Genomic DNA, 57671 nt, shown 5'->3' with positions numbered 1-57671 from the left:
CGCCACTGGCCGCAGCGGTCCCCAGAAAACGGCGGCGGTCGAAATTTGATTTAGTCATCTTTTCTCTCCTTGTCAGTTTTTATCTTTTTGTTTTTGTTGGTCCTTGGGTAGATGTCAGGCGTTCTGCGGGTCAAAAAGCAGTCCAGTGCAGGCGGCCTGCTTTAGATCGTCAAGACTATAGCGTTTGAGGTCAAGCGCTTTGAGTAATTCATTTTCCTGCTCGAAATCCCGCCCGTACATGGCCGAGAAAATGCTGATACCTGCCTCGTGCAGGACAGCCCGGTGGCCCGCCAACCGCCCCAGCGCCGCAGTCAGGACCAGCCCGTAGGGCACGTCCTCGGTGACATAGCGACTGTCGCTCGTGGCCGGGCCGGTGCCGCCGTTGCCCTGCTCATGCATTTGCTGGTTCATTTCCGAGATTGACGCAATCGGCACATGAAAGGATAGGTGGAAATGCTCGAAAATCGTTCTGACCTCAAGCCCCAGCGCCTGCGCGATGGCCTGCCGCTCGGCGTCCAGCTCTTCGAGCAGACGGCCCACGGCGGGAGTGACGTTTTGGCCTTGGCTCCAGCTTTCGCCGCGCTCCATCCTTGTGATATTGCCCAGAGCGATACCCATGTGGTTCTGCGGATTCAGGTTCGACAATGAAATTGCCAGTAGTCCGTCGCGCGATTGGAACCGATCACCAAACAGATCGCAACACAGTGCTAGCGCTTCGTCTGTACGATCTTGGGGGACCGTGCACAGATCGACCATGCTGCGGATCGTGTTGACGAGAACTTCAGTTCCCGATTGGCGGCGGCCGGTGCAAATAGTGGTGCCCCATGCAGTAATAGGCACAGTGATGCCGCGTGCGGCTAGCAATTGCGCCAGATAGACGGCACCCAACGAGGCATGCGACGAGATGATGATTTGGTGACGGGATTCAATATGGTTGGCCAGCGCGTCCAGTACGACCTTATGCCCATAGCCGGGCAGGACGATCATCAGGACGTCGTTTTGGCGTGCCAGTTCGGCAGCATCGGCTGCGATGCGTGGCTTGAATGTAGCTTCAAGCGCACCAGTCGCGGTCAGTGCCGCACCCTGCGCCAGTTCGGTTGTGCTCTCACCCGAGGGCGACCACAGCATGGGATCATGTCCCGCATCGTGCAGCAATGCCGCCGTACCAAACGCGACAGAGCCTGCGCCTGCCAATCCGATTTTCTTACGCAAACCTAAATACTCCCGTTGTTTGGTATTGTAATGAGACGACGTTAGGGCCTCATTGTGCATCCGTCAACATAGCGGATAAAAATCCGTTAAATTAGATAAGTCACTCAGACTCTTCGCGGACGGGATCGCCCAAAACATGCATTAGGCGATTTGCCCAGCCAAAAAGCGCAGTCGACAGGACCAAATCCAGGATCTCTGCCTCGTCCAGTCCAGCATCATGTAACGCGCGCATATGGAGAGTGTCGGAGGTCAGCGGACTTTGCGACAGTGCCACGGCAAAATCAAAGATTGCCCGATTGCGCGGCGACAGGTCAGCTTGCGCGCCATCATGAAATAGCCGGTCGGTCACCTCTTTGGATTTCTCCAACTGTGCGTGACGCGCGGCATGTACGGCAGCGCAATAGATGCATTTGTTAACCATCGACGCCGCAAGCGCGCCCAATTCACGCTCGGCGCGGCTCATCCCGCCTTTATCATACATGATCGCGTTGAATAGCGGCGAGCGTACTTTGAGGCTTTCCACGTCATGGGCCAACGTCAGAACATATTCTGAGACTTTTGTGTTGGACGGTGTCACCTGCAATGCAGTGAGCTGCTCCTCAGTCGCCTGTTGTAGGTCGACTGGCACAACGCGAGGCTTCCAGATCGGAACATTGCGCGTAAATTTTGTAATTATATGGCTCATGCTGACACCTCCTGCATAAGACGTAGTCCAGCGATGACGCGGATTTGATACGCAAGAAAGGCGTTCAATTCGCAAAGCCGCACGATGTCAGGGTCGGCAACGCCTGCGGACTTCAGTTCCGTGATATCGGCAGCGGCGACGTTACGCGTGTCCACACTCACCTTGTCCATAAAAGCCAGCACCGCTGCAAGACCCTGCGCCGCGCCATCGCTTTCAACGTCGGCCAAGGTCAGGTAATCGCCCGCATCCGCGACATACTTTGCAGCCAAATCTTCATGGTTGTTCAGATGCGCGATGCGTGCGGCCAATGCAGCGCGCAGCTCATGCGGCCACGCACCCGTATTGACCGGGCGTAGCACAGCGTTCTCGGCGTCCTGGGTCATGCGAAAGATATTGTCGCGGTTCTGGACTGCCTGCGCGGTCGGGCTGTCGACCGTCAAGTTGGCTGCATTAATCGTGGTATTCATTGTCATCAGGTTAACTTACCTTTTCTGTTTTGGTTTGCAGTTCCGACGGTGTCCATTCGCTGCCATCCAATTCCGGCGTGTCATAATCCAGTATGTTTTGCCAATGCGTCGTCACGTCTTCCGAATAAAGCGCCGCTGCCAAGGCGCGGGCCAACCAGTTTGCACCTTCGGAAATACCCGGAATGTCTCCACTGACTTTGCCTAGACTGGCCGACGCTCCGTAATTGAAGCAATAGACGTTGCCCAGCCACGGCGCGGCACCCTCATGTTTCTCGCGGAACGTAAAATCGGTGTTGAGATAAGGAAAGCTGCCCAGATCGCGCGACTGTTCGTCCTCGGGAGGGGTGTAGACATCGCGCCAAAGCAAGATGTCACCAGCAGCGTCGCCGAATTCGGTGCGCGACATGGGATCGATAGTGAAACCGGTCCCCAAGATCATGAAATCGGTGCACCATGTGGTTCCATCGGCAAAGCCGACCTCAATCTGGCCGTCCTTTTCTGTGGTGTTGGCCACGGCCTTGCCAAAATGGAAATAAGCGTTGGGGTGCCGGCTGACCCGGTTGGTCGAGCCATGCGGCGGCGGGGTTTGGGTCTTGAATGAATATTGCATGAACCGCCAGCGCCATGCGTCAGGTAAGCTGGCAAAGCCGGCGGTAAAGCCGAAACTCCCGATACCCATCATCTTGTTGATTCTAGGCATTTCTTTGCGGCGGATCAGATGGCGGACTTCTGCGGCGCCATGCTCTAGCGCCTCGGCAGAGTTGTCCACGGCCGAGGCCCCGACGCCCACAACTGCAATGCGCTTGCCTTTTAGCAAGGCGAAATCGATATCATCGGCGCTATGCGCCCAGTAATGCTGTGGTAGACCCTCGACAAAGCTCGGAATGTTAGGCTGTCCAGTGCCGTCACGCCCAGTGGCAAAAATCAGTTTGCGGGTCAGGATGCTGTCCGTGTCCGACAGGTGCAGGCGCAGCAATTTACCTTCAGGTTCGACACGCTCGACCGAGATGCCATTCTCTGTTGGGATCTGCAGCGTCCGGCGATACCATTTCAAATACTCCATCCACATCGGGCGCGGGATCTTGCCCAACTTGTCCCAAGCTTCTGCTCCGTGCTGAGCACGATACCACGCCTGAAAGGTAAGCGCACCGTGTCCGTATGCCGGACCGATCAACTCCTTCGGCGAGCGCAGCGTCTCCATCCGGGCATAATTCAGCCATGGCCCTTCTAATCCCTCGGGGCTGCGGTCAAGGATGCGCGTATTTTGGATGCCCGCAGTTTTCAGTGCGAGCCACGCAACCATGCCGCACATGCCGCCGCCAATGATGACGACATCACTTACACCGTCAGATTGAGCGACCCAGTTTTTGCCAGGAAAGCACAGAAATTTGAGGTCCTCGTGCACACGCGTCTCGAGTGCAGGCAATCCTTGGGCGTCTATGTTCGAGGTGGCATCATGTGGCATTGCATTATCCTGTCGGTCTGTTCTGTGCGTTAGACTGGGTACGTCTCGCTTAAGGTGAAGTTCGTCGATATGGAAGGCATGGGCGTGCCGATGGCGCGACATATCGTGCGGAAGAGTGCCGTACAAATGTGAATGGTCAAATGTCAGTTCGGGATGTGCGAGCCCCAGCGCGGCGGATTGAAAAATGTGGCGCATATTGCAGATAGTGAGGCCAAAATGCTTCCGCGTGCGGCGGCGCCATTATTCCGCCTAGTGGCTCCGTCGACGCTTCATGGAGCAGCTTGAGGTCTAAAGGAAGCAGCATGTTAAATCCCAGATGAGTTAACTATACTATGACGCAATAAATGGAATAATCCTCACATATATTTGCCATAAAGTTTCTTTTTTTGGGTCATTCGATCTAGATTATCTAATTCTTGACCATTTTAACCGTGAACCCCCGAAAGAGGCTAATGCGTTGGCACGAATCAGCGGATTGGCTGTGGCAAACCTCGGCCATTTACGAACGCATGGGTTTATTACGCCTCAGCAGCGCATACACTTATCTTCGCAAAATCATGGCACAGAGTTAGGCAGGACGTGACTGGACCATAAATGCGTGATCGCTGAATAGCGCCTGATCCCGCTGCGTTAAATCAGTGACCTAAGCTTTCTTCAGCGCCAGTCCAGTACAACCTTGCCCGACTGGCCAGATTTCATCGCGGCAAACCCTTTATCGAAATCATCGACGGAAAAACGGTGGGTGATAACGCGACTTACATCCAGACCGTTTTGCAACATTGCAATCATCTTGTACCATGTCTCGAACATCTCGCGACCATAGACGCCTTTGATCGTGATTGCCTTGAACACGATGCGCGACCAATCCACAGGTGATTTCCCTGGCGGGATACCCAATAGTGCGATCTTGCCGCCCATAACGAGCGCGTCGACCATCTGGTCAAGAGCCTGTTGGTTGCCAGACATTTCCAAGCCTACATCGAACCCTTGTTTCATGCCCAATTCATCAATGACGTCGCGCAGATCCTCGCGACTGACATCGACGGTGCGCAAGTTGCGACAGACTTTTTGCGCAAGCTCCAGCCGCGCCGGGATAACGTCGGTAATAACGACGTGCCGCGCGCCCGCATGACGGGCGACCGCCGCGGCCATGATTCCAATGGGTCCGGCGCCAGTGATCAGAACGTCCTCGCCCAGCAGATCAAAACTCAGTGCAGTGTGCACAGCATTGCCAAGCGGGTCGAGTATGGCGCCAATCTCGTCGGGAATGTCGTCGGGCAAGGGCACTACGTTGAACGCGGGAAGCTGCAAATATTCCGCGAATGCACCCTGCACATTCACCCCGATGCCTCGCGTACCGGGGTCGAGATGGAACCGTCCTGAGCGACTTTGGCGGCTGTCATTACGCACAACATGACCTTCGCCTGAACAGCGTTGTCCGATATTTAACCCGGTAACATTGCGCCCAATCTCGACGATTTCACCGGCGAATTCGTGTCCCGTGATAAGCGGCACCGGCACAGTGCCAGCAGCCCATGCATCCCAGTTCCAGATGTGAATATCTGTACCGCAAATACCGGTCTTGTTGACGCGGATTAGCACATCATCCGGCCCGATTTCAGGCACCGGCGCTTGTACTTTCCACAATCCTTCACGCGGATGCGATTTTTCCAATGCTGCCATAGTGTTAGGCAAAATCATGATATCACTCCCAAATTGCGACCCACGGTGCCGAAGGCATCCAGCGCACGATCGATTTGTGCGCGCGATAGTGCCGCATTCATCTGCGTGCGAATGCGCGCTTGGCCGTGCGGGACGACCGGATAGAAGAACCCCGAGACATAAACGCCCTGCTCAAAAAGGCTCTGAGCCATTTTCTGCGCCAATGGCGCCTCGCCCAGCATCACAGGAACAATAGGATGATCCCCCGGCAACAGATCAAAGCCCAACTCGTCCAATCCCTTGCGCCAATGGGCGGTATTGTCGCGCAAGCGTTGGCGCAGGTCCGCGCACTCTTCGACCAGACGGATCGCCTCGATCCCCGCAGCCACGATGGCAGGCGGCAACGCATTGGAAAACAGATAGGGTCGCGACCGTTGGCGCAGCATATCGATCACGGGCTGAGGTCCAGCAGTATACCCCCCCAGAGCGCCCCCTAAAGCCTTGCCGAGCGTGCCGGTTATAATATCCACATCGACGCCAAAGTGGTCCGGCGTACCAGCTCCGTTTTGCCCCATGAAGCCCGTGGCGTGACAATCGTCAACCATTACTAACGCATCGAACTCACGTGCGAGGCGGGTAATTTCGGGTAGGTTCGCCAGATAACCATCCATTGAAAACACACCATCGGTGGCGATCATTATATGCTGCGCGCCGCCATCGCGGGCCTTTTCCAACTGGGCCCGCAGATCGGTCATGTCGTTGTTTGCGTAACGAAACCGCCGCGCCTTGCACAACCGCACGCCGTCAATGATCGACGCATGATTAAGGCTGTCCGATATGATGGCATCATCGGGTCCCAGCAAAGGCTCGAACAGACCGCCATTGGCATCGAAGCAGGCAGCATACAAAATAGCATCGTCCTTGCCAAGAAACCGGGCGATACGCTTCTCAAGCTCACGGTGCATATCCTGCGTCCCGCAGATGAACCGCACCGATGCCATGCCAAATCCACGGTCATCCATTGCGTTGCGTGCGGCCTTAATCAGATCAGGGTGGTTAGCAAGGCCCAGATAATTATTGGCGCATAGGTTAAGCACCTCGCGCCCATCCACCGAAACAGTGACGCCCTGAGGCGAGGTGATAAGGTGCTCACTCTTAGTCAGGCCGTCGGCCTCAATGCCGGACAGAGCTTCGCGGATATGGGTCAGAAAGGCGGCAGACATAAATATACTCCAACTGCTTTGATGGAATATCTAACATAAAGGACAAAAATCCACAATAACGGAATTACATCCTCTAGGGCGGACCTTTGACCACCAAAAACGCCCGCGTCAGACCCTCGGCGTAGAGAGTATGCGCGACATCAGCCGCATAACGCGCGGTTTCGCCTGTCGCCAACCGCTCCTCAGTCTCGCCGCTAACGACACGTAGTGAGCCTTGGAATACAGTCAAATGTTCCTGTGTGCCGCGGGCATGTGGCTCGCTGTCCAACCGCCCGCCATCGGCAAACCGCAATTCATAAACCTCGTGACGGCCCGCATCTTCGGGCGGCGACAGGATACGGATCGTACAGCCAGAGCCACGGTTCTCAATGGTCGGCACCTCATCGTCGCGCAGAACTTCAATCTGATTTTTCAGTTTGTTCTCAAGTAGGCCGGCGAAATCCACCTGCAAGGCGCGGGTCAAATTCCACAGCGTAGCCACAGTGGGTGAGGATTCCCCGCGCTCGATCTGGCTGACCATACTGCGCGAAACGCCCGACAGCCGTGCCACTGCATCGAGCGACAAGCCTTGGGTCCGCCGCGCCTGTTTCAGGCGGGTAGGCAAGAGCGAAAGAATGGCGTCGGATGTATCCATAGATGTAAGGTTAAACCGCAATTCTAAAAGTAGAAACCTGTATTTGGCATAAATTAAATGCCAATTAGCATTATGATATGTGAAAGTTACGCAGGCGTAAAAATTGCAGTTGCAGGATCACATATGTAATTGGCGGCCTGTTCGGTGGCGCTGTCTGCCAGTTCAAGAACCGATTTCAGAATTGTATTAATCTCTGCATCAGTCGCCAGATAGCTGAAATTAAGACGTACAAATCCGGGCTTTTTGACCTCATGTCCGGCAAGGATCTCGCCGCGTAGTTTTTCTGAGTGGACGTCGTCGATACCCAACACCCTGTGCACATAGGGACCGGCACACGCACAGCCACCACGGGCTTGAACGCCATAGCAATCCGACAGTAGGCGGGTCACAAGTTGCTGATGCACATAACCGTCTTTGCCGTCGCGCAGCCGAAACGAAAAAATCGGCAGCCTGTCGCAGGTGACATTGCCAAGCAATTCGATGTTGGGATGACTGCCCCAAGCCTGCATCGCTCTCTTACAATTCTCAAGGTTACGCTTGGTAATATAGTCCTGCGTGATCGCGGCCTTAACCAGAAAACAAAGTGCGGCCCGCAGATCACCGATAACGTTTGGCGTGCCAGCCTCTTCACGGGCTTCCACATTGCCGGAATAGTCATGGCTGGTTGGCGATACAAAGCGCACAGTACCCCCCCCTGGCAATGTCGGTTTGTCAGACTTCACGACATCACGGCGCACAATCATGACACCCGACGCCTGCGGACCGCCGACGAATTTATGAGGCGATAAAACAATCGCATCAATCAAGGCGTCGGGGGCAGGGCACATATCAACAGAAAGATAGGGTGCCCCGCCCGCACAGTCCCAAACCACGGTTGCACCCGCTTTTTTTAAGACACGGGTCACGGCGAGTAGATCGGTTACGATCCCCGTAACATTGGACGCCGCGGAAAATGCGCCTATGACAGGGCGACCCTCCACGCTAGCCAAAATGGTCGCGAGCGCCGCCATGCAAGGACCGCCATTTGCGGCCTCTGGCACCTCGATCACTTCGGCACCACTTTCGCGCCAAGGAAGGATATTTGAATGGTGCTCGTAAGGGCCGATTAGAACCACCGGCGATTTGCCTTGGGTGACCATCTCAGAGACCCCAAGCAGATGCACAAGGCGATTGATGCCAGAGGTCGCGCCCGATCCGGTAAAGATCACCGCATGATCGTTTGAGGCATGGCATTCGGCGCGGATAATATCGCGAGCCTCGCGGCGTAGGCGGGTCATAAAACCACCGACATATGATGCCTCGGTGTGGCTGTTCGCATAAAAGGGCAGTAGTTCGGTCAGAACAAAATCCTCAATCTGGCGCAGCGCACGGCCAGAGGCCACGTAATCAGCATAAATCAACGGCTTTTTCCCTAACGGCCCGTCAATTAATGCCTGATGTCCGATTAAACCATGCGCCAGATCCCCAACGATGTCTTCGGTCACAAGACTCGCACGAAAGCGGTCAAACGGGGACTGGGAGGGCGTCGAGGTCATTATACTGAATCCTTTTGATGTCACGTAGTTTATACGTCCAATCTAAACAAAAAAGATCTCTTGATTTTGCATTAAAAGGCATAGTATTTGGTCATATGATCGAACTTGATAGCATTGACCGCAAAATCCTTACCGTCCTGCAAAAGAACGGATCACTTTCGCAGCGTGACGTCGCCGAAGACGTTGGACTATCGCAAAATGCGTGTTGGCGACGAATCAAGCGGCTAACTGAACTCGGCGTGATCGAAGGAACGCATGCCCGTCTCAACGCGGCGCTGATCGGCTTGGACTTGACCGTTTTCATGATGATACGTACGCGTCAGCATAGTGAAGGTTGGATGCGAGAGTTCCGCGCGCATGTAGCCACCATCCCCGAGATCGTGGATGTGTACCGGATCGGTGGCGACTGGGACTACCTGATAAAGGTCGTCACAACATCGATGGCGGGCTATGATCAGGTTTACCAAAACCTTATCTCCAAGGTCGATCTAGAAACCGTAACTGGCCTGTTCGCCATGGAAATGATTTTAGAAAATCGCCCGCTCAGTTTACGCTAAACCCGCCACGCCTAGCTCTTGGATTTCTGGAGCATCGCGGTTTTCACGCTGATCACGAATGCGCACTTCAAACGCGCTGCGGCCCCCACATCGCTCAATTCTCAGATAAAGCATAGGAAAAAATGGCGTCGATCAGATTTTGGCCCACTTGCTATATCCCCCCTAGGGGGATACGAATGTTGGATGAGCACACACACCCACCATGCAACCCACCCCGCGATTATCAAGCGACTGAAACGTGCCAACGGGCATCTCCTGAGTGTGATTGCGATGATTGAGGCAGAACGCCCCTGCAACGATATTGCGCAACAACTCCATGCCGTTGAAAAGGCGATCACCCAAGCCAAACGCACGCTTATTCAAGATCATATTGATCATTGTCTTGATGTGGCCACAGCTGGTCTGGGCAATGACGAAATGCGTGCAACGGCAGAATTTAAAGCCATCACCAAGTATCTCTGAGGTTTCACCATGCTATCTATTCTTGCTGACCGCACCTACCGCCACCTCTTTCTGGCCCAGATCACGGCCCTACTGGGAACGGGTCTGGCGACTGTGGCGCTCGGATTGCTTGCCTTTGATTTGGCCGAGGAGCGCGCGGCTCTCGTTTTGGGAACAGTCTTTACGATCAAGATGGTGGCTTACGTCGGCATAGCGCCCATTGCCGGTGCGTTTGCCAACCGCTGGCCGCGTCGCACCATGCTGGTCAGCCTCGATTTAGTGCGCGCCGCTGTGGCCCTCTGTCTGCCGTTTGTCAGCGAGGTGTGGCAAATCTATGTGCTAATCTTCGTACTGCAATCCGCCTCCGCCGCCTTTACCCCGACGTTTCAGGCAACAATACCTGATATTTTGCCCGAGGAAGACCGCTACACCCGCGCCCTTTCCCTGTCGCGGCTGGCCTATGATCTGGAAAACATCATCAGCCCGACACTGGCCGCAATCTTTCTGGCCTTTGTAAGCTATCAAGCTTTGTTCTTCGGAACTGTCATCGGGTTTATCGGGTCAGCCCTGCTGGTGGTTTCCGTGGTACTGCCCAGCCCAAAGGAAACGGTGCGGCGCGGGATTTACGACCGCACAACGCGTGGGCTGCGCATCTACCTCGCCACCCCGCGCCTGCGCGGGCTTTTGTCCCTGAACCTTGCGGCAGCGGCGGCAGGGGCGATGGTGCTGGTCAATACCGTCGTATTGGTGCGCTCTGATCTAGGGTTTGGCGACACACATGTGGCCCTCGCCCTCGCTGCGTTCGGGGGCGGTTCCATGCTTGCGGCCCTCATATTACCACGGCTTCTCGACAGCCGACCGGACCGCCCCGTAATGATCGTCGGCGCTGCCGTGCTGGTCGTCACTCTTCTTGGACTTGCCACGGTAACAGTGAACAATGATCTTGGATGGTATCCCCTTTTGGCAGGATGGCTGGTGATCGGGGTAGGCTATTCGACAGTCCTCACCCCATCAGGACGACTGCTCAAACGCTCGGCACATGCCGAAGACAGGCCCGCCGTTTACGCAGCCCAGTTTGCCCTGTCCCATGCCTGTTGGCTGGTCTCATACCCCTTGGCTGGTTGGCTCATCACTGAATTTGGGGCAACAACGGCGCTGACATCATTAGCGCTGCTGGCAGCTGCTGGGCTTGCAGGAGGCATTATCCTCTGGCCGCGCGGTGGCGCAGAAACTCTCGAACATTCCCACGACGACCTCCCAGCGGACCATCCCCATATTCAAAACGGACACTCGCACAGCCATTCCTTCATCATAGACGATTATCACCCGCACTGGCCGCGTAATGGATCGGTAACCAGCTCTCACTGAGCTACTTTCCAATTGTTGGACAATATCTGGTATAAATTAGATACGCGTTGCACCTGCTGAGGTGCCCCTAGATTTGTAGACGCTTTGCTTGGTAATTTTGGAACCAAGGAGAGACGGATATGACCAAAGGAATACGGTTTACAGACGAGTTCAAACAGGACGCTGTGGCGCAGGTTGTTGAGCGTGGATATGCGGTCAGCGAAGTCGCCGAGCGGCTAGGGATAAGCACCAAGTCTCTGTACACTTGGAAGGCGCAATTTGCGAAGTCGCCACCTGTCAGATCGGAGGTTGCGGAGCAGGCTGCTGAGATCAGACGGTTGAAGCGAGAGCTGGCCCGCGTCACCGAGGAACGCACAATCTTAAAAAAGGGCGCAAATTGTCCGCCATTGGTCCGAGGACAATGCCGCGCGCGTACTTCGCGCGAGAGTCTCAGTGAGGTACGCGTTTATTGAGGCTCATCGTGCGGAGTTTTCGGTGCGGTCGATGTGTCGTGTGCTGGCTGTGCATTTCAGCGGGTTCTATGCATGGCTTAAAGAACCGTTAAGCGTACGCGCGCTTGAAGATGCGCGGCAGACAGAGCTGATCCACCAAGCATGGACAGATAGCGAGAAGGTCTATGGCTATCGGAAGCTGGCCGATGATCTACGTGATGCTGGCGAGACCTGCTCCGAGAACCGTGTGGCACGATTGGCTAGCCTTGCGGGCATCACAGCACAGATCGGATACAAGCGTCGGCCTGGTCGCTATGGCGGCAAACCTGCTGTTGTCGCTGACAACACGCTGGACAGACAGTTTGAGGTTGCGGCACCTGACGCGGCTTGGGTGACCGACATTACCTATATCAGAACCCGTGAAGGCTGGTCATATCTCGCTGTGGTCATCGATCTGTTTTCACGACGTGTCGTTGGTTGGTCGATGCAATCTCGCATGACAACTGACCTGGCCTTGCAAGCCTTGTTGGCTGCTGTTTGGCGGCGCAAACCAAAGCAAAAAGTCATGATCCATTCAGACCAAGGTTCACAGTTCACTGGCAAAGAGTGGCAGTCGTTCCTTAGCAAACACAATCTGGTTGCCAGCATGAGCACACGTGGGAATTGTCATGACAACGCGGTCGCAGAAAGCTTCTTCCAGCTTTTGAAGCGGGAGCGCATTAGGCGGCGAACATACCTCACACGCGACGCCGCAAGGCAGGATGTGTTCGATTACATCGAGATGTTTTACAACCCTACACGCAAGCACACGAACAACGGCATGCTGTCACCGGTTGACTATGAAATGAAACAGCAGAAAATGAACGAGGCAGGCGTCTAGGAAGTTAGGGGCACCTCATGCTGATCGGGTTGGGTTGCTTCATTTCTTTGCCAATAGATCACAGCGGGTGGTTGACCTGCAGCGCTTAATAACCCGCGCCATCTCATCAACAGGGACTTTAGCGTGTCTTTTAAACTCAAGTTAGGTTGCGACATTTCTCTATCCTAATTTTCTGAGTTCTTCGGCGAATGCCCCGGTTGGCGCTTTCCAGCCCAAGCGCTTTCTCGGTGCTCCGCAGAGGTGTTCACAAATCGCTGTCATATCACGATCTGAGAAGGTTGAGATCGGCATGCCTCTCCGAAGATACCGTCTCGCTCGCTTGTATAGGTTTTCAACGGCCCTTTTTCGCGAGGGAGCTTGAGGGGCACAAAACCAAGCTTCGGTCCCGATCCCATATTTTAGCTTTTGCCAGCCAGAGAATTGGATCGTGCGGTCAAAGGTAATCGATTGACGTGCGGTTTGGGGCAGGGGCCCCATGACACTCATCAGCCGGTTTATAAAGTGGTTCGAGTTGCTGTCGTTATTGCGGGACAGCACGGCGTAACGCGTCTTACGCTCGACCAGCGATGCTACATTTGTCTTGCCGTACTCGCGCCGAAAGATCATCAAATCGCCCTCCCAATCGCCAAAGATTGCGCGGTCTTCGATGTGATTGGGGCGGTTGTGAATTGAGTGATCCACTGGGAAAATCATATCGCGCGCTGTCGTCGCGTAGCGCGGTTTTCGCTTCTTGCGGCGGTCTGGAAAATATCGTGCAAGCGCCTGTGACTGGCTATTCGGGCTAAAGACATAAGCATAAATTGTTTCATAACTCACAGTGGTCGTACTACCTTCATGCTTCAGACCGGCCGCAATCTGTTCGGGTACCGCAGGATCAATCCGGTTGTTCGACCGCGCCTGCGTGCTTTGTGCCGGATCGCTGCCGGGCCTTTGGCCAGGAGATCCTTCAGCAGCCTCTGAAATTGTCGTCGGCTCGGTCCCAACACATTGGCCGCGGTCACGGCCGTCAGGGCGCCTCGTGTCACTTGGCTCAGTACTTCAATCCTGCTTTATCAACAGCGAAGTGTGACACTTCTACCTTGCAGATGTGGGATTTGTGAATGTTAAAAAAACGGCGATTTTAGGACGTCTTGATCCAACTTAAATTTAGTTAAGCTCTCCGCCGCAGCAACCAGACGAAGAATACACCGCCGACCAGTCCTGTGACGATACCAATGGGCATATCCTCTGGAGCCATGATGGTTCTTGCAAGGATGTCGCACCATACGAGGAACACTGCACCGAACAAGGCCGAGACCGGGAGCACGCGCGCATAGCTGCCACCGACTGCCATGCGGACAATATGAGGGATCATCAGGCCGACGAATCCAATCACGCCGGAAAATGCGACCATCACTCCGGTGATCAGTGCGCCCGCGATGAAAACCTCCAGACGGAACCGGCCCACCGCAATGCCAAGTGTCGCAGCGGTCTCATCGCCGACGGTCATGGCATCCAGATCGTGGGCGCGAAGGCGAAACCACGCCCCACAGATCACCAGCACTCCGAGCGGGTAAAGTAGGTGGGACCATTGTGCGAGGCCGAGGCCGCCGAGCATCCAAAAAATAACAGTATGGGTTGCGCGCGGATCGCCGAGAAAGATCATAACGTTCGCCGCTGCCATGACGATGAACGACACCGCGACGCCCACGAGGACCAGACGATCCGCCGATGAGGCCCGCGCCACCTGCGCCACGCCCAGGACGAGGGCCATGGCCCCGAGTGCCCCGAGGAATGCGAAGACCGGCACCGTCGCAGCGCCGAGGATCAGCCCCGTATGCAGCAACGCCACGATGGCACCGAACGCCCCGCCGGAAGAGATGCCCAGAAGGTGCGGATCGGCCAAGGGGTTGCGGGTCACGGCCTGTAAGGTCGCACCGACCATCGCAAGGCCTGCGCCGACAATTGCTGCCAAAATCGCACGCGGCAGACGCAGTTCCCAGACGATGGCCTCCTGGCCACTTGACCAGTCAGGGGTGAGCACGCCGGGGAACAGACGGTTTGCGATCACGCTCCAGACTGTGCCTGTCGGAACCGCGACCGCACCCACGCTGATCGCCGCCGACAACGATACGATCAGCACCATCGCCGACAGGGCCATGGCCAATGGAAAAGCGCGCTTGTGCCGCGCTGCCTTGGTCCGGAGTGCAATCGCCGTATCGCTCACTGGTCGTTACCTGCTTTGGCAAAGGCGGCGGCGAGTGTGCGGACGGCTTCAATATTGCGTGGCCCTGGCGTCGCGGCGACATATTCGAGGGTGACAAAATTGTCGTTCTGCACAGCTGACATGTCCGCGAAGGCCGGGTTCGTCATAATGAACTCCCGTTTCTGTTCGGCAGTCACATCGCCGTAGTTGACGATGACGATCAATTGCGGGTCGTGGGCGATGACCTCTTCCCAGCCGACCGTCGCCCAGCTTTTCTCGAATGTGTCCATGATGTTGGTTCCGCCCGCCGCCTCAATCAGTGCGGTAGGCATCGCGTATTTCCCGACGGTGAAGGGCGTATCCTCGCCGCTGTCATAGACGAACACGCGCGGGCTGTAGCCGGGCGTAACGTCCACCGTGATCTCGGCTACTTCAGCGCGCCAGCCATCGACCAGCGCTTGTGCCCGGTCGGACACACCAAAGATCAGCCCGAGATTGAGGATGTCGACATACATATCCTCGAGGCTTGCCGCAGGCTTTTCCATGATGTGGGCACAACTCTCGGTCAGCTCGTAGACCGCGATCCCGAACGGGGCGAGCGTGTCCGGCGTCAGTTCACCCCCCACGCGCATCCCGTAATTCCATCCGGCGAAGTAGAAATCGGCGTCTGCACCGACCAGCACCTCACGGCTTGGGTGTTGTTCGGCAAGTTCGGGCAGCTCGGCAACGCCCGCGCGCATGCCTTCATCGAGCTTGTTCCATCCGCTGATCCCGGTGAACCCGACCATGCGGTCGGTCAGGCCAAGGACAATCATCATCTCGGTCAGGTTGACGTCGTTGGAAACGGCGCGTTCGGGGGCGGCATCGAACGTCACTTCGCGGTCGCAGCTTTGCACGGTGACGGGATAATCCTGCGCCACTGCGTGGGTGGCCAGCAGGGCAATTGGAAACGCAAGAAGGCGGGACATGGATCAGGTCCTTTCGGGGTCAGTGAGATGGAAGGTGAAATGCGGCTTGCCGCTGAGCTGGAGATATTCACGTCGGGCGATGACGGAAAAGGCGTGGGCAACGAGGTCTTCGGTCAGAACGTCACCGGGCGGGCCGAAGGCGAGCGCGCGACCGCCCGATAGTACCAGAACGTCGTCGCACAGGCCGGTGGCGAGGTTCAGGTCGTGTAGACTAGTGACGACAGTGACGCCGAGCCCTCTCACGAGGGCTAGCACTTCGAGCTGGTGGCGGATGTCGAGGTGGTTCGTCGGCTCGTCGAGGATCAGCAAGCCCGGCTCCTGTGCCAGGGCGCGGGCCACCATCACACGTTGTTTCTCTCCTCCCGACAGGGTTCCGAGGGCACGACCGGACATTGCCGACAGGTACAGCCGGTCGAGCGCCCGTGTGACGACATCTTCGTCGTGCGCGCCGTCCCCTGCAAAGCCACGCCTGTGTGGTGTGCGGCCCAGAGCGACGATCTCCCGCACGGTAAGGGCAAAGTCGGTCGGTTGTTCCTGAAGGACGACGGCAATACGGCGCGCGGTATCGCGAGCTGACATCTGCCAGATGTCGGTGCCGTCGAGTGTAACGGTCCCGTTCTGTGGGCGATGGAACCGGTAGAGCATTCGCAACAGCGTGGACTTGCCCGCACCGTTCGCTCCGACGATGCCGAGCATCCGGCCGGGTGCGAGATCGAACCCGATGCCGGTCAGGATCGGCGCACCGCCTGGAGGGGACCAGCCGATATCGCGCGCCGACAGGGCGGCGGCGATCATTGCAGCCGCTCCCAATCCGACCGGATCACCAGCGACGGGACGCCGGCCAATGCCGTCCGGCGCAGCTTCACAGGACGGTCAATTGATTTGAACCAGCCTTCCTCGGGCGCAGCGTATTGCGCCGCAAAGGAGACCAGGTGGTTGATATCTGCGTCCGGATCGACATCGCCGAACAGCCAGGCGGCCTTGGCCGTTGCGCGATACGCTACCGTGCAGGGCTGGTTACAGGCCGCGAGGTACGCAAATTCTTCGACCTCGAATGCGCCAGTCGTCACTTCCACCGCAGTGTTCAGTGCGGCGCGGAGCTTAAGGATCAGGTCATGGCCTAAGTGGCACTCCTGTTCCTGGTGCCTGCACGAGGTGCCGATTGTGATGATGTGTTTATCGGTTCTGTCCATCGATGCCTCCGCGCAGACGCGGGGAGTAAAATCGGGACAGATAGGTCGTTGCGGCATTAGCCAGTCTAGCCATCGTGGCCTCCATTTCCGGACACCCCGCCCGGGTCGAGTTACTTTGATACCCGGGGGCACCAACGGCGTCATGTGACGCCTGCGATGGCAGGTCTCCTGACTTGCGGGTCGTCGCTTTCCCGAACCTTCCCGGACCAGCTGTTAGGTCCAGTGGCATTCTCGGGGTCGCTCGCCGCTCACAGTTGCGGGGGCAGTCACGGATTCAGCGCCGGTTGGCTCATCCTCACCGTATTCCCTTTTCATCCCGGGCCGCTTTTCGCTTTCCGGAAACCATCTATCTGCAAGATGCCGTATCGCTGATTGAGGGTCAATGCATTTCGAGCTTATAAACAAATGCTACAAACCCTCGCTTGTGGAACAGGCTCAAAACTCCCGATTTTCAGCCGCCACAAACCCCATGTGGTTGTTGAAGGCTTTTAGCTCTCCCGTGATAATGGCAATTCATACATTATGTAGCACCCAGCCTTCTGGTCTCATTCGAGCTGTTAGCTGCAAAACTCCCAAGGTTCCGTTTTGGTCAAGCCATATTTTCTACCCATTTCCGTTGATGGCGCAGTAAGGCATTTGCGAGGACAAGCAGTTTACGCATGACTGCTGTAGTGGCGGCTTTCATATCCGCGTTGTGCCGGATCGCGACCAGCACAGGCATGAAGGTAGCGTGTCGTAGATTTCGGTGGCCGCCTTGAATACGTGCCTTTCCCTGCCATTTTCCCGAGCTTTGTGACATAGGTGGAAGGCCAGCAAGGCTTGCGACTTGATTGCCTTCCAGCCCGCCGATCTCTGCATATCCACGAGGATCATGAGTGCCGTCGTCATCCCAATTCTAGGAATGCTGGACAAAAATTCCAGTTGTTCACGCATTTGCCGATCTTGGTGAGCCAGCGCTAACATGTTTGACGTCAGCACCCGTGGGACAGATTTGAGGATTTGAATAGCGGAGGATTTCTGGTTCATCTTATCGATTAGGAGATCGAGATGACGAAGAAGCCACAAACATCGAAAGAGGCCGCCGAGAAGGTGGTCAAGAACATCCGCCGTAGGACGCGGCAAACCTATTCAGCTGAGGAAAAGATCCGCATTGTTTTGGCGGGCCTCCGTGGTGAGGAAAGCATCTCAGTGCTGTGCCGCCGTGAAGAGATCGCTGAAAGTTTGTATTATAGCTGGTCGAAAGAGTTTCTGGAGGCAGGCAAGCGGCGCCTGTCTGGGGACACCGCGCGTCAAGCGACGTCGCCTGAGGTGAAAGATTTGCGTTCTGAGTCATTGGCCCTGAAAGAATGCGTGGCTGACCTGACGCTTGAGAACCGTCTGCTCAAAAAAAGCATGACAGGGACTGGGGTATACGAGGAGTGAGATATCCTGCATCTGAGAAGCTTGAGATCATCCGCACCGTTGAGGGATCGCATTTGGCAGTCAAACAGACTCTCGACATGTTGAGCATTCCACGCAGCATTTTTTTTCGATGGTATGACCTCTATGTCGACGGTGGGTTTGATGCGCTGGCTGACATCTCGCCGCGCCCGAGGTCAGTCTGGAACCGCATCCCAAACGCCAGACGCGATGACCTGATCGAGTTCGCGCTGGAGCACGAGGCGTTGTCCACACGTGAACTGGCCATCAAATACACTGATGAGAAGCGTTGTTCGGGGGAAGCGCCCCACTGGGGCCTTTCCTGATCCCTCCAACTTTATATCTGAATCATCATCTTATCGTATTCTCAAAGCAGCTGACCTGATCACTGCGCCTGATTATGTTGTGATCAAAGCGGCCGACGAGTTCACGGATAAGACCACCGCCATCAACGAGATGTGGCAGACTGACTTCACTTACTTCAAGATCATCGGGTGGGGCTGGTATTATCTCAGCACAATTTTGGATGATTACAGCCGCTACATCATCGCTTGGAAGCTTTGCACCAACATGCGAGCCGAGGACGTAATGGACACGGTCGAATTGGCGTTGACGGCGTCCGGTTGCGACAAGGCGGTCGTCCGCCACAAGCCACGCCTGCTCAGTGACAACGGCTCATGCTACATCTCTGGCGATCAGGCCACGTGGTTAAAGGATCAAGAAACGGGCAATCCAACAACGCCGCTTGCAACATCAAAAACAAGCCGCATAATCAATCACACAGACGAGCCAGAACCTCCAATGCTCAAGCCGCTCTGATGTCCCATTTTATATGACGACGGACATCATTGGATGTGCCCAGCTGACACGCACACACGGCCACAAAATTGATTGGCTGGGCAAAGTGCTACAATAGAACTGCCCTATGCGCGACCTTGTCCGCGTTGGCGGTTTACCGTCTGCATACCCTGCTATCCAAAAGATTAGCTTAGACGGCATGACCATCCTTACAAATATGTGATGATCATGCCGACACGTCCGAGATGCATAATCACCAAATAAACGATGACCTTTCGCCAAATATGACACTCATCCGCAAAGAGTTTTCCACAGCTAAATCGTATAAAGCTGATTAATTTCACGAATCACATTAGGATTTTTCACGAAAATATACTAAGTTCAAAACATCAAGTAAATTTTAGTGAGATAAAACAATGAATAAGAAAATTAAAACGCGCGATATTCAAAAAATGAAGACGCAGTTCGCATCGCTGCCGTATAAAGCGCCTGAGGAAATTTCAGCAAAAGCCGCTGTGGCTGACATGATAAAGGAAATTAATGTCGCGCTTAAAAACGGGCATTCGCTCGCGGATGTATGCGCTATGTTTAATGAGGGTACGGAAACCACTTTAAGTACAGCAACATTTCGCACGTACTTAAAGGCGGCAAGCAACCAAAAACCAAAGCGAAAGACATCGAACAAGACAGCGATCACCACACAATCCACGGTAAGCGTTGAGACTATCGAAACGAAGAATGAAACAAGCGAGCCCACCAACACAGCACAGATGTCAGACGAGACTGTAGTGGCATCCATAACGCCAACGATAATGCGAGACTATGAACCGCGAACTTCAAGCACGCAAAGTACCGTCGCGGAGCCTCCGACAATTTCGACACCTCAAGTACCAACGCCAACCAGACAGGTTGAAGCTACCTCATGTATTACTGATAGCCAACATCGCCAGTTAAACGGCAGTCATGAGAATAAAGAAGACGATGGATATGGGTCTATCGATAGATTGATGAGAGACATCGCCGATGGCACTGTGACGCCAACAGCTATCAATCAGGGTAAATCGGACGAGGCTACATTATGACTGTGCTCCCGACACAAACGTGGCACGTTCATGACGCGGCCATTGACCCGCGCCATGACAGCACGCACCCTGTTATTAAAGCCCAACTGACACAGGAGCCACCCGCGATGGCTTCAAGCGGAAAATCTAAATCAGACAAGCGGCGCATGACGCACACGGTCACGTATCGTTTGGAACCGAACGTCTACGCGCGAACTACCGTTTTGAGTGCCATCGGTTAATCAGACGTCAGTGATATTACTTTGCGCAGGCTGTCAGGAGACCTTGGTAGAATTGGCAATCGCATTGATAAACTGACGCTACATGCTGACAATAAAGATGATCTTATGATCAAGAACGATCTACAGGTAACCCTCAAAGATATCCGCGATGTGATGCGCCAGATCACGACCGCGCTGCCATGATTCCGACAGTCATACATAGACAGCGAGATGCACTCAGAACAAGGCTCGCCGATATAAGCAAACTGGTGGGCTATCTTTGTATCAAAGCTGTGGATGTCGAAACCCGTAATCTTCTCGCGGATTGGCGGGATGCTGACTGGCAGATGTGGGCCACTGCGAATGGTAGCAGGTACTGCACGACGTTGACGCATCATTTTATACTGTCATGGCCTGAGACAGAACACCCGACGCCCGCTCAAGCAATTGTAGCTGCAAAGTGGGCCATTACAGCTTTAGGCGCTGACGATTACCAGGCGGTCATTGCTGTCCATATGGATCGCGCAAATACCCACGTTCATGTCGCACTTAACAAGATACACCCGGTCACCTTCAAAGCTATAAGTGTGTCACATGACTATGCAAAGCTGGAAAGGGCATGCCGCGAGATCGAGTTGAGCCACGGCTGGTCACAGGATCAGGGCAGGTTCGATGCGGTAATGATCGAGACACCTGATGGCCCTAAGATCGAAATGAGACCCAAGCCGCAAGAGCATTGGGACGCCAAGCAGGCCCGTCGCGCAAAGGGGCGTGGCGCCACACAGGGCGATCTCAATCATGAGCGCCAGACGGGGATGATCCCGCTTATCGATGCGCTTTCACAACCGTGGAAAGCGCGGGTGAAATCAGCGATGGATGATGCCGTTAGCTGGCAGACTATGCATATGGCATTGATGGGTCTGGGTCTCGCATATTCTAAAAGTGGATCAGGCGGCCGTTTGGCGATACGCGGGTCTGATCAGTATTTGTCACCCTCCCAACTTGGAAAACGCTATGCATGGAAAGCACTGGATCGCCGTTTTGATAAATGGACAACAGCCGCGCCTGAAGGTGCTGATGCAGCGGCTACAGCCTGGCTGGATCTGCCAAATGAAGTGTCTGGCACAGCAGGACTGAACTTGTCCTCGAGCGCGCGATCCCCGTTGTCTTCCCGGAGGCTCGTGGCAACGACCTATATTGCGATCACCAACGACGAAGATGCCGCACGGGAGATTGAAAAACTTAGTCTGTATCACCCGCAACCAACAATGGTCTTGCGGAGTGGCGATGTGATCAGGGACGATGGTAACAGTATTAAGACGACCGTGTCGAAGAGCTATGCGGCGCAGGTCCGCTTGATAATTGCGATGGCGAAAGGCTGCATCACAGTTGCGGTCAAAGGCACAAGTGATTTTGTCAAGTTTCTCGGTGCTGCCGCATTGCGTGCGGGGCTGACCCTCAAAGGTGAAAAGCGTATCGCTGAGAGTAAAGTATCCGCAGACGAGATCATCGCGCCCGTACTGCGCCCCAAGATTGGCGATCAAGCGGCGCAGGCAGTTGCACAGAGACTGCGCGGCGAGACACTTCGCTTAGGCGGGCAGCTGACAGGTTGGCCCGGTCTGAACAGGCGGCCGGGCAACAGACGCAACGCGACGCATTGCGGGCTCTGATAGGATCGAGCCGTGGGCTGCGCGAACAAGCACTTAGGGCAGGATTAAAGGTGCATCATGCGGACCAGCGCCGTGCGTTGCGGATGCGTCAAAAAGACCGCAAACAGTTCCTCGTGACACGACAAGCAGCGATGACGTCGGCGTTAAAAGCAGATGACTTGGTTCGTCTTGCGCAGCGTATTCTTGGCAATACGGTTCCGGGAAAATCGCCTGTGGGCTGGGCCGCAGATGACGTCGTAACCCATGCAGCAGCTCGACGCTGGTGGGGTGCGATGAAGGCTTTACGTGGCGCCAAGGGTTCAACAAGCCAATCACAGATAAAGGTGGTGGATGTTGAAAACTTGTCCCGTGATTGCCAAATTATGAAGTTTGCTTCGAGTTCGACAATGCTCTTTGCGCATCGAGATGTGGCCAACAATATCGTGGGTTTTGAGCGCATACTTTGTAGTGAGGATGGCATTTTTAAGTGTGAGATCGCCACTGATGGACGAAGTACGGTCTACGTGGTCGATGATCCTGCAGTTACCACACGTGCCATTGTTTTGGCGTGGGGCGCTGATGTGTTGGCGTTAATTTTGACCGAAAACAGATCTGATACACTTTATATCTCAGTCGGTGGCGAGCTTAATCCTGACACCCGTCAGCGACTATTAAAACTATGGTCTTGTCGCGTTTACGTTCCGGTCTCTCAGTTCATTTAGGCAGCCTTTCGTTCGAAGGCCAAGGGGCTTTTACCTCCTAACGACGAGTGCCGGCGTCGTGGATTGTAGAACCCATTGATATACTGAAATATCGCCCCTTCGGCTTGACGTCTGGTTTCCCAACGGTTGCGCCAGATCAGCTCAGCCTTGAGGGATTTGAAGAACGTTTCAACCATGGAATTGTCGTAACAATTGCCTTTTCCGCTCATCGATACTTCGAAGCCACGTTTGTTCAGGCGCTTCTGATAGTCGCCTGAACAATATTGCGACCCGCGATCCGTATGATGAATGCAGCCCTTAGGCGGCTGTCGCAGCGCGACAGCCATATCCAATGCCCGGATTGCCAGGTCCCTCTTCATACGATTGCTGACCGCCCAACCGATGACGCGTCGGGAGTATAGGTCGAGAATGACCGCCAGATACAGCCAGCCTTCACTGGTCCAGATATATGAAATGTCGCCTGCCCATTTCTGGTTTGGGGCATCAGCAGAAAAATCCTGATCCAACAGATTGGGGGCGATGTTAAAGGTGTGATTGCTGTCGGTTGTAGCCTTGAATTTACGAGTTCTGACAATCTTTATGCTGTTGTCTCGCATCAAGCGCCCCACACGCCGGTGGCCTACCGCCAGCCCCAGTTCCTGTAACTCTTCAGTCATCCGGGGGCGGCCGTAGCTTTGCAGGCTGAGACGGTGTTGGGCACGAATATGAGCTAAGATCACCATATCATCACGCTGTCGCTGACACATTGGGCGGACCCGCCACGCACGATACCCACGTGATGTGACCTGCATAACCCAGCACAGAAACTCAACCGGCCATTCTTCTCTCCAGGCGTCAATGAAGGCAAACCTCACCGACTTTGGCCTGCAAAGAAGATCGCCGCTTTTTTTAACACTTCCCTCTCCTCTCGCAGCACGCGGACTTCCTTGCGAAGGCGTTCGTTCTCCCGCTCCACATCTTCATGAGGACCCGACATCAAATCATCATGCTGGTGTTTCTGAACCCATTTGTTCAGGGTCGAAAGCCCAACACCCAAATCAGATGAAACCTGAGGGCGTGTTAAGCCGCTGGTCGTGGCGATGCGTACCGCATCACGTCGAAACTCGTCTGTGTATCTCGTTGCCATTTCTTGTCTCCTTCATAGCAAACATTGCTCGAAAGAGACCGGAACTAAACCGGGACAAGACCAAACCAGCAATGCCCTTCCTCATGTCCGTGACACCACACGCAAGATACACCCGAACGCCAGTCCCTGGGCCGATCATGCCGCTTCTACCGCTCGGACCAGCTGCGTCAGCGCCGCCGCATCCATGCTGCTATCAAAGCGTAGGCTGCGCCCGCCACGTAAACGCACTTCGACAGGCGTGGACTCCGATGGGCTGGACACCAGATCAGAGAGGGTGGGAACGCTGGGTTCAGACAAAACATTCAAAGGGATAAAAAGCGCCCCATTATCCGGGGACCACAGCCCCTTCTTCTTTAGGTCATGGCGCCAAGCATAGACCTGCTGCCGCGTCACATCGTGACGCTGTGCAACCTGTGTAACTGACGCGCCATCAACCCCAACTGACATGACAATCTCGAGCTTGTCGTCATCATGCCAGAAGCGCCGCCGCTCCATCCCAAGAATTTCACCACGCATACCAAATCCCACCTAAGACACGTCGTTAACGACGCCGTTAAACACGTATCTTAGATCAACAAGTTGAAATTCGGCAGGCGGTGGCAATGGAGCGGTTACCAGTGAACTGTGAACCTTGGTCTGAATGGATCATGACTTTTTGCTTTGGTTTGCGCCGCCAAACAGCAGCCAACAAGGCTTGCAAGGCCAGGTCAGTTGTCATGCGAGATTGCATCGACCAACCAACGACACGTCGTGAAAACAGATCGATGACCACAGCGAGATATGACCAGCCTTCATGGGTTCTGATATAGGTAATGTCGGTCACCCAAGCCGCGTCAGGTGCCGCAACCTCAAACTGTCTGTCCAGCGTGTTGTCAGCGACAACAGCAGGTTTGCCGCCATAGCGACCAGGCCGACGCTTGTATCCGATCTGTGCTGTGATGCCCGCAAGGCTAGCCAATCGTGCCACACGGTTCTCGGAGCAGGTCTCGCGGCGTTTTGATGGGCTCACCGCTTTAGCCCTTGTGACAAAAAATCATTCTCCACCGCCAGTTGGCCGATCTTGGCGTGCAAACCTTTGATCCCACCGTCTTTGTTCTCAGCCTTTTTGACCTTATCGGCGAGAACACCTGCCATGCCTTCGATCGCCTGTCGTTTCCATGTGCTCACCTGCGTTGGGACGAGCTGCCGCTTGGCAGCAATTTCTTGCACCGTCTTGTCACCACGCAGCGCTTCAAGCGCCACAGTAGCATTTAAACGGGTCTGAAAAGTTCCGTCGTTTTGGCATTCTCGCACCCATTCATTCGTGTTGGATACATCTTAGCACGCTGTCCGAATTTGCTGGACCGCTTCACTTTTGGCGTGCCGTTTGATCTGGACGGCTTGTCTTATAATGAACTTGGCTCCTGCTTTATAATGGGGCCACTGCCCGCCACGTCATTTGTGACAGGCAGTGGCGGCGGTTGGATCGTAAATGGCTGGGTCATGATGGACCGCTCCAGAGTTTGATCAACCGCCGTCTTCCCCAAAGGCCTGAACGGATACGCGTGCAACAAGTCACGTATGACAAGCATAGGATATGGAGAATATGACAGATCATAACATTGGCGTGGACATTTCTAAATCCCATCTGGACGTGTTTCGATTGGAAGACGACATGGCTAAACGCTTCGATAATTCAATCACAGGCTTCCGTGCTCTTATCAGATGGTTGGGCAAGGCGACCCGTGTAGCGAGGGTCGTTTACGAGCCGACAGGATCGTATCACAAAGCCTTTGAAGCGACACTTGGGAAGGTGTTACCATTGGTCAAGGTAAATCCTTTGCAGGCGCGCCGTTTTGCGCAGGCCCATGGTACGAGAGCTAAGACTGATGCAGTCGATGCTCGAATGTTGGCGCTTATGGGCGCGGCATTTAATCTTGAACCACAAGTGCCTCTCCCGAAAGAAGCAATTGACCTCAAAGACTTGCATGTTGCGCGGGCTGGGTTGGTCAAGGATCGCACCAGATTGCGCAACCGTGCTCAAATTCAGGGGTTATCTCTCCTGAAACGCCAAACCAAAGCGCGTCTCACGCTAGTGGAACGCCAGATCGTTGAGTTGGACGCCGAGATAGCAGCGCTGATCCAGGCGCGGGAGAGCACCGCACGTACGCATGATATTTTGCGTTCCATGCCCGGTGTCGGCGCTGTTTCTGCTGCCGCAATATTGACCCTGATGCCCGAACTCGGCACGCTAGATCGCAAACAAGTGGCCAGCCTGGCTGGTCTCGCCCCCATCACACGCCAGTCTGGATTATGGCAGGGCAAAGCGTCCATCGGAAGCGGGCGCAAGCCCTTGCGCGATGCCCTTTACATGCCCGCATTAGTCGCCATGCGCTGGAACCCAGACCTCAAAGCAAAATACGAACACCTACGAGACGTGGGAAAACCCGCCAAGGTCGCAATCGTCGCTATAATGCGGAAGCTAATCGAAATCGCAAATGCACTTGTCAAAGCTAATCGCAAATGGACACCAAAAACCGCTTGATCAAGACGGATACTCTGGACTAGATATTCATCGCACCCGATGCGCCAAAACCGGTTTGATCAAGAGACCCGATCGCGACCTGTCCGTCGGTGATATTCAAGGCAATACCATTTGGACCTTGGGTGAAGATGTCGGGGTGGGAAGCAAGCATCGCTGTGCGCTCGGCCGCCGGTGCACCTTGCATTCCGCCAGCGAAATGATGCCCGTTACGTTCAATGTCCTGCACACCACAGGCTGCAGCCATGGCGGTGTCTTGGGTCCAGCAGAGGCCCGGTTGACAGGTGAGGTCTTCGCCACTGAGGATCGCGCCATTTGCTTTCGCGAGCGCCATATTGACCTGCGCGCGCAGCACGCCTTTGCAGCTTTTGATTGACGTTCCTGCCCATCCGAGCGCAAGGGCGCGGGGGAAGGCGTTGTCGCTGTCGTCGCTTTCATCAATCACAATCGGCACGCCGAAATCGGCGCGCGTTTCTAGTGCCACTTCGCGCGCAAATGGCTGTTCGTAAAAGCGGATGCGTCCGGCGATTTCCGCAAGATCGGGCGCCGCAACGCGGTCCAGCAATATGCGAAAATTATCAGGTGTATATTGCTCGTTTGCATCAAGCGTGATGCCACCGTCCATATTGCCACGCAGCACCGCCTGCAGCGCCAAAAGGCGGGCGGCGTCGGCGTCCGGGTCACCTTTTAACTTGATTTTCCAAGCTTTGATGCTGGTGCTTTCCATCACTTCTGTAAGCGTAACAGGTAGTTCGTCAGAGGGCGCGTCGGCGGGACGGTCTGTTAGCGGTGCATCAAACCCGATGGTGTGGCGCAGTGCCACGGATGTGGGTGCGCTGATCAATGCACGGGCAGAGCTAAAGTCACTGGCCGAAAGACCGGCAGGCAAATGCGCACCAATGCCAAACAGATCAACGGCTGCGGCTTTCCAGAACGGCAAACCGGCGTTGCGGCACAGCGCGTCAATCATTGCCATTTCCAAGAGTGCAGGACCAAAACCCGCAGCAAGTTTAGGCATATCATCTGCCATCAGATCGGGGGCCGTGCCACGAATGGTCGCAGACAAGCTTGCGACGCTACCGGCATGTCCGCCGTTCAAGGCAACATTGACCGCCGCATCCACCGTTTCGCGTAGGGCATCAATAGTGTCGTCGTTGGACAGCCCCGCACGTTTGTCAAACCAGCGTGGCACCATAAGCTGGGCACTGAAACCTTGCGCCCGCTTGCCGTCGATCTCGGCCACGAGAGTGCAATATTTTTCGGCGGTTTCACGAACTTCAGTGCTGCCGAACTGGAACGGCAGACGTAGTTTCACGGGGCGTTCCGTAACGGTGATTTCTTTTATGACAAGGGAAGGTATCATCGTGTTGCCGTTTCACAGGCCCGCAATGTTGCTGCACCTATGGCGGCAGTGATACGGGCATCAATAAGGGTTCGGAAGGGTTCGACGCCGACAGGTGCGGACCATGCGACATCTTGCAGGGCTGCGACAATGGCAGCAAAGGGGTCATCGCCCATTCCGGGTGCCCCACGATTTGAATCGTTGGCGTGGACATGTCCGATTTTCCCGCTTGGTACCCAGTTGCGGATCAGGTCGGCGACGGGTGGTTCCATTTGGCCTGCTGCGGAAATATCGATCATGGTTTTGAATGCAGGGCTTTTGATAGCATCCACAAGGGTGACACCCTGTGCCACGGTGGTGATAACGTCGGTTTCCTCACTGGATAGCGGTTCTATGCAATAGGTGATCCCATGCTTTTCGGCCTCCTGCGCGATGGGCAAGAAGAAGTCGGCAAGGAGTTGGGTAACTTGATCGTCAGACAGGTCAGCAGGCCGCAGCCGCTGTTTAGGTGAGCCATGCACCATTAAAGTACCACCCAGATCGGCGCATAGTTGCACCAGTCCCAGCAGGATTTTTTGGGTATCAGCCTGTGTATGAGGGTCCGTGATGGACAGGTTTGGATAGCCAGACAAAAGCCAGTGTAGCCCCGTCACGCGCAACCCCGCATTTTCAACCGTTGTGCGAATTTCGGCCCGCGTAGCGGCGTCCAACAGGTGGGGTGCAAGGCCAAGCGTGGCGGGGGCAAGTTCCAACCCCATATATCCCAGCGCATGTGCGACGTCGCATTGCTCTTTCAGGCTGAGACCCTCATCGGCCAAAAGCTCGTTGCACAGTGTCAGGTCAAGCATTTTGGCGTCCGAAAACCCTGGCCTTTGCGCGGCTCAGTAAATTGCGCACAGCGGCGAAGTTGAGCAGAATTGCTATGACGATGATTGCCACGAAAACCGCCGAAATCGGGCGGGTAAAGAATGGCCATAGATCGCCGTTACCTAATGTCAGGGCGCGGCGCAGATTGGTGTCCATCATGGTCCCAAGGATAATGCCTAGAACGAGTGGCGCCATCGGATATTTCATTTGCCGCAGCAAGAACCCGACGAGGCCAAAGGCGATCATGACATAAACGTCAAACATCCGTTGCGACAGCGCGTAGGTGCCAACAACGCATAGCGTAAACACCAGCGGCATCAGATAGGCATAGGGCACGCGCAGCACTTGCACGAATAATTTGGTCATTGTCAGGCCATAAATCCCCATCGCAATAACCGACAGGATCAGGATCGCGCCCATGGTCGAGATGAACTGCGGCTGTTCGATCATAATCATCGGACCCGGACGGATGCCGTGGATGAACAGCGCAGCAATAAGAACTGCTGCTGAAGCGGATCCCGGTACGGCAAGCGTGAGGGCAGGGATCAGGGAACCCGGAACAACCGCGCTATTGCCTGTTTCGGCGGCGATAAGCCCTTCAGTGCTGCCGTGCCCGTACTTTTCAGGCTCCTTGCTGAATCGTTTGGCGGCGGCATAGCTGGCCCATGCGCCAATATCTTCGCCGACACCAGGAATGACCCCGACAAGCGTGCCGATCACGCCAGATCGCAAAACGGTTCTGCGATGCTGCCAGACTTCGCGGAATGACGGAATGACCTTGTCTGATTTATCGCGCACCGCAGCAAGCACACCTTGGCGGTTCCACATTGCAGTCATGATCTCGGCCATCCCGAATACACCGACCATTGCAGGGATCAGGCCGATCCCGCCGTTCATCGGTTGAATAGGAGAAAAGCGAACGTAGGCGTGCAGTCCCTCGGACCCGACCATCGCTATCATCAGCCCCAAAATTCCGGCGATATAGCCTTTAATCGGGGCCGTATCGACGGTCAATTGGCCGGATATTATAACCCCGAACAAGGCAAGCCAGAACATCTCGTAGCTGCCGAATTTCAGCGCAAGTTCCGCGAGAGCGGGTGACACAAGCACCATGATAATAATTGCAACCAGCGAACCAATCATGGAACCCGCCGTTGCAAGGCCCATGGCCTGCCCAGCCAGTCCGGCCCGTGCCAGTGGATAACCGTCCAGCGAAGTTGCGGCGCTGGCAGGTGTGCCAGGAATGTTGAGCAAAATCGCACTGCGCGATCCGCCGTAGATTGCGCCGACATACATACAGATCAACACCAGAATGGCCGATGTTGTGTCCATTGAATAGGTCAGAGTGACCATCAAAGCGACACCCATCGTCGCAGTCAGACCGGGCAGGGCGCCCACGATGATGCCAAGCAACATTGACCATGCCACATGGAACAACATCACAGGTGTCAGCAATTCCCAAAGGGCGGTTCCCAGATTTGCAAGTTGGGTCATGGCAATCTCACCAAGAATGCTTTTTCAAAGAGCATGACGATCGCAAAGCCAGCAACGCCGCCATAAACAATGGATTTTATAACTGTAAGAACGCGGGTGCGTTGGTCCATCGCGCCATCCCATGAAAAGACCAATGTGAACGCGGCGACGAAGATTGCTGTGGCCCAATAAAACGGCAACCACCCAACGAGGATCAAGGCATATCCAAGCGTCAATGCGACGGTCTGCCCAAGTCGTGCGAAGGATCCGCTCGCCAAATTTTCGGTCTCACTATCTTGTCTGGATTGGACCAATAAAATTACGGCACAAAACGCCAAAGCGCCGCCCAAAAGCATCGGTACAAGTCCGGGAATGGATAGTGGGTGAATTTGACGGAATTCTAGACGCTCCATCGTGAAGCCGCCAATCAACATGGCGATCCCGAGGGCGAAAAAAATAACCGCAGTGGCGCGGTCAGCTGCGGACATTGTCACACTAGTCTCCTTGAGTTTGTCGAGCTTTATAAGTTTGGCGAGCTCTATGTGAAATGGCAGGGACATTTGCCCCCGCCATTCAGGTCGTCATTCAGATTATGGGCAAGTGATGCCGAATTCGGAAGGATCAATAACCGCTTCGTTGCGAGAAGCCCGTGCGCAGGCTTCGCCGATCACAACCGGCATGGATGCTTCGAGTGCGCTCTCACCATAGGACGGGGCAAATACTGCACCGTTTGCTGAGGCATAATCACGTACAACGTCGCTTTCCATCACATGTTCCATCCAGATTTGATCGACGGTGTCATAGACTTCTTGTGGTGCGCCAACCGGAATGAACACGCCGAAATAATCAGGAGCGACGTGGAAGTCAGGGTAGAAATCTGTGATCGCAGGGATCGGTGGCGTATCACCAATGACGAGTTCACGATCCGACAACACAGTCAGCGCGCGAATGCGATTTGCGCGGATCATTTCAGCTTGCTCAACGGCGAGCTGGGTTGTCGCCACGACTTCGCCGCTTGCAGCAGCGATAACAGCGGGGTTGCCGCCATCATAGGTGATCATGCGTGCGCCGGACAACTCGTCGCCGACGCCTTCTTTGATCGCAGCCAGAGCCATACCGCCAGAGCTGTTAATGCCAGCCGTCCCGACAGTTACGTCGCCAGTCTGCATACCTTTGATCAGGTCATCAAATGTCATGTAGGGGGAATCGGCGTTCACACTGACGACAGGGACGTTAGCGACACTTAGATAAATGTGGTAATCTTCAATTGATGTGTTTTCCAGCAAACCTGTAATGGCGTAGGTTGCGTTATTCGCAATCGCGTTCGCGGTCCATGTATAGCCGTCGCGCGGTGCGTCCAAGGCGGCCTGTGTCCCGATTGATCCAGATGCGCCGGGCTGGTTGACCACAACAACTTCGACGCCGAGCGCTTCCGAAAGAATAGGTGCAACAACGCGTGTTACTTGATCCGTTGATCCACCAGCGGCCCACGGCACAATAATGTTGATCGGACGATCCGGTTGCCAGCTATAGTCCTGCGCGAAGGCAGGGGTGCTCAATGCAACGAATCCAGCAATTAGGCCGGTCTTTTTGAAATTAGGCATTTATTCCTCCCAGAGTTACCTACTGGTAGGTTAGGTGGTTGAATGGTGCTCGTCAATAGCTTCTCATTTGATGATTTGAGAAGAAAAATCTCTTAATCAAAATCCTTAAGCCCAGCCTTATGTCTGTTGCTCTCGGGGATCGTAATGTAGTTGCCTCGCATGTTGGATTACTAATTGATGGGCATTCGGGCACACGAGATCACAACACCGGTTTTGTAAGTAACGAAGGGGAGATCATGTCGACGGTTCCGGCAACTCCAAACTTTACGCTTGCTTGCTTTCGTCAAGGAACCTGTATAGTGCCGCTTGTCGCTATACTTTATCGATTTCAGGCGCCGCTAATAACTATTTAGGTCCACACATGACAGAGAACAAAACATCGCTGACCTCACCTAAAATCCGAACGGGACCGAGGGTGAATGACGCGAGTGCGTCGAAATCCTCAATCCTGCAGTCGGCACTTATCGAGTTTGCCTCAAAAGGCTATGACGGTGCGCGCGTGAATGAAATAGCAAGCCGCGCGGGCATAAGTAAGCCTTTGATGTATGAGTATTTTGGCGACAAAGAAGCCGTGTACTCAGCAGCATTGCGCGAAGCATATGTACAAATCCGACGTGGCGAAGAAGAGCTCGACATGGAAGGTCTTGACCCCAAAGACGCGATCCGGACACTGGTGGTTTTCACCATGAACCACTTTCGACGCAACCCGTGGTTCATTTCGATGCTGAACACAGAAAACCTGCGTGGCGGCACGACGATCAAAAAAATGGAAGGCGCCAGCGATATCCAGTCGCCCTTAGTCCGAGAGCTGAAGTCCGTACTGGATAAAGGCGAGAAGACCGGGCAGTTCCGGCCTGGCCTGGACGCCGCCGAAATCTACATCTTCATCGCCTCGCTTTGCTATTTTCCGGTTTCCAACTCGCACACTTTATTGGGTGCCTTTGGCTGCAAGATCGACGCCGATTGGTTGGACCGTCGCGCAGAGGAGGCATCTGAAATGATGGTGCGCTACCTGAGCATCAACCCATAATAAGCATACAACTGATTTCATCGAGCAAGGGAATCTTATAACTCACCATCCAAATACGTAGCTCTTGATTAATGGCACATGGCGGGACGCTGCATTGGCCACAACAACTTGTTAAGGGTCTCTATTTCACTGCGCCAAGGACGAACGAATAAAATTTGTTTGACCACACTCAACATATTACCTACTAGTTAGTAAGTCGTGGATTTGCCTGCTTATGGGGCAAATAATCGCTTGTGAATCGAGAGGGAACAGAAATGAAACAGCAACGTATTGGTATCATCATGCATGGTGTCACGGGTCGTATGGGTATGAATCAGCACCTGATCCGGTCGGTTTTAGCTATCCGCGATCAAGGCGGGCTTGAGCTGGCGAATGGGGCATTTCTGATGCCCGATATCATCATTGTCGGCCGCAACGAGAGCAAGATCGAAGCGCTCGCGAAACTCCATAATGTTGAGCGTTGGACGACCGATTTGGACGCGGCTCTGGCCAATCCAGATGACATCCTGTTCTTCGATGCCTCATCCACGCAAATGCGCCCCGGACTTTTGCGCAAGGCGATTGACGCAGGCAAACATGTGTACTGTGAAAAGCCGATCTCGGAGAGCCTTGAAGAGGCCGTTGATATTGCGAAATACGCGAAAGCCAAGGGCGTCAAAAACGGGATTGTGCATGATAAACTGGATTTACCGGGCCTGTTGAAACTGAAACGTCTGCGCGACAGCGGGTTCTTTGGTGAAATTCTGTCCGTGAAGGGAGAATTTGGCTACTGGGTGTTTGAAGGCGACTGGATGCCTGCACAACGGCCAAGCTGGAACTACCGCAAAGAAGACGGCGGCGGCATGGTGTCGGATATGCTGTGCCATTGGCGCTATGTTTTGGACAACGTTGTTGCTCCCGTGCGCGCGGTTAGCTGCAAGACCGCAACGCATATCCCGACCCGCTGGGACGAAAACGGCGATGAATACAAAGCCACCGCGGACGATGCGGCCTATGCGACGTTCGAACTTGAGGGCGGCATCATTGCCCACATCAATTCAAGCTGGTGCACACGGGTCCGCCGCGACGATCTCGTGACGTTTCAGATCGATGGTACATTGGGATCTGCAGTTGCAGGCCTGCACAGCTGCTACAGCCAGCAGCGCGTCAACACACCCAAACCCGTCTGGAATCCTGATCAACCGCAAACTATCGATTTCTATAAAAACTGGGAAGAAGTGCCGGACAATGCCGTCATGGATAACGGCTTCAAGGTGCAGTGGGAACAATTCCTGCGCCATGTCGTAGAAGACGGTGAATGGCACTATTCGCTGATGGAGGGCGCAAAAGGCGTGCAGCTGGCCGAACTTGGTTATCAGTCTTCCGCCGAACGCCGTTGGATCGACATTCCTGATCTGGAGGTTTGAGCATGGCGAATTTACTACTGCCAAACGAGGATCGCTCGATTGGCTCTTATTCACTTGTTGCAGGGCCAGCAGCCCAATCTGTCGGATCATGGAATCGAACCGCCTATGCCGCAGCGCACATTGTTGCGGACCCGCTCGCGGTCTGTGATCCATGGGTTGATATGGCAATTGATTGGGACACCACGCTGGCGTTTCGCGAACACTTGTGGGGACTGGGGTTCGGCGTTGCCGAGGCCATGGACACTGCGCAACGTGGCATGGGCTTGGATTGGTCGCAATCGCTCGAACTGATCCAACGGTCCACGGCATTGGCAAAATCCGGTGGCCATCTGATTGCGAGCGGGGCTGGCACCGATCATCTTGTGGCCACACCTGACACAACAATCGACGATGTCATCGCGGCCTATGAAATGCAATGCGAGGCGGTTGAAGCAACGGGCAGCCGCGTCATCCTGATGGCTTCGCGTGCCCTGTGCGTCGTTGCAAAAGGTCCCGAGGATTTCGCCCGCGTTTACGAGCGCGTTCTCAGTGGATTGCAGCAACCCGCGATACTGCATTGGCTGGGTGAAATGTTTGACCCTGCATTGGCTGGCTACTGGGGGTCAAAGGACCATTTGGTCGCTATGGACACCTGTTTAGACATTCTGGTCGCGAACGCTGCCAAGATCGACGGTATCAAGATATCACTTCTCTCCGCAGAAAAAGAAATCTCGATGCGGCGCCGTCTACCGGATGGCGTGGTGATGTATACGGGTGATGATTTCAACTATCCCGAACTGATCCAAGGCGACGATCATGGATATTCTCACGCGTTGTTGGGCATCTTTGACCCAATCGCGGGGGCCGCGGCGCAGGCACTTGGATCTTTGGCCGCTGGCGATCTTGACGCTTATAACGCGACATTCGATCCGACGGTTCCGCTGTCGCGTCACATCTTTTGTCCGCCGACACGGTTCTACAAAACCGGAGTGGTGTTCCTTGCCTATCTAAACGGACATCAGGATCATTTCACTATGATCGAAGGACAAGAAAGCACACGATCAACGCAACACCTCGCGCAGATTGTCCGCCTTGCAAACGACGCCCGCCTGTTCACTGATCCGGATCAGGCAGCAGCCCGCGCAAGCGCTGTCTTTGCGGCACGAGGAGTGTGCTGATGAAACCGGTAACCCCAGAACGGATATCCCTGAACACTGCAACTGTGCGTGAACAGTGGAATTTGCGTGAATGTGTTGACGGCTGTGTACGCCACGGCATCGGCGGCATTGCGCCTTGGCGCAATAATTTGCACGATACGGGGGTCGATGACGCCGCCAAAATGATCCGCGACGCAGGGCTTAGTGTTAGCGGGTTATGTCGGGGTGGCTGGTACACCGCCGAAGGCGCGTTGACTGATGCGGTTCTGGATGACAATCGCCGTGCTGTGGATGAAGCCCTCGCCATTGATGCGGCATGCCTTGTGATGGTTGTCGGCGGATTGCCGGAAGGCTCCAAAGACATTGCTGGCGCAAGGGAGATGGTAACCGAAGGTCTTTCCAAAACGCTGGATTACGCTCGGCAGTCCGGGATGAAAATTGCAATCGAACCGTTGCATCCAATGTATGCTGCGGATCGGGCTTGCGTGAATACGCTGGGCCAGACGTTGGATATTTGCGACCAACTGGGTGACGGGATCGGCGCGGCCGTTGATGTTTATCATGTCTGGTGGGACCCCGACATTTATACGCAAATCAAACGCGCAGGCAAAGACCGGTTGATGGCTTTCCATATGTGCGATTGGCTTGTGCCGACACGGGACTTGCTGACGGACCGTGGCATGATGGGCGATGGTGTCATCGATATAGCAAGGCTTCGCGCTGCCGTGGAAGCCGAAGGTTTTGACGGGTTGAACGAGGTGGAAATTTTTTCTGCTTTGGATTGGTGGACCAAAGATCCGGACCACGTACTTAACACTCTGGTAGAACGGAGCCGTCAAGTTTGCTAAGCATCGTTGGAAAGGCGGTAACGAGACCTGCTCTAAAATGGGTGCTCCATCCGCTTTTCCGCGGCTTTCCTATATTGTTGAGTATATCTAAACTCGCCCTTCACCTGACGGGCCGCCTACATCCTGCTGATGTGATCGAAATGGACGCACAACGTAGATCAGCTGTTTCATCTTCGTCGAATAACCTGCAATCTCAAAATCGGTGGCTCAAGAACCCGTTCGGAAAAAATCCGTCGCACTCCAAATATCTACTCTTTGGGTTGCGGGCGAACGAATTCTATATTTTCTGGAAAAACCGGGAACAAATATGATCAATTTTATACCGAGCCCACGCGAGTTACTCACTGACCTTTTTAAAGAAGCGGTGGCTGTCGCTGACCCAATGCGGGTCGTCGCGAAGCATTTGCCTGCACAACCGTCAGGCCGGCTTGTCGTCATTGGCGCGGGAAAAGCCAGTGCGCGCATGGCCGAAGCGGTCGAAGCCCATTATGGTCCGTGCGAAGGGTTGGTTGTCACCCGTTACGGGTATGAGCGCCCGACACAAGGCATCAAGATTGTCCAAGCTGCACACCCGGTCCCAGATGCGGCTGGGGAGGCCGCAACTAAACAAATACTCGATCTTGTTTCAGATTTAGGGGAAAATGATTTTGTTATTGCCCTGATTTCTGGTGGCGGATCTGCCCTACTTTGCGCCCCAACCGAGGGGCTGACCCTCGGCGATAAGATAACAATCAACCAGTCGCTGTTGGCGTCCGGTGCTCCAATTGGCGAAATGAATATCGTTCGCAAGCACCTCAGCCGCGTGAAGGGCGGGCAGCTTGCGGCAGCATGCTATCCGGCGAAGTTGCTTACTTTATTGATATCGGATGTGCCGGGGGACGATCCTTCGCAAATTGCATCTGGTCCAACCGTCGGTGACGCGAGCACACCACAAGATGCTCTAGACATCATTGAAAGGCGAGGGATCTCAGTGCCCCCTCACGTTCGAGTTGCGATTGCTGACGGATCCTCTGTTGTTTCTCCAAGCGACCCGCGCCTTAGACGCGCCGAAACGAAAATCATCGCGGCACCGTCTCATTCGATTGCTGCCGCGACCGTCGTGGCAGAGGCCGCCGGTTTCGATGTCCGAAACCTTGGCGATGCAATTGAGGGCGAAGCCCGCGATCTTGGAGCACAACAGGCCCAACAAGCCCTGTCGCTTCAATCGACACTGACGACGTCCGACAGGCCAATTATACTGCTGTCAGGTGGGGAATGTACTGTAACGCGACGTGGTGATGGAATTGGCGGTCCGAACGCGGAATTCGTTCTATCGGCTGCGATTGCGTTAAACGGGCAACCTAATATCCACATCCTCGCTTGCGACACAGATGGCGTCGATGGAGCCGCCGAAGTTGCCGGTGCTTACGCAGGGCCAGACTTAATGGATTTGGCGAAAAGATCCGGGTTAGACCCGATTGAGGCACTCACCAATAACGATGCGCATTCCTTTTTCGGCGCCTTAGAATCTCAAATTGTGTCTGGACCAACGCTGACGAATGTTAACGACTTCAGAGCTGTTCTTATTTTTCCACTCGCGTAATTCCGCATGTTTGAGGTGCCCCTAATTTCTAGACCTGTGTGAGCGCGATACATGAACCGCGCTCTTGTTGATCTAAGGGTTGATGCCTCATCGCATTTTCGCCAGCATCTTTTCTTTAAACATTTCCGCAGGTGTCTTCCATCCGAGCCACTATCAAAAGTGATGGACCTACGTGCGTCAAGCGGCAGGTCTCCAGAGACCTATTCTGCGTAGTTCCGTGATACTCAATTGCGTATAAGTCGTTCCCATTGACCTGAGCCCCAAGTTCTCTCCAGCTTTGCGCGGAGTCCTTGGGGTTAAATCTGTGACCTCAGGCGGCCATTTTGTCCATCGTCTTTCTCTGCAGGTCTGAGGTGCCCCTAGATTTGTAGACGCTTTGCTTGGTAATTTTGGAACCAAGGAGAGACGGATATGACCAAAGGAATACGGTTTACAGACGAGTTCAAACAGGACGCTGTGGCGCAGGTTGTTGAGCGTGGATATGCGGTCAGCGAAGTCGCCGAGCGGCTAGGGATAAGCACCAAGTCGCTGTACACTTGGAAGGCGCAATTTGCGAAGTCGCCACGTGTCAGATCGGAGGTTGCGGAGCAGGCTGCTGAGATCAGACGGTTGAAGCGAGAGCTGGCCCGCGTCACCGAGGAACGCACAATCTTAAAAAAGGGCGCAAATTGTCCGCCATTGGTCCGAGGACAATGCCGCGCGCGTACTTCGCGCGAGAGTCTCAGTGAGGTACGCGTTTATTGAGGCTCATCGTGCGGATTTTTCGGTGCGGTCGATGTGTCGTGTGCTGGCTGTGCATTTCAGCGGGTTCTATGCATGGCTTAAAGAACCGTTAAGCGTACGCGCGCTTGAAGATGCGCGGCAGACAGAGCTGATCCACCAAGCATGGACAGATAGCGGGAAGGTCTATGGCTATCGGAAGCTGGCCGATAATCTACGTGATGCTGGCGAGACCTGCTCCGAGAACCGTGTGGCACGATTGGCTAGCCTTGCGGGCATCACAGCACAGATCGGATACAAGCGTCGGCCTGGTCACTATGGCGGCAAACCTGCTGTTGTCGCTGACAACACGCTGGACAGACAGTTTGAGGTTGCGGCACCTGACGCGGCTTGGGTGACCGACATTACCTATATCAGAACCCGTGAAGGCTGGTCATATCTCGCTGTGGTCATCGATCTGTTTTCACGACGTGTCGTTGGTTGGTCGATGCAATCTCGCATGACAACTGACCTGGCCTTGCAAGCCTTGTTGGCTGCTGTTTGGCGGCGCAAACCAAAGCAAAAAGTCATGATCCATTCAGACCAAGGTTCACAGTTCACTGGCAAAGAGTGGCAGTCGTTCCTTAGCAAACACAATCTGGTTGCCAGCATGAGCACACGTGGGAATTGTCATGACAACGCGGTCGCAGAAAGCTTCTTCCAGCTTTTGAAGCGGGAGCGCATTAGGCGGCGAACATACTGGTCTTGTCGCGTTTACGTTCCGGTCTCTCAGTTCATTTAGGCAGCCTTTCGTTCGAAGGCCAAGGGGCTTTTACCTCCTAACGACGAGTGCCGGCGTCGTGGATTGTAGAACCCATTGATATACTGAAATATCGCCCCTTCGGCTTGACGTCTGGTTTCCCAACGGTTGCGCCAGATCAGCTCAGCCTTGAGGGATTTGAAGAACGTTTCAACCATGGAATTGTCGTAACAATTGCCTTTTCCGCTCATCGATACTTCGAAGCCACGTTTGTTCAGGCGCTTCTGATAGTCGCCTGAACAATATTGCGACCCGCGATCCGTATGATGAATGCAGCCCTTAGGCGGCTGTCGCAGCGCGACAGCCATATCCAATGCCCGGATTGCCAGGTCCCTCTTCATACGATTGCTGACCGCCCAACCGATGACGCGTCGGGAGTATAGGTCGAGAATGACCGCCAGATACAGCCAGCCTTCACTGGTCCAGATATATGAAATGTCGCCTGCCCATTTCTGGTTTGGGGCATCAGCAGAAAAATCCTGATCCAACAGATTGGGGGCGATGTTAAAGGTGTGATTGCTGTCGGTTGTAGCCTTGAATTTACGAGTTCTGACAATCTTTATGCTGTTGTCTCGCATCAAGCGCCCCACACGCCGGTGGCCTACCGCCAGCCCCAGTTCCTGTAACTCTTCAGTCATCCGGGGGCGGCCGTAGCTTTGCAGGCTGAGACGGTGTTGGGCACGAATATGAGCTAAGATCACCATATCATCACGCTGTCGCTGACACATTGGGCGGACCCGCCACGCACGATACCCACGTGATGTGACCTGCATAACCCAGCACAGAAACTCAACCGGCCATTCTTCTCTCCAGGCGTCAATGAAGGCAAACCTCACCGACTTTGGCCTGCAAAGAAGATCGCCGCTTTTTTTAACACTTCCCTCTCCTCTCGCAGCACGCGGACTTCCTTGCGAAGGCGTTCGTTCTCCCGCTCCACATCTTCATGAGGACCCGACATCAAATCATCATGCTGGTGTTTCTGAACCCATTTGTTCAGGGTCGAAAGCCCAACACCCAAATCAGATGAAACCTGAGGGCGTGTTAAGCCGCTGGTCGTGGCGATGCGTACCGCATCACGTCGAAACTCGTCTGTGTATCTCGTTGCCATTTCTTGTCTCCTTCATAGCAAACATTGCTCGAAAGAGACCGGAACTAAACCGGGACAAGACCAGTGCCAAACAGCGTTTCATTGAGGCATTCGTCCCGTAATTTGCCGTTGAAGCTTTCGATAAAGCGGTTCTGCTGGGGCTTTCCTGGCGCGATATAGTGCCAGTCAATGCCTGTATCCTGAACCCATTTAAGGATCGCCATGCTGGTGAACTCGGTGCCATTGCCGGACACAATCGTCTTTGGCATGCCACGCTCAGAGATTATGTGGTCCAGTTCTCTGGAAACGCGTTGACCTGACAATGATGTATCCGCGACCAATACCAAATCCTCACGGCTGAAGTCATCGACGACGGCCAGAATGCGAAAACGGCGACCGTCTGTCAGTGCATCCGACACGAAATCCAGGCTCCATCGCTGGTTAGGGCCATCCGGCAGCACCATTGGCTTCCTTGTGCCCAAAGCACGCTTCCTGCCGCCTCTACGGCGCACCTGAAGCTTCTCTTCACGGTAGATGCGCCTCACTTTCTTGTGGTTCACCTCAAAGCCATCCCGCGCAATCATCACATGGACACGGCGGCAACCAAACCGCCGCTGTTCACGAGACACGCGTTTGATTGCAGCTCGCAGCTTCGCATCATCGCCACGGCGCGACAGATACCGCACCGTTGATCGATCAATCTGTAGCACATCACACGCCCGTCGCTGGCTGACCTGATGGACTTCCATCAAATGCACCACAGCTTTCCGCTTCCCAACGGGCGTCACCATTTTTTTGAATTGATGTCTCGCAGCATGGCATTGTCCAACATCTGCTCCGCCAATAGCTTCTTCAACTTACCGTTCTCGTCTTCCAAGGCTCTCAGCCGCTTCGCGTCAGACGGTTCCATGCCGCCATACTTCGATTTGTATTTGTAAAACGTCGCCGAACTGATCCCGTGCCGCCGACATACATCAGCGGTCTTCTCACCAGCTTCCTGTTCCTTGATCATCGCTATGATCTGTTCATCCGTAAATCGTGCTTTCATTTGTCCGTCCTTTTGTTGGGCGGACTCTACACAAATCTGGAGGAATTTTAGGGGCTCAGGTCAGAGAGCTTCATTGAGTTATTCTCCGCCAATCGTAACTTGCATTCCCAATTCGTATGATGGCTCTAGTGGCCGAAAATCTGGCTGAGGAATAGCTTTGTGCGCTCGTGTTGTGGGTTGTTAAAGAAATCTTCTGGTGTGTTCTCTTCGACAATTCGGCCTTTATCCATAAAGATAACACGGTCAGCAACTTGGCGCGCAAACCCCATTTCGTGAGTTACGCAAATCATCGTCATGCCGTCTTCTGCCAATGTGATCATGGTGTCGAGCACCTCTTTAATCGTTTCTGGATCAAGCGCAGAGGTCGGTTCGTCGAATAGCATCGCACGGGGCTTCATGCAAAGCGAGCGAGCGATTGCCACGCGCTGTTGTTGTCCGCCCGAGAGTTGGCCTGGATATTTAGTCGCCTGATCGCCGATCCGCACCTTTTCAAGGAAATGCATCGCGACTTCTTCTGCCTCTTTACGTGAAAGTCCGCGCACGGACATTGGCGCGAGAATACAGTTTTCGAGGATGCTCATATGCGGAAAAAGGTTGAAGTTTTGAAAGCACATCCCGACTTCAGATCGGATCTTGCTGATGTTTTTCACATCGGACGTCAGCTCGACGCCATCTACGACGATCTGGCCCTTTTGATGGATTTCAAGCCGATTGATGCATCGTATAAATGTGGACTTTCCTGACCCGGACGGCCCCGCAATCACAATCCTCTCGCCTTGGTTTACAGTTAAATTGATACCGCGAAGGACGTGAAACGTGCCGTACCATTTATTTAAATCCGTGATGCGGATGGCTGCATCGTCACGTGCGGTAATCGTGGTCGGTTTGGTCATGTGCGGGTCCTTTGCTGAAGTTTAGGAGGCTGAATCTACATTTATACCGCGAGCGCGCAGATAGCTTTCTTCGCCAGCGAGTACAAAACGCAAGACGAGCAGCTCTACATCGATACCGTTGCGGCGACTGAAGGCTGTGAACATCTGACGGTGAAAGGTAACAAGGGTTCGTTGCGAAACAGCATCGTGGAAAGTCACCATGCGAACGGCTTGGATTTGCGCCATATACCGCAAGATAGTGTCACGTAATTCGATATTAGGAACGGCCATAATCCAGGTGCGGCGGATGATTTCAGAAGCATTGAATAGCTGCGAGATATCTCCAGATTCGATCGTGCTTTCGGACAGCGCGACAGCACGTTCCAAGTTCTTTAAGTCGTCGTCTGTCAACCGAAAGCTCGCAAGGGCTGCGGCGCGAGGCTCAAGCAATCTGCGCAGTTCGAAAATTTCAAGAATTTGGCGATGCCCCAGTTCAGGTAACGTAAACCCACGCGTCGAACTTGCAAGATACCCCTCGTGGGTAAGTCGCATAAACGCATCGCGCACGGGCATCCGCGACACACTGAATTCAGCGGCGACCGCTGTGTCAACGAGGCGGTCGTTATGCGTCAGCTCCCCCCGCTGAATGCGTCCGAGATATTCGTCATAAATGACGTCTTTGATGCGTCTCTTTGATGGACCTGACATAAATACTTTTGTATCCGTATACGATTATTGAGTTGATAATATCAATTGTGCCAAAAACATCAAATAAAAAGCTTTAAGTTTAAATAAAATGTTTGAATTAGTATACGAGCATGCCTATCATGAAGGCGAGCGTAGAATCTAGAATAACGCCACTCACCCAACAACAGGGACAAAACCATGACATTTAAATCACGACATCTTATCTGCTTTACCGCAGCCCTTATGACTGTTTTCTCAGGCTTCAGCGCAAGTGCTGCAGAGACATTCAAAATCGGCTCTTACCCCGCAAATCCGCCTTGGGAGTTCAAAAACGAAGCTGGCGAATTTCAAGGTTTCGAAGTTGATATCGTAACCGAAATCGCATCCCGTCTTGATGCCGACATCGAGATCAGTGGTCTTGATTTTCGCGCACTTTTCGTGGCAACGGCTTCGGGCCGTGCGGACGCTGTAATTTCATCTCTTACAATCACTAATGAGCGCCTTGAATCGCAATCCTTTACGCAACCCTACTTCTTAGGCGCACTTGGCTTTGGTGCCAAAGATGATTCAGGCATCGAAAGCCTTGATGACTTGGACGGAAAAAAAGTTGGTTCAATCGCAACCACTTTCGCAGAAAGCTGGCTTAAAGAACGCGAAGAGGAGCTTGGTTATGCATCTTACGGAAGCTACGACAGTACCGCGAACTTGCTTACAGATTTGCGCAATGGTCGGATAGATGTCGCTGTGAACGAGATTTTGGGGCTTCGCTACGCTTTCACACAACCACAACTTAGCAATCTTAAGGTTGTGATTGAGGTTCCGACAGGCGACAGATTTGCAATCATGATGCCCAAGGATTCCGAAAACCTCGGCGCGTTTAATGACGCGCTTTCTGCGATGAAAACAGATGGGACAATGGCGACCATATATGAACAATGGTTTGGTGTTGTACCTGCTGCTGACAGCCTGACTGTAACGCCACTTCCTATCCCGACTTTGGCAAACTGAACCACTGGTGTGGGGGCGTAATGAGGTTTCCACACCAGTTAAATACGACCAAAGACAGCTTGAAAGGCAGCAGTGCAGCACATGGAAATCCTCGATATTTTCTTCAACCTCGACGTCATGAGGCGTTCTTTCCCCATTTTGATGAGGGGTCTTGTAAATACCTTGCTTTTAGGCAGTGCAGCCTCTGTATGTGGCGGTATTTTAGGGGTGCTCGTTTGCTTGGTGCGCCTATATGCCCCCAAACCTTTTCGGCTTCTCGCGGTTCTTTTTGTCGACATTATGCGCGCTATTCCCGTCTTGGTCGTCTTGATCCTCGTCTATTATGCCTTGCCGTTTGCTGGCATCGTTTTCCCCCCGTTTATCGCCGCAACAATAGCGCTGTCGCTGGTTCTTGCTGCTTATACGGCTGAGGTTGTACGCGCTGGAATCGAAGCAGTTCCTAAAGGCCAGTTCGAGGCGTCTGAAGCGCTTGGACTCTCGTTTTTCACCATGATGCGTAAAGTGATTTTACCACAAGCTTTGCGAATGATGATCCCGCCGCTCGCATCTTATTGTGTCGCCATTATGAAAGATACTTCGCTGGCGTCATTCGTGACTATGGGTGATCTTTTAAAGCAGGCAACTGATGCACAAGCGCTGTTCGCGAACCCAACGCCCCTCTTGCTGGCCGCGTTGATTTACATCGCGATCCTTTGGCCGATGGTGCGCTTCACCAGCTGGCTTGAGCAACATTTCAAGCGCGGATATCATTAAGGGCCAGCGCCCCACTTTCATTCAGTTTTACGGAGAATTACCATGCCCGCACTTAACGGTGGCGACGCCTATCTACTATATCATTCCATCGGTCATTACCCAGATAAAGAAGCGGATTTGGCAAAAGAGCTCGCATCCTTTTCAACTGTGTGGTCCGCGTTCAATGATGGGCAGTGGAATGAAATTCTAAGCAAACGCCAAAAGTTTATCGATCTTTGGGCAGAGCTGATCTGCGCCCCCAAAGGGACATTGACCACAGCAGAAAACGTCACATCCGCGATGATGACTTTTATCGGATCTTTACCGCCAGAAATGCTTGTTGGTAAAAAGGTTCTTGTCGCTGAAGATGGTTTTCCGTCAATCCATTTTCTGCTGACAGGTTTGGCAGAGCGTTATGAATTTACCCTGCATACCGTGCCGCTACGGCAAGGGGCACATTGGGTCGAGGAAGACGACCTTATCGCCGAATGGGACGAGAATGTCGCGTTGGCGCTTTTAACGTGGATCAGCTCGACCACTTCCCACCGCAACGACCTACCACGCCTTGTCGAACATGGCCGCAAAATGGGCAGTTTAATTGGCGTTGATATCACGCAAGGCGCGGGGCTTTTGCCGTATGATGTGAGTGCGCCGCAGGTGGATTTCGTTATTTCGACCAGCCTCAAATGGCTCTGTGGCACGCCTGGCGCGGGAGTCCTTTATGTGGATGATAAATTGTTGCCATTGTGTGAGCCAGATTTGCGCGGTTGGTTTTCCCAAGACAACCCGTTCTCCTGGGCGCTCGACGCGTTTTCCTTTGCGCCTGATGCGCGGCGGTTTGATAACGGAACGCCGTCAACACTTTCCGCAATCGCCAGTCTTCCCGCGCTTGAGTGGCGTATGAAGCAAGACACTGAGGCGTTCATTGCCCACAACCAAACCCTTTGCGCGATGCTTCTTCAAGGGCTTGAAGCGCTTGGCCTGACATTGGCAACGCCGCGCGAAGCGGATCGGCGTGGTGGTAGTCTTATGCTGTCATTGCCGGAACATATTGTTGCCGCCGAAGTGGTACAAAAACTGCGCGATCAGCAGATCTATATGGACTGCCGTGGCCAAACATTGCGGATGTCTCCTGGTCCGATCACCACCGTTGATGGCGTGAAACGAACGTTGGCTGTGTTAAAAGATTTGCTGGGATAGACTTCATACGTGACATTTCTGTGCAATACCCTGTCGGCAAGACTTCAGCGCTTATGATGGAAAATATGGGGGCTGTGGCCGAAAAAAACCACGTAGGCCCCTGCACCATTTTCCACCCATTGGCTTCTCGGGGAGTTTACGCCCCGAGAAGCGCCATCGGCTTTTTCGTGCCCACGCACGATTTTGATCACCTTTGCGCCGCTGAAGTGGCCTGACAAATTAGGACAGCTTGCTAAGATGATGGGTTGGATGCCCCTCCTGTCGGCATCATAATGTGCCACAGTGGTTTTGTTCAAAGCCACAAAAAGGATAAAGCATCCATGTCCGAAGTTAGCATTATAGGGGTAGACCTTGCAAAGCGGGTTTTTCAAGTTCATGGCGCGTTGACAGATGGCAACGTCGCCTTTCGCAAGAAATTATCCCGCTCGCAGTTTATGAAGTTTCTTGCAGAACAACCACCTTGCCTGATTGCAATGGAGGCTTGTGCGACGGCCCATTATTGGGGACGGGGTGCGCTCGGATCTGGCCATGAGGTGCGCCTTATTCCACCGATTTACGTCAAACCTTTTGTTAAGCGGCAAAAGAATGATGCTGCTGACGCGGAAGCGATTGTGGAAGCGGCACTGCGGCCAACCATGCGGTTCGTCGAAGTGTGAAGAGTGCCGATCAGCAATCTCTCGGGCTACTGTTTCGCACACGAGAGCTTCTTGTGCGCCAAAGAACTCAGTTAATTAATGCTTTGCGCGGGCATTTGGCCGAATATGGAATTGTCGTCGCTAAAACGTAAAGGTTTTTCAACAAGCGCTTCTTGATCATGGCACAAGGCTTCCCAAGACCGTTCTGTCGATCAGTGGGGTGTATTTTGAGCAAATAGCAGCGTTGACAGAGAAGGTTACTGAGTTGGAAATAGCACTAAGGCGTGAGACCGCTCGTGGTGGTCAGGCAACACTCCTGCAAACCATGCCTGGGATCGGTCCGATGAGTGCCGCAGCCATTCAGGCATTTGCGCCACCGCTGGAAAACTTGGCCGTGGTCGGGACTTTGCGGCATGGCTGGGCTTGGTTCCGCGCCAACACTCGAGTGGAGGCAAGGACCGATTAGGGCGCATTTCCAAAATGGGACAGCGCGACATTCGCAGGCTTCTGATCATCGGGGCCATGTCCATCGTAAACTGGGCCAGCCGAAAAGGGAGCCGAGACTCTTGGCTTATGCGTCTACTGGAGAGCAAGCCCAAAATGGTGGTTGCCTTAGCCTTAGCGAACAAAATGGCACAGTGTCTCTGGGCGATGTGCGTTAAGAAAGAGGTCTATGAAATTCCAATCCTGGTGGCGTAATACCATCAAGACTTGGATGACGACGGGTATGTGATGAGTTCAGAAGACATTACGGAAACACGATCGACGAGAGAGGCTCATGAAAACCAGTTGGATACGCGGCGCAAAAAGCCCGTTAAGATGATTTGGACCTGACCCGCGTATCTCCATAAAGGCCCGCAGCAAATGTAAGGCTGCAATCTGAGGCCGAACACATGACTGCACCCGATCATACCTTCCGAAGTGTTTAAAAATTCCTTGCGTAAAACGGGGCATCCACACATGTATCCAACCCGAACGAATGGATACGAGAATGACAAAACGACGGAACTTTTCAGACCAGTTTAAAGCTGCTGTGGCGCTTGAAGCGCTGCGTGGTGACAAGACCGTGCAAGAGATCGCAGCCACGCGGCAGCTCCCCCCAACGCAGGTGAGCACGTGGAAGCGGCAGGCGATTGAAGGCATGGCCGGGGTGTTCTCGGATAAAGTCAAAAAGGCTAAGAATAAGGACGGCGAGATCCAAAGAGCTTCATGCCAAGATCGGCCAGCTCGCGGTGGGGAACGATTTTTTGTCACAAGGACTAAAGCGGTGAGCCCATCAAAACGCTGCGAGATGATCTGTCACTCGGCAAGTGATACGAAGTATCGATGAGAGGGCGCAAAGATAATACAAAACTGAGCCTGACGCGCCAGTGTAAGCTGCTCAAGATCAGCCGTTCGTCGATCTATTACCACCAGTTGGGATGAATGCTGAGCCACTTGCGCTGATGCATGAGGTTGGTCGGGTATTCACCAAATATCCTTTCTTCGGAAGTCGCCAGGTTGCGGCTTACCTCCCTCAGTCGGGCTTCTCAGCCAGACCACACCGTGCCCGTCGCCTGATGAAACTCATGGGACTGCAGGTCATTTATAGGGCCAAAATACCCGCTGACCGGCAATGATTTGCTTGCAAACCATGAGACGGGCAAAAAGCACCCACAGCATCACATTTATCCATACCTGCTGAGGAAGCTCGCAATCACGCGACACAATCAGGTTCTCCTCTCGCACATGTAAACATGTACTGCCGGGCGGTGGGTGCAGTGACATCCCCATTAAAAGCGACTTTCTGTATCTGGTCGCAATCATGAACTGAACGACCCGCGAGGTTTTGACCTGGCGGCTAACCAATACGTTCGATGCCATCTTCTGTGTGGAGGCGTTGGAGGAGGCAATCGCCCTATATGGGGCAAGTCAGAGATAATTAATATGGACCAGGGCAGCCAATACACAGGCGCTAGTTGGATCACGACCTTGACCAACGCTGACATCAAAATCTCAATACCTCTCGTGACGTTGGCTTTGCCAATGCTCGTGGTGTCTTGTGCCGCATATTTTATCCGTAGCAGAGGCAAAATCCGTTGCGAAAGCCGCTCGGTTTGCGCCGCATGGCGCACGCGGGGCATCCTATATGCGCCACATAGCTGGGTCGACTGAAGGTGCGCGCAACGAAACCTTTGTCGCAATTTAACTCGAAACCCTTCAGGCGGTTGGTAATTTCGAAGAAATTCTAGCTGTTTCAGTGATTGATTTGGTCTTTATTGATCCCGGAGATCTTGGCGTGGATTCTGCGGCGCATGCTTGTGGCGAGACACTTGACGTTTTGATTGAGCGTTTGGTAACTGCTGCTCAAACGGCAGGTGTGCCTGTCGGTATTTTACTGCAGACCGCGGCGCGAGCAAGCGTTGGCTTGCGCGCCTGTCCTTCGTGATCGAAGGTTCGGACACACTATTTTTCAATCAAGCCGGTGATGCGGTCTTTAAAGTGCTGTTTGTGCGCGTCCAAACTGCGCGCGCGCATAAATCAAGGCATCGCCAACGTTGAGGGTAGAGTCTTTAATTTCACCGATGAACACTCTGTGACTTCCGACGTCGTTGTAAAAATTCACCTCACAACACACTGAGGCAACGGCAGTGGTGAGTTGTGGCAAACCACGGTCTGTTTCTTCCCATGTCCCAACGGAAAACTTTTGAGGCCCCCGTAGTCCTTCGGAGCCTGCAAAGGCGAGGGCGATATCGTCGGAGGTATGGTCAAGAAGCTGCACGCTAAAACTTTTCAAACGGGTAATCTCTGTGCAAGTATCCGTCGTGCGGTTGACGCAAACCAAAAGACTTGGCGGCGTGTCGGTAACAGAGCAAACCGCCGTGGCTGTGATCCCGCGCCGGTTGTCACCTTGCCCCACAGTGACAAGCGTTACAGCCCCTGGAAAAAGTGACATAGTTTGGCGAAATAGGTCGATACTAATTGTCATTTGAAACGATCTCCGGTGTGATCAGAGCGGTGTGAATTAGGTCTCGAAGCCAAAGCAATGCAGGGTCTTCGGAAAAGCTGGAATGTACCCAAAGTTTGATGTCATAAGTTGGTAATTCGAAGGGAAGGTCGCGGATAGAAAGACCTCCGCGCCCCTCGAGGCGAATAAAGATGGAATTCGGGAAGATTGCGACAAAATCTGTTTGGCGCACGACTTCTGGCACAACAGTAAAATGATCCAGGCGCGCTTTTGCATTTATGCGCAGGCCGCGCCGTTTAAAGCTGTCTTGTGCCATTTGATATCCCGTCGCCGCACGGCTGACATCTACAAAGGATAAGCGTGCAAAGCTTTCTTCTGACCAGTGTTGCGTCAATGCAGGATGATTTTCGCGCATCAAACAAACCAAATGGTCTTTTAGCAAAAGGTCTCCGTGGCACTGAGCTGTGTCTAGTCCTGGTAGATAGCCGATGGCCAAATCCACATGACCACTGCGCAGTGCGCTCGCAATCTCAGATGGATCAATGCGAACGGAGGTGATGTTCGCATCAGGGGCTGCTTTTTCTAAAGCGGCCAGAATGCGCGGCATAGAGAAAAACTCACCTGTGTCTGTCATCGCGATGCGAAAACGGCGTGACGTGGCTTCGGGCACGAAACGATGGGTGTCCTGCACCGTTTGCTCTAGCAAGGACAGTGCCGCTTCAAACGGGCCGCGCAATCGGGTCGCTGTTGCTGTTGGCAACATTTGGTTTCCAACGCGTTGGAACAGAGGGTCGGAAAACTGATCGCGTAATCTGCGCAGCGAATGGCTTACCGCGGGCTGGGTCAAACCAAGGCGCTCTGCTGCATCTGTAAGACTTTGCATGTCCCAGATCGCGAGAAAAACCTTGATGAGGTTCAGATCAAAGTGGCTAGAGTTGAAGTTTCTCATGAAGGATGTCCAACCCATAAGGAAAGTAGAAAGAGATTAAAGTGTGCTTACGGATACCCGCGAGGAGCATCTAGACCCGCCAGCACCCGCCCTGCATTCTCAATAGTCATATCGGTCACTGCCGCATGTTGGGTCACAACCATTGCATCACGTAAATAGCGCTGCATCGGGTTCCCTTTGGCGATCACGCCCATACCCGAAATCGTGTAGCATTTTTGAACGATTTGTGCGCCAATCTTGGCCGCGTTCGAGGCACTCAACCGCAACAAATTGGTGTGCTCAAGCGGGACAGGATCTCCCTGTAGCAGGTAATCCCACGCCTCTTCTGCAGCTTCATAAAAGAACGCGCGCGCGCCGCGCAAGGCTGCTTCTGCTTCTGCTATCCCCGTCAAAAAGTATCCACGATCGCAAAGACGGGCATGTCCGGCCATGAGTTTTGCCGCACCCGATACTGATTTTGCCTGCTCGATTGCCGCGCGTGCTAAACCAAGGTTGCAGGCTGCGTGAACTTGAGCTTGGTACGCCATCGCAGGGTATCGGTAGAGAGGATCGTCAAAGAGCCCAGGGGCACCACGTTCACAAATCCATGTGTCAGAATAGAATTTATCCGTGACCGTCGTGTCGTGGCTGCCTGTGCCTTGCATGCCTGAAACGTCCCAACACTCGATGATGTCGACTTCATTGGCGGGTGCAACAGCCATCATCACAGTGGCAGGCGCATTTGGCTCGTTGCCTTGTGGCACGCCTTCGATACCGACGCCGATCCAGTCAGCCCCCATGCAACCCGATGCAAACTTCCAACGACCTGAGACAGACCAGCCACCGTCTACGCGTGTGGCCTTTTGCACAGGGTGCAATCCGCCAGCGAACACTTGATCTGGTCCATTTGCATACATGATTTCTTGCGCTTCGACGGGCAGGGCGGCGGTATATGTGTTGGCTGAACCAAACGCTGAAACCCAAGCTGCAGAGCCATCGACGGTGCCGATCTTATCGACCATTTTCAAAAAATGATGTGGGGCAATGGCATCGCCGCCAAAGCGTGTTGGTGTGGCAGAGCGAAAAATTCGTGCCTTTTTCATCAGTACTACGATGTCTTTGGGCACATGTCGTTTTTGTTCAATTTCGCCGCAGCGCTCGGAAATGGTTTCTAAGAGATGTTTGAACTCTACGGTTTCTGTGAGTTTCGAAAAATCCGTCTCCAACACCGGGGCGCTTGAGGTTTCTGGTGCTTTTACACCAAGTGCTGTTGTCATCGGAGTGATCCTTTTCGTTGTTTAAACGCATTAGCCTTTAAATCACTTTATAAATCAAATTCATTATCGTAACTAACTTAATGAATTATAATAATCCAGAATTACAGCTCTGAATGGCCTGCTAGGTCAGTTCACCCGCTGGCGCGATCCTACTTCAACCTATGACTGTTGCGACGCCGAGTTTAAGCGCGCCCTTTGGTGCGCGCGTAAAATTGACAGACCTTGCAAGCAAGGTCTGTCACAGTAAATCATCAGTAAAATAAGCTGCAGTTTGTTGGAGGCGGTAACAGGCGGCTCTCGTTTTGAACCACCAGATGACGGAATTAGCGCGGCATTCTGATATGCACTTATATTTTATAACTTTTTCTGGAGCACTCTGGGCAGTGCGAGTTTTAAATAGCATGTTTGCAGCCTTGCGATATGAGCGGCGTACTGGCGCTCACAGCCAAAATCGTAACCTCCGATCACTGGTCGATAAGATGCATGGCACTAAGATGCATAGCTCTTTTTGCATTCCTTGTTTTTAGTTAAAGCCGGCGCGACTGGTCGGAGGTTAGCGCCGGACCTTAACCATGCGCAGACTGTCGGCTAGTGCGGAGGATGCACCGAGCGTAACAGATCGACATATGTTGGCCGCATGGTATTCGTAACGGGCCGCGCAAAACATGCGCCGTTGCTTATAGTTTGGCCTCTTTGCGCTGACGGAATACACGCATCCACCGTGTTGGGTTTGGGGCTTGCAGGAGGCACGTAAGCACAAGCGCTTCTCTGCTAGCTTTCAGGATTGGATATTGATAGGAAGTGTTTGCGATTTTTAACACTGACTTGAAAGAACTAGCACGGCAGCAACTGTGACAGGCTTTCATTCTTGCGACTAAGGTGCCGAAAATGAACAAGCCTTTTGTTTCATTGCGTCCAGAGATCACTCGGATGCACGCACAGATCCTGATGGACTGGCTGAAAGATGAACGCGTGACCCGCTATCTGAGCGATTCAGACGATGTGTCACGGTTCATCGCACAGACCGTCGATCGGGTTCAGATGCCGATCCTGACACATCTGTTCAATCAGGGCGGTCGCTTTTTTATGGTTTATGATCGAGGCGATATTCCTGTCGGCTTTGTCCGTTTGATCAAGATGGGCGTCGAGTGTGAAATAGTTCTGGTCATCGGCGACCGTGATAATTGGGGCCGCAGGCTTGGCAAAAGCACCATTCGCGAAGGTTTGAAGCTCGCCTTCCTTGATATGCGTGCCGAGAGGGTCATCGCCAAAATTCACCCGGACAATACGCGTTCGATGAAAGGGTTTGAGCGCTGCGGTTTTAACCGCAAGCGCGAGACGCCGACGCTTCATTCCTTGTCCATGACCTCTGGCCGGTATCTTGATCTTCTGCGCGAAGGTGCGATGGCAGATTCTGTTAATATTTACGTGACTGAGATGGACAAAGTCCGCCTGCTGAGCCTGATCGATTTTGAACAGGGAACGGCAAAGGTCGAACTTCAACACGAGATCGAGCGCGCGATCGTCGTTGACCCTTTGGATGTCGCGGGCGGCGTCGTAACAATGAACTCCAGAGTCGTGTTACAGTTGGACGATGAACAAAAGGACGTGGCTTTGGTCTACCCGCAAGATGCCGAAGAATGTTCGGGGAAACTCTCAGTCCTCTCCGATGTCGGCACAGCGATCCTAGGCTATCAGGAAGGCGACGCCATCGATTGGGTGGTCAGAGAACGCACCCGCCGGATCCGGATCGAGAAGGTGATCTATCAACCGGAATCCTTCGGTGATCTTCATCTCTAGTCGCCTTAATGCGTCAGGTCTGCTTTTTGCGAGTGTTCTGCTTTCATATTTGGCGGCTTGACAGCTTAGGATCCCGCACATCGCGACTAATCGAGGCGACTTCGCATTGGTCTGACAACATCACTGTAGGTTATCCACGTGAAAATACCCTAGGTGACTGACAACCCACGAAAATCTAAATACGCCTGTGTGCTTTACTATAGAATCAGTACCATGAGTCATCCTGTGTTCATGAAGCGGAATGCCCGCTAAGCAAAGGTGACCAGAATGAGCAAGACGATCCTTCAGCTGTGCTATGGTTTTCGATACAATCGATGGCTTCCCTTTCAATTAAGAGATTGTCATAGCGATGGCCAAGGCGCTCGGCGTATCGATGATATTATCCTCAGAGGAAATTGAGGCCGAAGAATACCGGGTGCTTACCGGCCGTTTTGCGGCGCTTTATGATGCAGTCGGGTTAGATCTTAAAATAGCCATCGGGTTCTACTAGAATTGTCTGACGTCAGCGCCTATGGGACCAAATAGCGTTATTTGATAAGAGAGTGTTTCTGGCTCATCGTCACCACTGAGGAGTGGAAGATGAGACAAACAACGACGAGCCCTGGCGAGAAGATCGTCAAAGACATCAAACGCGCCACGCGCAAGCATTACTCATCCGAAGAGAAGATCAGGATCGTTCTGGATGGTCTGCGTGGTGAAGACAGCATTGCAGAGCTGTGCCGCCGTGAGGGTATCTCTCAGGGCATTTACTACAAATGGTCCAAGGACTTCATGGAAGCCGGAAAGCGGCGCCTTGCGGGCGATACGGCACGTGCGGCGAACACTGACGAGGTGAAGGATCTGCGCCGTGAGGCCCATGATCTCAAGGAAGTTGTGGCGGAACAAACGCTCGAACTCCGTTTGCTTAAAAAAAGCATGCTGGGCGATGGGGGCAACCACGAATGAGATATCCTGCATCTGAGAAACTGGAGATCATCCGGCTGGTCGAGGAAAGCCACCTGTCAGCACGGCTCACGTTGGCAAAGCTGGGCATTCCCCGCACCACATTCTACCGTTGGTATGATCGATATTTGCGGCGTGGCGAAGTTGGACTGCAGGATCAATCGCCGAAGCCCAAACACGTCTGGAACCGCATTCCTGACGAGGTGCGGCGCAAGGTCGTGAAGTTGGCGCTGAAAGAAACCGAGTTGTCGCCACGTGAACTGGCCGTGACGTTCACGGATCGAGAAAGCTATTTCGTATCAGAGGCTTCGACGTATCGGATTTTGAAGGCGCACGATCTGATCACCAGCCCAGCGTTTATCGTTATAAAGGCGGCGAGCGAGTTCAAAGACAAAACCACGGGCATCAATCAGTTGTGGCAGACGGACTTCACATATCTGAAGATCATCGGATGGGGCTGGTTTTATCTCAGCACGATCCTCGATGACTACAGCCGATATATAATCTCGTGGAAACTTTGCACCAACATGAGAACCCAAGACGTGACGGACACATTGGACTTGGCTTTGGCAGCGTCGGGATGTGACCAAGTTCATGTCGTCCACAAACCTCGCCTGCTGAGTGATAACGGCTCCAGCTACGTCTCGGGGGAGCTGGCGGAATGGTTGCAAGACAAGGATATGAAGCACAGCCGTGGCGCGCCCTATCATCCTCAAACGCAGGGCAAGATCGAGCGGTGGCATCAGACCTTGAAGAACCGCATCCTGCTGGAAAACTACTTCCTACCCGGCGATCTTGAGGCTCAGATCGAAGCCTTCGTAGACCACTACAATCACCAGCGTTACCACGAGAGCCTGAACAACGTTACACCCGCCGACGTATACTTCGGACGCGACAAAGCCATTCTACAGCAACGGGAAAGGATCAAACGTAAGACGCTCGAAACGCGACGCTTGCATCACAGACAACACGCCGCATAATGCAACCAACCAGATGAGCCGAACTCTCTCTTAGTCTAGGCCGCCTTTGGTGCCAAAAACCCTGACGACGGACAGTTATGGGGATGGGCGAAGATTACCATCCGGTGCATTGGGGCAAATTAAACTTTGACACCGTTAAGAATGGTTTTGTTACTGATATCACAGAGCAGCAAGTCAAAGGCGCACCTGAGCGCAGCACCAACTGGCACGCGGATCGAGATTGGGAACAGCGTACCCATGAGCATTACCGAGCACAGCACTACTGGCTCTGAAAGCTTAAGATGTACAGGGTGCGGCCTCTTTGTAGGGGCCGCAACTCGCCAATATGTAAGTAACAGTTAGACAGTTCTCAACCTATCCATTCTGTAAGCGATGCGCCGATTCCATCTATTTGACGTAATTCCATGGTAGCAGATCGTTGATCTGGCTTTGTTTGTGGCCTGCGACGATGGCAGTGAACGTATCGGCCAGATAGTTATGCGGATCGACACTGTTCAATTTGCAGGTTTCGATCAAGGAAGCGATGACACCCCAGTGTGTGGCTAAGGCGTCGTGGCCAGCGAATAGTGCGTTCTTGCGGTTCAGAGCTATGGGACGGATCTTGCGTTCCACTGCGTTGCTGTCCATTTCGATACGGCCGTCAGTCAGGAACAAGCACAGTCCATCCCAGTATTCTGCGATCTATTGATACGTGGGAGACTCGTCGGTCGGCTGAGATAGCCATCTTCGAATACATCAACGGCTTCTACAATCTTCGCCGCCGCCATTCAGTACTGGGCTGGAAAAGTCCCTTCGCTTTCGAACGCAAGGTAGTTTAAACGAGCACTTGGGGCGGCACGAGAGCGTGACAGGTCCATTATGTCTTATTTTATATGACGACGGACATGCGGAGTGGGTGCCGAGCGGCACAAAAACGGGACAGGCCCACCAAACAAAAGAGCGCAGCGAAAACGCCGCGCTCTATGCCAATTAAGAGTTTGAAAGATTTGTTATTCGGCAGTCATTTTAATTGTCTCATCGAGAAAATCGTTAGTGTATACTGTATCAATGTCAAACGGTTCTTTGAGGTCAAAATAAGCTTCAACCATACTGTAATCAACGGCCATCCGTTCTGGACTAAAGGCTCCGAGTGCAACAGTCTGCGTTGTCTCATCGCGCATCAGTTCTTTAATTCGGCTCCATTGATCTTTTTGGTTCTCGGCATCCAATCCAGACACATCGGACATCAACGCGTCCAAACATGGCTGAAAATCAGCGACGCAAGCAGCAAAGGATTTTTGACTGACAGCCGTGAATTTTGCAACGGTATCTCGATGTTCTGCCAAGAAACTTTCATTGACGATGATCGAATTACCATAGGGGTTCACGCCGATGTTGCGCCAAGCGACAAACCCAAGGTCGTCGCCAAATTCGCGCACTTTTAGATCATGCTCGTTGTAGAAATCGCTGGTCACGTCAATCGCGCCGCTCTTTAGAGAGGCAAGCTTGGCCTGTGGTGAAACATTGACGAATTTAACAGAGTCTGGCTCGATACCGACGGTTTGTGCAAACAGGGGCCACATGATACGTGACGCATCCGCAGGAGGGTTCCCGATAGAGTGGCCAGAAAAGTCTTGGGGTGTTTCAATGCCACTACTTTTGAGCCAATAAAAGCCTTGTGGCGTGTTGGCATAGACAGTCATCACCGCTGTCGCGTTGGCTCCTTCACCACGCGCAAGTAGGACCGTTGCAAGATCAGCCACACCTATTTCGGCAATGCCCGCCGCAACGCGTTGAACCGCAGCGCCTGATCCGCGTCCGGCTTCAATGTCCAGATTAATGCCTTCCGCCTCATACCAGCCTTGCTGTCTTGCATAAAAATATGGCGCGTGATCGGCGGTTGGTACCCAGTTTAGTACCATGCTGAGGTCTTCAGCATGCGCGGCAAGCGGAGAAAGAACTGTTGTAAAAACAGTCGAAAGAACGAGATAATTTCTGGATTTCATTGGTTAACTCCTAGATTTTAAATATAAAAATTGGACCCGACGAGTAGTGATTTTGGCGCCCAGACGATCTTGGTGGTCAACAATAGGCATGGATGTTAGTCTCGATCAACAGCCAAACAACTAGTTGGTTACATAAGGATCTTAGCGAGGGATGTGTGATGGAAAAGCAAATAGCTATGAAAAACGGTTTGAAAGCCGAAGGCGCGACACCCATGAAGCGTCCGCAAAAGCGGGATACTGCTGCAAGTCGGAAGGCACTTCTTGACGCCGCTGTCACTGAATTTTCCGAATTCGGCTTTGAAGGCGGGCGCGT

Annotated in this window: 53 protein-coding genes, 9 pseudogenes and 1 riboswitch (2 of these 63 cut by a window edge); of the genes and pseudogenes, 28 read left to right on the top strand and 34 right to left on the bottom strand. The window is 53.6% G+C overall.

The window, feature by feature from the left end; all coding sequences use genetic code 11:
• From ACXLHR_RS17725 to ACXLHR_RS17685, 9 genes are all read right to left on the bottom strand, one after another.
• Nucleotides 1-58 carry the start of an ABC transporter substrate-binding protein gene (locus tag ACXLHR_RS17725; protein WP_458792794.1) on the bottom strand. The gene continues 1052 nt to the left of window position 1, outside the view, so the window shows 58 of its 1110 coding nt (coding positions 1-58); the start codon lies at nt 56-58; its stop codon lies beyond the left edge, outside the window.
• 56 nt (nt 59-114) lie between these two features.
• Complete coding sequence (locus tag ACXLHR_RS17720) at nt 115-1212, bottom strand: NAD/NADP octopine/nopaline dehydrogenase family protein (RefSeq protein ID WP_458792793.1); 1098 nt, start codon at nt 1210-1212, stop codon at nt 115-117.
• 100 nt (nt 1213-1312) lie between these two features.
• Nucleotides 1313-1897 (bottom strand): peroxidase-related enzyme, encoded by a 585-nt coding sequence (locus ACXLHR_RS17715; RefSeq protein ID WP_458792792.1) that lies wholly within the window; start codon nt 1895-1897, stop codon nt 1313-1315.
• On the bottom strand, nt 1894-2370 hold the full coding sequence (locus ACXLHR_RS17710; protein ID WP_458792791.1) for a hypothetical protein: 477 nt from the start codon (nt 2368-2370) through the stop codon (nt 1894-1896). The genes ACXLHR_RS17715 and ACXLHR_RS17710 overlap by 4 nt, the downstream gene beginning before the upstream one ends.
• A gap of 4 nt (nt 2371-2374) precedes the next feature.
• Nucleotides 2375-3829 carry an NAD(P)-binding domain-containing protein gene (locus ACXLHR_RS17705; protein WP_458792790.1) on the bottom strand — a complete coding sequence of 485 codons (1455 nt, stop codon included), beginning with the start codon at nt 3827-3829 and terminating at the stop codon, nt 2375-2377.
• Between the two features lie 654 nt (nt 3830-4483).
• Nucleotides 4484-5512, bottom strand: coding sequence for an L-threonine 3-dehydrogenase (gene tdh / locus ACXLHR_RS17700; RefSeq protein ID WP_458792916.1), 1029 nt, complete (start codon nt 5510-5512; stop codon nt 4484-4486).
• Between the two features lie 14 nt (nt 5513-5526).
• Nucleotides 5527-6714 carry a glycine C-acetyltransferase gene (locus ACXLHR_RS17695; RefSeq protein ID WP_458792789.1) on the bottom strand — a complete coding sequence of 396 codons (1188 nt, stop codon included), beginning with the start codon at nt 6712-6714 and terminating at the stop codon, nt 5527-5529.
• A gap of 73 nt (nt 6715-6787) precedes the next feature.
• Entirely contained in the window at nt 6788-7348 is a 561-nt protein-coding gene (locus tag ACXLHR_RS17690) for a helix-turn-helix domain-containing protein (RefSeq protein ID WP_458792788.1), read from the bottom strand.
• An 86-nt stretch (nt 7349-7434) separates the two neighbouring features.
• Entirely contained in the window at nt 7435-8883 is a 1449-nt protein-coding gene (locus ACXLHR_RS17685; RefSeq protein WP_458792787.1) for an aminotransferase class V-fold PLP-dependent enzyme, read from the bottom strand.
• A 95-nt stretch (nt 8884-8978) separates the two neighbouring features.
• On the opposite strand from ACXLHR_RS17685, the gene ACXLHR_RS17680 reads away from it, so the two are divergent.
• The 4 genes and pseudogenes from ACXLHR_RS17680 to ACXLHR_RS17665 all read left to right on the top strand — a co-directional run bounded on the left by ACXLHR_RS17680 (nt 8979) and on the right by ACXLHR_RS17665 (nt 12560).
• The gene (locus ACXLHR_RS17680; RefSeq protein WP_458792786.1) at nt 8979-9440 is read left to right on the top strand and encodes an Lrp/AsnC family transcriptional regulator; all 462 of its coding nucleotides are present in this window, start codon (nt 8979-8981) and stop codon (nt 9438-9440) included.
• Nucleotides 9441-9623: 183 nt separating this feature from the next.
• Entirely contained in the window at nt 9624-9902 is a 279-nt protein-coding gene (locus ACXLHR_RS17675) for a metal-sensing transcriptional repressor (protein ID WP_458792785.1), read from the top strand.
• 9 nt (nt 9903-9911) lie between these two features.
• Nucleotides 9912-11249 (top strand): MFS transporter, encoded by a 1338-nt coding sequence (locus ACXLHR_RS17670; protein WP_458792784.1) that lies wholly within the window; start codon nt 9912-9914, stop codon nt 11247-11249.
• Between the two features lie 119 nt (nt 11250-11368).
• Nucleotides 11369-12560: pseudogene (locus ACXLHR_RS17665) on the top strand (IS3 family transposase).
• Between the two features lie 159 nt (nt 12561-12719).
• Here the strand turns inward: ACXLHR_RS17665 and ACXLHR_RS17660 are convergent.
• From ACXLHR_RS17660 to ACXLHR_RS17630, 7 genes and pseudogenes are all read right to left on the bottom strand, one after another.
• Nucleotides 12720-13424, bottom strand: a pseudogene (locus ACXLHR_RS17660) (IS30 family transposase); the annotation flags it as partial.
• On the bottom strand, nt 13400-13594 hold the full coding sequence (locus tag ACXLHR_RS17655) for a helix-turn-helix domain-containing protein (RefSeq protein WP_458792915.1): 195 nt from the start codon (nt 13592-13594) through the stop codon (nt 13400-13402). The pseudogene ACXLHR_RS17660 and the gene ACXLHR_RS17655, both read right to left, overlap by 25 nt.
• 116 nt (nt 13595-13710) lie before the next feature.
• Nucleotides 13711-14700, bottom strand: coding sequence for a FecCD family ABC transporter permease (locus ACXLHR_RS17650; protein ID WP_458792914.1), 990 nt, complete (start codon nt 14698-14700; stop codon nt 13711-13713).
• Between the two features lie 62 nt (nt 14701-14762).
• Nucleotides 14763-15713, bottom strand: a complete 951-nt coding sequence (locus tag ACXLHR_RS17645; protein ID WP_458792783.1) for an ABC transporter substrate-binding protein — start codon at nt 15711-15713, stop codon at nt 14763-14765.
• 3 nt (nt 15714-15716) lie between these two features.
• Nucleotides 15717-16508, bottom strand: coding sequence for an ABC transporter ATP-binding protein (locus tag ACXLHR_RS17640; RefSeq protein ID WP_458792782.1), 792 nt, complete (start codon nt 16506-16508; stop codon nt 15717-15719).
• Complete coding sequence (locus ACXLHR_RS17635) at nt 16505-16906, bottom strand: DUF1636 family protein (protein ID WP_458792781.1); 402 nt, start codon at nt 16904-16906, stop codon at nt 16505-16507. The genes ACXLHR_RS17640 and ACXLHR_RS17635 overlap by 4 nt, the downstream gene beginning before the upstream one ends.
• Before the next feature lie 142 nt (nt 16907-17048).
• Nucleotides 17049-17268, bottom strand: a riboswitch (cobalamin riboswitch).
• Nucleotides 17269-17495: 227 nt separating this feature from the next.
• Nucleotides 17496-17705 carry a transposase gene (locus ACXLHR_RS17630; protein WP_458792780.1) on the bottom strand — a complete coding sequence of 70 codons (210 nt, stop codon included), beginning with the start codon at nt 17703-17705 and terminating at the stop codon, nt 17496-17498.
• A gap of 248 nt (nt 17706-17953) precedes the next feature.
• On the opposite strand from ACXLHR_RS17630, the pseudogene ACXLHR_RS17625 reads away from it, so the two are divergent.
• The 4 genes and pseudogenes from ACXLHR_RS17625 to ACXLHR_RS17610 form a co-directional block, all read left to right on the top strand.
• A pseudogene (locus tag ACXLHR_RS17625) lies at nt 17954-19093 on the top strand (DDE-type integrase/transposase/recombinase); the annotation flags it as partial.
• Between the two features lie 446 nt (nt 19094-19539).
• Nucleotides 19540-20205, top strand: coding sequence for a hypothetical protein (locus ACXLHR_RS17620; RefSeq protein WP_458792779.1), 666 nt, complete (start codon nt 19540-19542; stop codon nt 20203-20205).
• A 400-nt stretch (nt 20206-20605) separates the two neighbouring features.
• Complete coding sequence (locus ACXLHR_RS17615; protein ID WP_458792778.1) at nt 20606-22075, top strand: relaxase/mobilization nuclease domain-containing protein; 1470 nt, start codon at nt 20606-20608, stop codon at nt 22073-22075.
• On the top strand, nt 22063-22776 hold the full coding sequence (locus ACXLHR_RS17610; protein WP_458792777.1) for a hypothetical protein: 714 nt from the start codon (nt 22063-22065) through the stop codon (nt 22774-22776). Before ACXLHR_RS17615 ends, ACXLHR_RS17610 begins: the two co-directional genes overlap by 13 nt.
• Here the strand turns inward: ACXLHR_RS17610 and ACXLHR_RS17605 are convergent.
• The 4 genes and pseudogenes from ACXLHR_RS17605 to ACXLHR_RS17590 form a co-directional block, all read right to left on the bottom strand.
• Nucleotides 22773-23902 (bottom strand): IS3 family transposase gene (locus ACXLHR_RS17605; protein ID WP_458792049.1). Its coding sequence is split into 2 segments (ribosomal slippage): nt 22773-23656 and nt 23656-23902, totalling 1131 coding nucleotides; the frame shifts between segments, so codons are not numbered across the junction. The two genes, ACXLHR_RS17610 and ACXLHR_RS17605, sit on opposite strands and share 4 nt — an antisense overlap.
• Nucleotides 23903-24037: 135 nt before the next feature.
• Nucleotides 24038-24418: an IS66-like element accessory protein TnpA gene (gene tnpA / locus ACXLHR_RS17600; protein ID WP_458792776.1), complete on the bottom strand. Its 381-nt coding sequence runs from the start codon at nt 24416-24418 to the stop codon at nt 24038-24040.
• 100 nt (nt 24419-24518) lie between these two features.
• Nucleotides 24519-24890 (bottom strand): annotated as a pseudogene (locus ACXLHR_RS17595) (DDE-type integrase/transposase/recombinase); the annotation flags it as partial.
• A gap of 17 nt (nt 24891-24907) precedes the next feature.
• The gene (locus ACXLHR_RS17590; RefSeq protein WP_458792775.1) at nt 24908-25144 is read right to left on the bottom strand and encodes a transposase; all 237 of its coding nucleotides are present in this window, start codon (nt 25142-25144) and stop codon (nt 24908-24910) included.
• A gap of 93 nt (nt 25145-25237) precedes the next feature.
• Here ACXLHR_RS17590 and ACXLHR_RS17585 point away from each other — a divergent pair, with 93 nt between their 5' ends.
• Nucleotides 25238-25408 (top strand): hypothetical protein, encoded by a 171-nt coding sequence (locus ACXLHR_RS17585; protein ID WP_458792774.1) that lies wholly within the window; start codon nt 25238-25240, stop codon nt 25406-25408.
• Between the two features lie 79 nt (nt 25409-25487).
• Nucleotides 25488-26426, top strand: a complete 939-nt coding sequence (locus tag ACXLHR_RS17580; RefSeq protein ID WP_458789636.1) for an IS110 family RNA-guided transposase — start codon at nt 25488-25490, stop codon at nt 26424-26426.
• 19 nt (nt 26427-26445) lie between these two features.
• Here the strand turns inward: ACXLHR_RS17580 and ACXLHR_RS17575 are convergent, their stop codons facing one another.
• The 5 genes from ACXLHR_RS17575 to ACXLHR_RS17555 all read right to left on the bottom strand — a co-directional run bounded on the left by ACXLHR_RS17575 (nt 26446) and on the right by ACXLHR_RS17555 (nt 31709).
• Nucleotides 26446-27738 (bottom strand): enolase-like domain-containing protein, encoded by a 1293-nt coding sequence (locus tag ACXLHR_RS17575; RefSeq protein WP_458792773.1) that lies wholly within the window; start codon nt 27736-27738, stop codon nt 26446-26448.
• A gap of 44 nt (nt 27739-27782) precedes the next feature.
• Nucleotides 27783-28613 (bottom strand): sugar phosphate isomerase/epimerase family protein, encoded by an 831-nt coding sequence (locus ACXLHR_RS17570; RefSeq protein WP_458792772.1) that lies wholly within the window; start codon nt 28611-28613, stop codon nt 27783-27785.
• Nucleotides 28606-30126, bottom strand: a complete 1521-nt coding sequence (locus ACXLHR_RS17565; RefSeq protein WP_458792771.1) for a tripartite tricarboxylate transporter permease — start codon at nt 30124-30126, stop codon at nt 28606-28608. The genes ACXLHR_RS17570 and ACXLHR_RS17565 overlap by 8 nt, the downstream gene beginning before the upstream one ends.
• A complete protein-coding gene (locus tag ACXLHR_RS17560; protein WP_458792913.1) occupies nt 30123-30593 on the bottom strand; it encodes a tripartite tricarboxylate transporter TctB family protein in 471 nt (156 codons plus the stop codon). The genes ACXLHR_RS17565 and ACXLHR_RS17560 overlap by 4 nt, the downstream gene beginning before the upstream one ends.
• A gap of 102 nt (nt 30594-30695) precedes the next feature.
• On the bottom strand, nt 30696-31709 hold the full coding sequence (locus tag ACXLHR_RS17555) for a Bug family tripartite tricarboxylate transporter substrate binding protein (RefSeq protein ID WP_458792770.1): 1014 nt from the start codon (nt 31707-31709) through the stop codon (nt 30696-30698).
• Between the two features lie 361 nt (nt 31710-32070).
• On the opposite strand from ACXLHR_RS17555, the gene ACXLHR_RS17550 reads away from it, so the two are divergent.
• The 6 genes and pseudogenes from ACXLHR_RS17550 to ACXLHR_RS17525 form a co-directional block, all read left to right on the top strand.
• The gene (locus ACXLHR_RS17550) at nt 32071-32739 is read left to right on the top strand and encodes a TetR/AcrR family transcriptional regulator (RefSeq protein ID WP_458792769.1); all 669 of its coding nucleotides are present in this window, start codon (nt 32071-32073) and stop codon (nt 32737-32739) included.
• A 254-nt stretch (nt 32740-32993) separates the two neighbouring features.
• Nucleotides 32994-34145 carry a Gfo/Idh/MocA family protein gene (locus ACXLHR_RS17545; protein WP_458792768.1) on the top strand — a complete coding sequence of 384 codons (1152 nt, stop codon included), beginning with the start codon at nt 32994-32996 and terminating at the stop codon, nt 34143-34145.
• Nucleotides 34146-34147: 2 nt separating this feature from the next.
• Nucleotides 34148-35302, top strand: a complete 1155-nt coding sequence (locus ACXLHR_RS17540) for a dihydrodipicolinate synthase family protein (RefSeq protein WP_458792767.1) — start codon at nt 34148-34150, stop codon at nt 35300-35302.
• On the top strand, nt 35302-36129 hold the full coding sequence (locus ACXLHR_RS17535) for a sugar phosphate isomerase/epimerase family protein (protein WP_458792766.1): 828 nt from the start codon (nt 35302-35304) through the stop codon (nt 36127-36129). Before ACXLHR_RS17540 ends, ACXLHR_RS17535 begins: the two co-directional genes overlap by 1 nt.
• Before the next feature lie 307 nt (nt 36130-36436).
• Entirely contained in the window at nt 36437-37711 is a 1275-nt protein-coding gene (locus tag ACXLHR_RS17530) for a glycerate kinase type-2 family protein (protein ID WP_458792765.1), read from the top strand.
• A gap of 411 nt (nt 37712-38122) precedes the next feature.
• Nucleotides 38123-39170 (top strand): annotated as a pseudogene (locus ACXLHR_RS17525) (IS3 family transposase); the annotation flags it as partial.
• Nucleotides 39171-39208: 38 nt separating this feature from the next.
• Here the strand turns inward: ACXLHR_RS17525 and ACXLHR_RS17520 are convergent.
• The 4 genes and pseudogenes from ACXLHR_RS17520 to ACXLHR_RS17505 all read right to left on the bottom strand — a co-directional run bounded on the left by ACXLHR_RS17520 (nt 39209) and on the right by ACXLHR_RS17505 (nt 42945).
• A protein-coding gene (locus tag ACXLHR_RS17520) for an IS3 family transposase (RefSeq protein WP_458792049.1) occupies nt 39209-40338 on the bottom strand; the annotation gives its coding sequence in 2 pieces (ribosomal slippage) (nt 39209-40092 and nt 40092-40338; 1131 coding nt in all).
• 68 nt (nt 40339-40406) lie between these two features.
• Nucleotides 40407-41365, bottom strand: a pseudogene (locus ACXLHR_RS17515) (IS3 family transposase); the annotation flags it as partial.
• 125 nt (nt 41366-41490) lie between these two features.
• The gene (locus tag ACXLHR_RS17510) at nt 41491-42258 is read right to left on the bottom strand and encodes an amino acid ABC transporter ATP-binding protein (RefSeq protein WP_458792764.1); all 768 of its coding nucleotides are present in this window, start codon (nt 42256-42258) and stop codon (nt 41491-41493) included.
• Nucleotides 42259-42279: 21 nt separating this feature from the next.
• Nucleotides 42280-42945, bottom strand: coding sequence for a GntR family transcriptional regulator (locus tag ACXLHR_RS17505; protein WP_458792763.1), 666 nt, complete (start codon nt 42943-42945; stop codon nt 42280-42282).
• Nucleotides 42946-43122: 177 nt separating this feature from the next.
• Here ACXLHR_RS17505 and ACXLHR_RS17500 point away from each other — a divergent pair, with 177 nt between their 5' ends.
• The 6 genes and pseudogenes from ACXLHR_RS17500 (at nt 43123) to ACXLHR_RS17475 (ending at nt 48118) form a co-directional block, all read left to right on the top strand.
• Nucleotides 43123-43932 (top strand): ABC transporter substrate-binding protein, encoded by an 810-nt coding sequence (locus ACXLHR_RS17500; protein ID WP_458792762.1) that lies wholly within the window; start codon nt 43123-43125, stop codon nt 43930-43932.
• A gap of 81 nt (nt 43933-44013) precedes the next feature.
• A complete protein-coding gene (locus ACXLHR_RS17495; protein WP_458792761.1) occupies nt 44014-44685 on the top strand; it encodes an amino acid ABC transporter permease in 672 nt (223 codons plus the stop codon).
• Between the two features lie 42 nt (nt 44686-44727).
• Nucleotides 44728-45864, top strand: coding sequence for an aminotransferase class V-fold PLP-dependent enzyme (locus tag ACXLHR_RS17490; RefSeq protein ID WP_458792760.1), 1137 nt, complete (start codon nt 44728-44730; stop codon nt 45862-45864).
• Nucleotides 45865-46184: 320 nt separating this feature from the next.
• Nucleotides 46185-47198: pseudogene (locus ACXLHR_RS17485) on the top strand (IS110 family RNA-guided transposase).
• A gap of 292 nt (nt 47199-47490) precedes the next feature.
• Nucleotides 47491-47829, top strand: a complete 339-nt coding sequence (locus ACXLHR_RS17480; RefSeq protein ID WP_458792759.1) for a transposase — start codon at nt 47491-47493, stop codon at nt 47827-47829.
• Between the two features lie 91 nt (nt 47830-47920).
• Nucleotides 47921-48118, top strand: coding sequence for an IS3 family transposase (locus tag ACXLHR_RS17475; protein ID WP_458792758.1), 198 nt, complete (start codon nt 47921-47923; stop codon nt 48116-48118).
• Between the two features lie 857 nt (nt 48119-48975).
• Here ACXLHR_RS17475 and ACXLHR_RS17470 read toward each other — a convergent pair.
• Genes ACXLHR_RS17470 through ACXLHR_RS17460 form a run of 3 tightly spaced genes read right to left on the bottom strand, consistent with a single transcriptional unit; the run spans nt 48976 to nt 51651 of the window.
• Nucleotides 48976-49434 carry a flavin reductase family protein gene (locus ACXLHR_RS17470; protein ID WP_458792757.1) on the bottom strand — a complete coding sequence of 153 codons (459 nt, stop codon included), beginning with the start codon at nt 49432-49434 and terminating at the stop codon, nt 48976-48978.
• A gap of 22 nt (nt 49435-49456) precedes the next feature.
• Nucleotides 49457-50395, bottom strand: a complete 939-nt coding sequence (locus ACXLHR_RS17465) for a LysR family transcriptional regulator (RefSeq protein ID WP_458792756.1) — start codon at nt 50393-50395, stop codon at nt 49457-49459.
• 47 nt (nt 50396-50442) lie between these two features.
• Entirely contained in the window at nt 50443-51651 is a 1209-nt protein-coding gene (locus ACXLHR_RS17460; RefSeq protein ID WP_458792755.1) for an acyl-CoA dehydrogenase family protein, read from the bottom strand.
• An 888-nt stretch (nt 51652-52539) separates the two neighbouring features.
• Here ACXLHR_RS17460 and ACXLHR_RS17455 point away from each other — a divergent pair.
• From ACXLHR_RS17455 to ACXLHR_RS17440, 4 genes are all read left to right on the top strand, one after another.
• Nucleotides 52540-53451, top strand: a complete 912-nt coding sequence (locus tag ACXLHR_RS17455) for a bifunctional GNAT family N-acetyltransferase/nucleoside diphosphate kinase regulator (RefSeq protein ID WP_458792754.1) — start codon at nt 52540-52542, stop codon at nt 53449-53451.
• Nucleotides 53452-53800: 349 nt separating this feature from the next.
• On the top strand, nt 53801-53941 hold the full coding sequence (locus tag ACXLHR_RS17450; RefSeq protein ID WP_458792753.1) for a hypothetical protein: 141 nt from the start codon (nt 53801-53803) through the stop codon (nt 53939-53941).
• Nucleotides 53942-54030: 89 nt separating this feature from the next.
• A protein-coding gene (locus ACXLHR_RS17445; protein WP_458790682.1) for an IS3 family transposase occupies nt 54031-55373 on the top strand; the annotation gives its coding sequence in 2 pieces (ribosomal slippage) (nt 54031-54358 and nt 54358-55373; 1344 coding nt in all).
• An 83-nt stretch (nt 55374-55456) separates the two neighbouring features.
• Entirely contained in the window at nt 55457-55645 is a 189-nt protein-coding gene (locus ACXLHR_RS17440) for a hypothetical protein (RefSeq protein ID WP_458792752.1), read from the top strand.
• Between the two features lie 115 nt (nt 55646-55760).
• Here ACXLHR_RS17440 and ACXLHR_RS17435 read toward each other — a convergent pair.
• A pseudogene (locus tag ACXLHR_RS17435) lies at nt 55761-56042 on the bottom strand (transposase domain-containing protein); the annotation flags it as partial.
• Between the two features lie 23 nt (nt 56043-56065).
• Here ACXLHR_RS17435 and ACXLHR_RS17430 point away from each other — a divergent pair.
• Nucleotides 56066-56191: pseudogene (locus ACXLHR_RS17430) on the top strand (IS3 family transposase); the annotation flags it as partial.
• A gap of 171 nt (nt 56192-56362) precedes the next feature.
• On the opposite strand, the gene ACXLHR_RS17425 reads toward ACXLHR_RS17430, so the two are convergent.
• Nucleotides 56363-57358 (bottom strand): ABC transporter substrate-binding protein, encoded by a 996-nt coding sequence (locus tag ACXLHR_RS17425; protein ID WP_458792751.1) that lies wholly within the window; start codon nt 57356-57358, stop codon nt 56363-56365.
• Between the two features lie 158 nt (nt 57359-57516).
• Between ACXLHR_RS17425 and ACXLHR_RS17420 the strand changes: the two genes are divergently transcribed.
• A protein-coding gene (locus ACXLHR_RS17420; RefSeq protein ID WP_458792750.1) for a TetR family transcriptional regulator crosses the window boundary here: on the top strand, nt 57517-57671 show its 5' portion. Its footprint extends 526 nt past the window's final position; only the first 155 of its 681 coding nucleotides appear in the window; the start codon lies at nt 57517-57519; its stop codon lies beyond the right edge, outside the window.

This window comes from Yoonia sp. MH D7 (assembly GCF_054439475.1).
The sequence above is the reverse complement of the archived record's forward strand: the minus strand, read 5'-3'. Positions and strand labels throughout refer to the sequence as shown.

Bases quoted from the DNA above. Each gene is read 5' to 3' on its own strand.
- ACXLHR_RS17715 (WP_458792792.1), bottom strand. From the start codon at position 1,897: ATGAGCCATATAATTACAAAATTTACGCGCAATGTTCCGATCTGGAAG.
- ACXLHR_RS17710 (WP_458792791.1), bottom strand. From the start codon at position 2,370: ATGACAATGAATACCACGATTAATGCAGCCAACTTGACGGTCGACAGC.
- ACXLHR_RS17705 (WP_458792790.1), bottom strand. From the start codon at position 3,829: ATGCCACATGATGCCACCTCGAACATAGACGCCCAAGGATTGCCTGCA.
- tdh (WP_458792916.1), bottom strand. From the start codon at position 5,512: ATGGCAGCATTGGAAAAATCGCATCCGCGTGAAGGATTGTGGAAAGTA.
- ACXLHR_RS17695 (WP_458792789.1), bottom strand. From the start codon at position 6,714: ATGTCTGCCGCCTTTCTGACCCATATCCGCGAAGCTCTGTCCGGCATT.
- ACXLHR_RS17690 (WP_458792788.1), bottom strand. From the start codon at position 7,348: ATGGATACATCCGACGCCATTCTTTCGCTCTTGCCTACCCGCCTGAAA.
- ACXLHR_RS17685 (WP_458792787.1), bottom strand. From the start codon at position 8,883: ATGACCTCGACGCCCTCCCAGTCCCCGTTTGACCGCTTTCGTGCGAGT.
- ACXLHR_RS17680 (WP_458792786.1), top strand. From the start codon at position 8,979: ATGATCGAACTTGATAGCATTGACCGCAAAATCCTTACCGTCCTGCAA.
- ACXLHR_RS17675 (WP_458792785.1), top strand. From the start codon at position 9,624: ATGAGCACACACACCCACCATGCAACCCACCCCGCGATTATCAAGCGA.
- ACXLHR_RS17670 (WP_458792784.1), top strand. From the start codon at position 9,912: ATGCTATCTATTCTTGCTGACCGCACCTACCGCCACCTCTTTCTGGCC.
- ACXLHR_RS17650 (WP_458792914.1), bottom strand. From the start codon at position 14,700: ATGGCCCTGTCGGCGATGGTGCTGATCGTATCGTTGTCGGCGGCGATC.
- ACXLHR_RS17645 (WP_458792783.1), bottom strand. From the start codon at position 15,713: ATGTCCCGCCTTCTTGCGTTTCCAATTGCCCTGCTGGCCACCCACGCA.
- ACXLHR_RS17640 (WP_458792782.1), bottom strand. From the start codon at position 16,508: ATGATCGCCGCCGCCCTGTCGGCGCGCGATATCGGCTGGTCCCCTCCA.
- ACXLHR_RS17635 (WP_458792781.1), bottom strand. From the start codon at position 16,906: ATGGACAGAACCGATAAACACATCATCACAATCGGCACCTCGTGCAGG.
- ACXLHR_RS17630 (WP_458792780.1), bottom strand. From the start codon at position 17,705: ATGTCACAAAGCTCGGGAAAATGGCAGGGAAAGGCACGTATTCAAGGC.
- ACXLHR_RS17620 (WP_458792779.1), top strand. From the start codon at position 19,540: ATGAATAAGAAAATTAAAACGCGCGATATTCAAAAAATGAAGACGCAG.
- ACXLHR_RS17615 (WP_458792778.1), top strand. From the start codon at position 20,606: ATGATTCCGACAGTCATACATAGACAGCGAGATGCACTCAGAACAAGG.
- tnpA (WP_458792776.1), bottom strand. From the start codon at position 24,418: ATGCGTGGTGAAATTCTTGGGATGGAGCGGCGGCGCTTCTGGCATGAT.
- ACXLHR_RS17580 (WP_458789636.1), top strand. From the start codon at position 25,488: ATGACAGATCATAACATTGGCGTGGACATTTCTAAATCCCATCTGGAC.
- ACXLHR_RS17570 (WP_458792772.1), bottom strand. From the start codon at position 28,613: ATGCTTGACCTGACACTGTGCAACGAGCTTTTGGCCGATGAGGGTCTC.
- ACXLHR_RS17565 (WP_458792771.1), bottom strand. From the start codon at position 30,126: ATGACCCAACTTGCAAATCTGGGAACCGCCCTTTGGGAATTGCTGACA.
- ACXLHR_RS17560 (WP_458792913.1), bottom strand. From the start codon at position 30,593: ATGTCCGCAGCTGACCGCGCCACTGCGGTTATTTTTTTCGCCCTCGGG.
- ACXLHR_RS17555 (WP_458792770.1), bottom strand. From the start codon at position 31,709: ATGCCTAATTTCAAAAAGACCGGCCTAATTGCTGGATTCGTTGCATTG.
- ACXLHR_RS17550 (WP_458792769.1), top strand. From the start codon at position 32,071: ATGACAGAGAACAAAACATCGCTGACCTCACCTAAAATCCGAACGGGA.
- ACXLHR_RS17545 (WP_458792768.1), top strand. From the start codon at position 32,994: ATGAAACAGCAACGTATTGGTATCATCATGCATGGTGTCACGGGTCGT.
- ACXLHR_RS17540 (WP_458792767.1), top strand. From the start codon at position 34,148: ATGGCGAATTTACTACTGCCAAACGAGGATCGCTCGATTGGCTCTTAT.
- ACXLHR_RS17535 (WP_458792766.1), top strand. From the start codon at position 35,302: ATGAAACCGGTAACCCCAGAACGGATATCCCTGAACACTGCAACTGTG.
- ACXLHR_RS17530 (WP_458792765.1), top strand. From the start codon at position 36,437: ATGATCAATTTTATACCGAGCCCACGCGAGTTACTCACTGACCTTTTT.
- ACXLHR_RS17510 (WP_458792764.1), bottom strand. From the start codon at position 42,258: ATGACCAAACCGACCACGATTACCGCACGTGACGATGCAGCCATCCGC.
- ACXLHR_RS17505 (WP_458792763.1), bottom strand. From the start codon at position 42,945: ATGTCAGGTCCATCAAAGAGACGCATCAAAGACGTCATTTATGACGAA.
- ACXLHR_RS17500 (WP_458792762.1), top strand. From the start codon at position 43,123: ATGACATTTAAATCACGACATCTTATCTGCTTTACCGCAGCCCTTATG.
- ACXLHR_RS17495 (WP_458792761.1), top strand. From the start codon at position 44,014: ATGGAAATCCTCGATATTTTCTTCAACCTCGACGTCATGAGGCGTTCT.
- ACXLHR_RS17490 (WP_458792760.1), top strand. From the start codon at position 44,728: ATGCCCGCACTTAACGGTGGCGACGCCTATCTACTATATCATTCCATC.
- ACXLHR_RS17480 (WP_458792759.1), top strand. From the start codon at position 47,491: ATGACAAAACGACGGAACTTTTCAGACCAGTTTAAAGCTGCTGTGGCG.
- ACXLHR_RS17475 (WP_458792758.1), top strand. From the start codon at position 47,921: ATGAATGCTGAGCCACTTGCGCTGATGCATGAGGTTGGTCGGGTATTC.
- ACXLHR_RS17470 (WP_458792757.1), bottom strand. From the start codon at position 49,434: ATGTCACTTTTTCCAGGGGCTGTAACGCTTGTCACTGTGGGGCAAGGT.
- ACXLHR_RS17465 (WP_458792756.1), bottom strand. From the start codon at position 50,395: ATGAGAAACTTCAACTCTAGCCACTTTGATCTGAACCTCATCAAGGTT.
- ACXLHR_RS17460 (WP_458792755.1), bottom strand. From the start codon at position 51,651: ATGACAACAGCACTTGGTGTAAAAGCACCAGAAACCTCAAGCGCCCCG.
- ACXLHR_RS17455 (WP_458792754.1), top strand. From the start codon at position 52,540: ATGAACAAGCCTTTTGTTTCATTGCGTCCAGAGATCACTCGGATGCAC.
- ACXLHR_RS17450 (WP_458792753.1), top strand. From the start codon at position 53,801: ATGGCCAAGGCGCTCGGCGTATCGATGATATTATCCTCAGAGGAAATT.
- ACXLHR_RS17440 (WP_458792752.1), top strand. From the start codon at position 55,457: ATGGGCGAAGATTACCATCCGGTGCATTGGGGCAAATTAAACTTTGAC.
- ACXLHR_RS17425 (WP_458792751.1), bottom strand. From the start codon at position 57,358: ATGAAATCCAGAAATTATCTCGTTCTTTCGACTGTTTTTACAACAGTT.